The sequence below is a fragment of the Cetobacterium sp. NK01 genome (assembly GCF_024506395.1).
Classification (GTDB): Bacteria; Fusobacteriota; Fusobacteriia; order Fusobacteriales; family Fusobacteriaceae; genus Cetobacterium_A; species Cetobacterium_A somerae_A.
The window spans coordinates 115,344-173,014 of the sequence record NZ_JANIBO010000001.1 but is presented as its reverse complement, the minus strand read 5'-3'; the positions used below and the strand labels follow the sequence as shown (position 1 = coordinate 173,014).

57 protein-coding genes and 1 tRNA gene (2 of these 58 cut by a window edge) are annotated in these 57,671 nt (G+C 27.7%); 28 read left to right on the top strand and 30 right to left on the bottom strand.

What is annotated here, in order from left to right; all coding sequences use genetic code 11:
• The 8 genes in view from NON08_RS00845 to NON08_RS00810 are tightly spaced (at most 26 nt apart) and all read left to right on the top strand, a layout consistent with a single transcriptional unit that may run on beyond the window.
• Positions 1–110, top strand: the final stretch of a protein-coding gene (locus NON08_RS00845) for a molybdenum cofactor biosynthesis protein B (protein ID WP_256689648.1). The gene continues 394 nt to the left of window position 1, outside the view; the window shows 110 of its 504 coding nt (coding positions 395–504); its start codon lies off the left edge, out of view; its stop codon occupies positions 108–110.
• Between the two features lie 9 nt (positions 111–119).
• Positions 120–2,648: a PD-(D/E)XK nuclease family protein gene (locus NON08_RS00840; RefSeq protein ID WP_256689647.1), complete on the top strand. Its 2,529-nt coding sequence runs from the start codon at positions 120–122 to the stop codon at positions 2,646–2,648.
• Complete coding sequence (locus tag NON08_RS00835; RefSeq protein WP_256689646.1) at positions 2,649–5,723, top strand: UvrD-helicase domain-containing protein; 3,075 nt, start codon at positions 2,649–2,651, stop codon at positions 5,721–5,723.
• A gap of 26 nt (positions 5,724–5,749) precedes the next feature.
• A complete protein-coding gene (locus NON08_RS00830; protein ID WP_256689645.1) occupies positions 5,750–6,712 on the top strand; it encodes a thiamine ABC transporter substrate-binding protein in 963 nt (320 codons plus the stop codon).
• On the top strand, positions 6,712–8,217 hold the full coding sequence (locus NON08_RS00825) for an ABC transporter permease (RefSeq protein ID WP_256689644.1): 1,506 nt from the start codon (positions 6,712–6,714) through the stop codon (positions 8,215–8,217). The genes NON08_RS00830 and NON08_RS00825 overlap by 1 nt, the downstream gene beginning before the upstream one ends.
• 15 nt (positions 8,218–8,232) lie before the next feature.
• On the top strand, positions 8,233–8,859 hold the full coding sequence (locus NON08_RS00820) for a nucleoside recognition domain-containing protein (RefSeq protein WP_256689643.1): 627 nt from the start codon (positions 8,233–8,235) through the stop codon (positions 8,857–8,859).
• The gene (locus NON08_RS00815) at positions 8,859–9,398 is read left to right on the top strand and encodes a spore maturation protein (protein WP_256689642.1); all 540 of its coding nucleotides are present in this window, start codon (positions 8,859–8,861) and stop codon (positions 9,396–9,398) included. The genes NON08_RS00820 and NON08_RS00815 overlap by 1 nt, the downstream gene beginning before the upstream one ends.
• Before the next feature lie 11 nt (positions 9,399–9,409).
• Positions 9,410–10,309, top strand: a complete 900-nt coding sequence (locus NON08_RS00810; RefSeq protein WP_256689641.1) for a S66 peptidase family protein — start codon at positions 9,410–9,412, stop codon at positions 10,307–10,309.
• 58 nt (positions 10,310–10,367) lie between these two features.
• On the opposite strand, the gene NON08_RS00805 is transcribed toward NON08_RS00810, so the two are convergent.
• The gene (locus NON08_RS00805; RefSeq protein WP_256689640.1) at positions 10,368–10,907 is read right to left on the bottom strand and encodes an HdeD family acid-resistance protein; all 540 of its coding nucleotides are present in this window, start codon (positions 10,905–10,907) and stop codon (positions 10,368–10,370) included.
• Between the two features lie 293 nt (positions 10,908–11,200).
• On the opposite strand from NON08_RS00805, the gene gltS reads away from it, so the two are divergent.
• The 3 genes from gltS (at position 11,201) to NON08_RS00790 (ending at position 13,784) form a co-directional block, all read left to right on the top strand.
• The gene (gltS, locus tag NON08_RS00800; protein WP_256689639.1) at positions 11,201–12,400 is read left to right on the top strand and encodes a sodium/glutamate symporter; all 1,200 of its coding nucleotides are present in this window, start codon (positions 11,201–11,203) and stop codon (positions 12,398–12,400) included.
• 31 nt (positions 12,401–12,431) lie between these two features.
• On the top strand, positions 12,432–13,229 hold the full coding sequence (gene murI, locus NON08_RS00795) for a glutamate racemase (protein ID WP_256689638.1): 798 nt from the start codon (positions 12,432–12,434) through the stop codon (positions 13,227–13,229).
• 123 nt (positions 13,230–13,352) lie between these two features.
• Positions 13,353–13,784: a hypothetical protein gene (locus NON08_RS00790; RefSeq protein WP_256689637.1), complete on the top strand. Its 432-nt coding sequence runs from the start codon at positions 13,353–13,355 to the stop codon at positions 13,782–13,784.
• 134 nt (positions 13,785–13,918) lie between these two features.
• On the opposite strand, the gene NON08_RS00785 is transcribed toward NON08_RS00790, so the two are convergent.
• Positions 13,919–14,287, bottom strand: coding sequence for a hypothetical protein (locus NON08_RS00785; protein WP_256689636.1), 369 nt, complete (start codon positions 14,285–14,287; stop codon positions 13,919–13,921).
• 321 nt (positions 14,288–14,608) lie between these two features.
• On the opposite strand from NON08_RS00785, the gene NON08_RS00780 reads away from it, so the two are divergent.
• A complete protein-coding gene (locus tag NON08_RS00780; RefSeq protein ID WP_256689635.1) occupies positions 14,609–15,199 on the top strand; it encodes a DUF4269 domain-containing protein in 591 nt (196 codons plus the stop codon).
• Positions 15,200–15,211: 12 nt separating this feature from the next.
• Here the strand turns inward: NON08_RS00780 and NON08_RS00775 are convergent, their stop codons facing one another.
• From NON08_RS00775 to NON08_RS00760, 4 genes are all read right to left on the bottom strand, one after another.
• A complete protein-coding gene (locus tag NON08_RS00775) occupies positions 15,212–15,466 on the bottom strand; it encodes a hypothetical protein (RefSeq protein ID WP_256689634.1) in 255 nt (84 codons plus the stop codon).
• An 11-nt stretch (positions 15,467–15,477) separates the two neighbouring features.
• The gene (locus NON08_RS00770) at positions 15,478–15,780 is read right to left on the bottom strand and encodes a hypothetical protein (protein WP_256689633.1); all 303 of its coding nucleotides are present in this window, start codon (positions 15,778–15,780) and stop codon (positions 15,478–15,480) included.
• 67 nt (positions 15,781–15,847) lie between these two features.
• The gene (locus NON08_RS00765; RefSeq protein WP_256689632.1) at positions 15,848–16,420 is read right to left on the bottom strand and encodes a hypothetical protein; all 573 of its coding nucleotides are present in this window, start codon (positions 16,418–16,420) and stop codon (positions 15,848–15,850) included.
• Between the two features lie 77 nt (positions 16,421–16,497).
• On the bottom strand, positions 16,498–17,055 hold the full coding sequence (locus NON08_RS00760; protein WP_256689631.1) for a YiiX/YebB-like N1pC/P60 family cysteine hydrolase: 558 nt from the start codon (positions 17,053–17,055) through the stop codon (positions 16,498–16,500).
• A 216-nt stretch (positions 17,056–17,271) separates the two neighbouring features.
• Here NON08_RS00760 and NON08_RS00755 point away from each other — a divergent pair, with 216 nt between their 5' ends.
• From NON08_RS00755 to NON08_RS00740, 4 genes are all read left to right on the top strand, one after another.
• A complete protein-coding gene (locus tag NON08_RS00755; protein ID WP_256689630.1) occupies positions 17,272–18,753 on the top strand; it encodes a mechanosensitive ion channel in 1,482 nt (493 codons plus the stop codon).
• A 70-nt stretch (positions 18,754–18,823) separates the two neighbouring features.
• The gene (locus tag NON08_RS00750; RefSeq protein WP_256689629.1) at positions 18,824–20,011 is read left to right on the top strand and encodes an efflux RND transporter periplasmic adaptor subunit; all 1,188 of its coding nucleotides are present in this window, start codon (positions 18,824–18,826) and stop codon (positions 20,009–20,011) included.
• Positions 20,001–21,194 (top strand): ABC transporter permease, encoded by a 1,194-nt coding sequence (locus tag NON08_RS00745; RefSeq protein WP_256689628.1) that lies wholly within the window; start codon positions 20,001–20,003, stop codon positions 21,192–21,194. Before NON08_RS00750 ends, NON08_RS00745 begins: the two co-directional genes overlap by 11 nt.
• Complete coding sequence (locus NON08_RS00740) at positions 21,187–21,867, top strand: ABC transporter ATP-binding protein (protein ID WP_256689627.1); 681 nt, start codon at positions 21,187–21,189, stop codon at positions 21,865–21,867. The genes NON08_RS00745 and NON08_RS00740 overlap by 8 nt, the downstream gene beginning before the upstream one ends.
• A gap of 22 nt (positions 21,868–21,889) precedes the next feature.
• Here the strand turns inward: NON08_RS00740 and NON08_RS00735 are convergent, their stop codons facing one another.
• On the bottom strand, positions 21,890–22,654 hold the full coding sequence (locus tag NON08_RS00735; protein ID WP_256689626.1) for a DeoR/GlpR family DNA-binding transcription regulator: 765 nt from the start codon (positions 22,652–22,654) through the stop codon (positions 21,890–21,892).
• Between the two features lie 140 nt (positions 22,655–22,794).
• Here NON08_RS00735 and NON08_RS00730 point away from each other — a divergent pair, with 140 nt between their 5' ends.
• The gene (locus NON08_RS00730) at positions 22,795–24,291 is read left to right on the top strand and encodes a phytoene desaturase family protein (protein WP_319941540.1); all 1,497 of its coding nucleotides are present in this window, start codon (positions 22,795–22,797) and stop codon (positions 24,289–24,291) included.
• Between the two features lie 11 nt (positions 24,292–24,302).
• Here the strand turns inward: NON08_RS00730 and NON08_RS00725 are convergent, their stop codons facing one another.
• The gene (locus tag NON08_RS00725; protein ID WP_256689625.1) at positions 24,303–25,043 is read right to left on the bottom strand and encodes a YaaA family protein; all 741 of its coding nucleotides are present in this window, start codon (positions 25,041–25,043) and stop codon (positions 24,303–24,305) included.
• A 116-nt stretch (positions 25,044–25,159) separates the two neighbouring features.
• Here NON08_RS00725 and NON08_RS00720 point away from each other — a divergent pair, with 116 nt between their 5' ends.
• From NON08_RS00720 to NON08_RS00705, 4 genes are read left to right on the top strand one after another with little or no spacing between them, the layout of a single operon-like run.
• Positions 25,160–26,275, top strand: a complete 1,116-nt coding sequence (locus tag NON08_RS00720; protein WP_256689624.1) for an aminopeptidase — start codon at positions 25,160–25,162, stop codon at positions 26,273–26,275.
• A 15-nt stretch (positions 26,276–26,290) separates the two neighbouring features.
• The gene (locus NON08_RS00715; RefSeq protein WP_256689623.1) at positions 26,291–28,093 is read left to right on the top strand and encodes a polysaccharide deacetylase family protein; all 1,803 of its coding nucleotides are present in this window, start codon (positions 26,291–26,293) and stop codon (positions 28,091–28,093) included.
• Positions 28,094–28,109: 16 nt separating this feature from the next.
• A complete protein-coding gene (locus tag NON08_RS00710; protein WP_256689622.1) occupies positions 28,110–28,871 on the top strand; it encodes a MipA/OmpV family protein in 762 nt (253 codons plus the stop codon).
• Between the two features lie 19 nt (positions 28,872–28,890).
• Positions 28,891–29,688 (top strand): Cof-type HAD-IIB family hydrolase, encoded by a 798-nt coding sequence (locus NON08_RS00705; protein ID WP_256689621.1) that lies wholly within the window; start codon positions 28,891–28,893, stop codon positions 29,686–29,688.
• 42 nt (positions 29,689–29,730) lie between these two features.
• Here NON08_RS00705 and NON08_RS00700 read toward each other — a convergent pair whose 3' ends face one another.
• The 3 genes from NON08_RS00700 to NON08_RS00690 are packed head-to-tail and all read right to left on the bottom strand — an operon-like array spanning position 29,731 to position 34,158.
• Positions 29,731–31,941 (bottom strand): transglycosylase domain-containing protein, encoded by a 2,211-nt coding sequence (locus NON08_RS00700; protein WP_256689620.1) that lies wholly within the window; start codon positions 31,939–31,941, stop codon positions 29,731–29,733.
• A gap of 19 nt (positions 31,942–31,960) precedes the next feature.
• Entirely contained in the window at positions 31,961–33,007 is a 1,047-nt protein-coding gene (rlmN, locus tag NON08_RS00695) for a 23S rRNA (adenine(2503)-C(2))-methyltransferase RlmN (RefSeq protein ID WP_023050865.1), read from the bottom strand.
• Between the two features lie 59 nt (positions 33,008–33,066).
• Entirely contained in the window at positions 33,067–34,158 is a 1,092-nt protein-coding gene (locus NON08_RS00690) for an alanyl-tRNA editing protein (protein WP_256689619.1), read from the bottom strand.
• A gap of 167 nt (positions 34,159–34,325) precedes the next feature.
• Here NON08_RS00690 and nfo point away from each other — a divergent pair, with 167 nt between their 5' ends.
• A complete protein-coding gene (gene nfo / locus NON08_RS00685; protein WP_256689618.1) occupies positions 34,326–35,192 on the top strand; it encodes a deoxyribonuclease IV in 867 nt (288 codons plus the stop codon).
• Positions 35,193–35,257: 65 nt separating this feature from the next.
• On the opposite strand, the gene NON08_RS00680 is transcribed toward nfo, so the two are convergent.
• Positions 35,258–35,686 carry a hypothetical protein gene (locus NON08_RS00680; protein ID WP_256689617.1) on the bottom strand — a complete coding sequence of 143 codons (429 nt, stop codon included), beginning with the start codon at positions 35,684–35,686 and terminating at the stop codon, positions 35,258–35,260.
• 13 nt (positions 35,687–35,699) lie between these two features.
• A complete protein-coding gene (locus NON08_RS00675) occupies positions 35,700–36,242 on the bottom strand; it encodes a hypothetical protein (RefSeq protein WP_256689616.1) in 543 nt (180 codons plus the stop codon).
• A gap of 248 nt (positions 36,243–36,490) precedes the next feature.
• Between NON08_RS00675 and NON08_RS00670 the strand changes: the two genes are divergently transcribed.
• From NON08_RS00670 to NON08_RS00660, 3 genes are all read left to right on the top strand, one after another.
• A complete protein-coding gene (locus NON08_RS00670; protein WP_256689615.1) occupies positions 36,491–37,171 on the top strand; it encodes a pseudouridine synthase in 681 nt (226 codons plus the stop codon).
• 50 nt (positions 37,172–37,221) lie between these two features.
• Positions 37,222–38,208, top strand: coding sequence for a tyrosine-type recombinase/integrase (locus tag NON08_RS00665; RefSeq protein ID WP_256689614.1), 987 nt, complete (start codon positions 37,222–37,224; stop codon positions 38,206–38,208).
• 163 nt (positions 38,209–38,371) lie between these two features.
• Positions 38,372–39,208 carry an NAD(P)H-hydrate dehydratase gene (locus NON08_RS00660; RefSeq protein ID WP_256689613.1) on the top strand — a complete coding sequence of 279 codons (837 nt, stop codon included), beginning with the start codon at positions 38,372–38,374 and terminating at the stop codon, positions 39,206–39,208.
• 33 nt (positions 39,209–39,241) lie between these two features.
• Here NON08_RS00660 and NON08_RS00655 read toward each other — a convergent pair whose 3' ends face one another.
• The 7 genes from NON08_RS00655 to NON08_RS00625 form a co-directional block, all read right to left on the bottom strand.
• Positions 39,242–39,823, bottom strand: a complete 582-nt coding sequence (locus NON08_RS00655) for a YeeE/YedE thiosulfate transporter family protein (RefSeq protein WP_256689612.1) — start codon at positions 39,821–39,823, stop codon at positions 39,242–39,244.
• 1 nt (position 39,824) lies between these two features.
• Entirely contained in the window at positions 39,825–40,388 is a 564-nt protein-coding gene (locus tag NON08_RS00650; RefSeq protein ID WP_256689611.1) for a YeeE/YedE thiosulfate transporter family protein, read from the bottom strand.
• 91 nt (positions 40,389–40,479) lie between these two features.
• A complete protein-coding gene (gene nagA, locus NON08_RS00645) occupies positions 40,480–41,619 on the bottom strand; it encodes an N-acetylglucosamine-6-phosphate deacetylase (protein WP_256689610.1) in 1,140 nt (379 codons plus the stop codon).
• Positions 41,620–41,634: 15 nt separating this feature from the next.
• Positions 41,635–42,465 carry a glucosamine-6-phosphate deaminase gene (gene nagB / locus NON08_RS00640; protein WP_256689609.1) on the bottom strand — a complete coding sequence of 277 codons (831 nt, stop codon included), beginning with the start codon at positions 42,463–42,465 and terminating at the stop codon, positions 41,635–41,637.
• A gap of 118 nt (positions 42,466–42,583) precedes the next feature.
• Positions 42,584–43,441 (bottom strand): MurR/RpiR family transcriptional regulator, encoded by an 858-nt coding sequence (locus tag NON08_RS00635; protein WP_256689608.1) that lies wholly within the window; start codon positions 43,439–43,441, stop codon positions 42,584–42,586.
• 18 nt (positions 43,442–43,459) lie between these two features.
• Positions 43,460–44,368 (bottom strand): TIGR01212 family radical SAM protein, encoded by a 909-nt coding sequence (locus NON08_RS00630; RefSeq protein WP_256689607.1) that lies wholly within the window; start codon positions 44,366–44,368, stop codon positions 43,460–43,462.
• Positions 44,352–45,002 carry an epoxyqueuosine reductase QueH gene (locus tag NON08_RS00625; protein WP_256689606.1) on the bottom strand — a complete coding sequence of 217 codons (651 nt, stop codon included), beginning with the start codon at positions 45,000–45,002 and terminating at the stop codon, positions 44,352–44,354. The genes NON08_RS00630 and NON08_RS00625 overlap by 17 nt, the downstream gene beginning before the upstream one ends.
• Before the next feature lie 103 nt (positions 45,003–45,105).
• On the opposite strand from NON08_RS00625, the gene NON08_RS00620 reads away from it, so the two are divergent.
• Positions 45,106–45,663 carry a DJ-1 family glyoxalase III gene (locus NON08_RS00620; protein ID WP_256689605.1) on the top strand — a complete coding sequence of 186 codons (558 nt, stop codon included), beginning with the start codon at positions 45,106–45,108 and terminating at the stop codon, positions 45,661–45,663.
• A 64-nt stretch (positions 45,664–45,727) separates the two neighbouring features.
• Here the strand turns inward: NON08_RS00620 and NON08_RS00615 are convergent, their stop codons facing one another.
• The 7 genes from NON08_RS00615 to NON08_RS00585 form a co-directional block, all read right to left on the bottom strand.
• Positions 45,728–46,447, bottom strand: coding sequence for an SIMPL domain-containing protein (locus tag NON08_RS00615; RefSeq protein ID WP_256689604.1), 720 nt, complete (start codon positions 46,445–46,447; stop codon positions 45,728–45,730).
• A gap of 42 nt (positions 46,448–46,489) precedes the next feature.
• On the bottom strand, positions 46,490–47,698 hold the full coding sequence (locus NON08_RS00610) for a radical SAM protein (RefSeq protein ID WP_256689603.1): 1,209 nt from the start codon (positions 47,696–47,698) through the stop codon (positions 46,490–46,492).
• Between the two features lie 84 nt (positions 47,699–47,782).
• Positions 47,783–49,372 carry an NAD(P)/FAD-dependent oxidoreductase gene (locus tag NON08_RS00605; protein ID WP_256689602.1) on the bottom strand — a complete coding sequence of 530 codons (1,590 nt, stop codon included), beginning with the start codon at positions 49,370–49,372 and terminating at the stop codon, positions 47,783–47,785.
• Between the two features lie 73 nt (positions 49,373–49,445).
• Positions 49,446–49,718: an HU family DNA-binding protein gene (locus tag NON08_RS00600; protein ID WP_023050698.1), complete on the bottom strand. Its 273-nt coding sequence runs from the start codon at positions 49,716–49,718 to the stop codon at positions 49,446–49,448.
• Between the two features lie 152 nt (positions 49,719–49,870).
• Positions 49,871–49,956, bottom strand: a tRNA-Ser gene (locus NON08_RS00595).
• Positions 49,957–50,026: 70 nt separating this feature from the next.
• Complete coding sequence (locus NON08_RS00590) at positions 50,027–50,608, bottom strand: HD domain-containing protein (RefSeq protein ID WP_256689601.1); 582 nt, start codon at positions 50,606–50,608, stop codon at positions 50,027–50,029.
• A 33-nt stretch (positions 50,609–50,641) separates the two neighbouring features.
• On the bottom strand, positions 50,642–51,856 hold the full coding sequence (locus NON08_RS00585; RefSeq protein WP_256689600.1) for a DEAD/DEAH box helicase: 1,215 nt from the start codon (positions 51,854–51,856) through the stop codon (positions 50,642–50,644).
• A 170-nt stretch (positions 51,857–52,026) separates the two neighbouring features.
• Between NON08_RS00585 and NON08_RS00580 the strand changes: the two genes are divergently transcribed.
• Entirely contained in the window at positions 52,027–52,980 is a 954-nt protein-coding gene (locus tag NON08_RS00580) for a carbohydrate kinase family protein (protein WP_256689599.1), read from the top strand.
• Positions 52,981–53,019: 39 nt separating this feature from the next.
• On the opposite strand, the gene NON08_RS00575 is transcribed toward NON08_RS00580, so the two are convergent.
• The 3 genes from NON08_RS00575 to NON08_RS00565 form a co-directional block, all read right to left on the bottom strand.
• Complete coding sequence (locus tag NON08_RS00575) at positions 53,020–53,694, bottom strand: Bax inhibitor-1/YccA family protein (RefSeq protein WP_256689598.1); 675 nt, start codon at positions 53,692–53,694, stop codon at positions 53,020–53,022.
• A gap of 67 nt (positions 53,695–53,761) precedes the next feature.
• The gene (locus tag NON08_RS00570) at positions 53,762–53,956 is read right to left on the bottom strand and encodes a hypothetical protein (RefSeq protein ID WP_256689597.1); all 195 of its coding nucleotides are present in this window, start codon (positions 53,954–53,956) and stop codon (positions 53,762–53,764) included.
• A 478-nt stretch (positions 53,957–54,434) separates the two neighbouring features.
• Positions 54,435–55,814 carry an MATE family efflux transporter gene (locus NON08_RS00565; RefSeq protein ID WP_256689596.1) on the bottom strand — a complete coding sequence of 460 codons (1,380 nt, stop codon included), beginning with the start codon at positions 55,812–55,814 and terminating at the stop codon, positions 54,435–54,437.
• Positions 55,815–55,904: 90 nt separating this feature from the next.
• On the opposite strand from NON08_RS00565, the gene NON08_RS00560 reads away from it, so the two are divergent.
• Positions 55,905–57,671, top strand: the 5' portion of a protein-coding gene (locus NON08_RS00560) for a molybdopterin-dependent oxidoreductase (RefSeq protein ID WP_256689595.1). The gene runs 183 nt beyond the window's last position; the window shows 1,767 of its 1,950 coding nt (coding positions 1–1,767); its start codon is at positions 55,905–55,907; its stop codon lies beyond the right edge, outside the window.

The window sequence follows — 57,671 nt, the reverse complement described above, 5'->3', positions numbered from 1 at the left end:
GTCCAAAAGGAGCTACTGAAAATTTAAATTTTGTAATAGACGCATTAGTTCATGGAATTGAAATATTAAAAGGTGCAGCTGTAGAGTGTGCAACACCTATTAAAAAATAGGAGGATTTAATGAAATTTGAATATATAAGCTATGGGGGGTCTTTAATTCAGGGATTGAAAAAAGATCCCTCTGTTGTGTACGTATTCTCTGATTATCCCTTAAAAAATAGTCAGAGAAAAGAGAGTAAGAGAAATATTTTTGAACCAGATCCTCTTTACTTAACAATAGATGAATTTAAAAGTATAGCTTTTAGTACTGATAAAATAATTTTAAGCGAAGCTAAGAGGTTTGTAAGTTTATATAATTATATGAAAAAAGAGTTCTCAGAGATAAATATAAATAATTATTTTGAATCAATTGAGTTTTCAGATAAATTTTTTAAATATTACACTGATTTAAATAGAAGTTTATGCAGCGATGAAATAGTATTAGAAGAGTGGCAAAAAAAATATTTTGATATCTTTACAAGGTTTAAATCAAAGTATGATATTTTTTTAAAAGAGAGAGGTTATATTCCAAAAGATTGGGTTGAGGATATAAGATATCTAGACCTTTCAACATTTAAGAAATATAAGAAAATAGTTTTTGTTGATATAGTTAATTTTACTCCTTTAGATAAACATATAATTTCAAAATTAGAGGAGTTTATTGAAGTTGTTATTCGTATTCAGGGAGATATAGGGGTTTTTGATGAAGAAAAATTAGAATTAAAAGATGTATATCTTCCAAAAACTCAAAAAGTAGATATTTCTATATTAGAGGTTCAAGATGAATTAGAATTAGTGGGAAATCTTTTAGATATTATGAAGATGAAAAATCATATGACTAATATATTTTCTCCAGAAGCTGAGACAAATGAATATTCTAAAATTTTTCCAAACAACTTTATGAGAGGAAGTTTTTATACTTTAAATGATACAAAATTTTTTAAATTTTTAAATGCTCAAAGTGAACTTATAGGAGCTATGGAACCTAGAATGGATAATCTTATTCCTATTAAAAAATTTTTAAATGGAATTAAAAATTTAGAGATGCAAGAGTATTATAATATATCAAAAGAGGATATGGAGTATATTTATAATCAAATAGATTGGGATTATAAATATATTGGTCAAGAAAGTAACGAGAAAATATCTCAGATTTATGAAGATATTATAAAAGTATCTAAAATTGAAAATATAGATAAGTTTATTACTTACTTTAATGAATTGTTATCTTTAGAACTGTTTAGAGAAAAGATCTATGTGGATTTTTACGATAAACTACAAGAATATATGGGCTATGCAAAAACTACAGAGATAATGTTAGAAGAAAAAGAGATAAAAAGTTGTTTTAAAAATGGTGGAGATATATTGAAGTTTTTACTTCAATACTTTAATAATGTTGAGATTATAAGAAATGATAATAGTGATGGAAAATATCTTATAAAACCAATGGAAAATTGTAAAGTTATACCATCAAGAGAATCAATTTTTATAAACTTGAGTACAAGGTATCTTCCAAGAACAAAAAGAGATACTCTTTATTTGACAGAGAAACAAAAAAAAGATAATGGATTTCCATATTACGAAAAGGAAAGAAAAGAGGAGAAATATCGATTTTATCAAAATATTTTAAAAAACAGGTTTAATACAATTATTTATATAAAAAATGAAAATAGCGGTGAGGGAATATCACCAATACTTTCTGAAGTTCTAAATAGATATAAAATACAAAAGCTTGAAAAAACAGTTTATAGTGAAGATATTTTAGAAAAATTAAAAGAGTTTAGATCTGCTGAGATACAAAGTTTTGTGCAAAGTGAGCTATTTAAAAATAGAGATGATTTTAAAAATAGACAGTTAAATTTAGGGCCTTATGACTATGATATTTTAATGAAGTGTGAATATCGATTTTATTTAAATAAAGTTTGTGGTTTAAACTCATTTGAAAAAGAGGATTCTTTAGGGATATCACTTAAATTTTTAGGAACTTACGTCCATGAGGTATTTGAAAAACTAACAGATAAAATGTGGAAAAAAATATTAAATGTATCGGATTATTCAATTACTTCTGAAGAAGTTGAGGAGTTGTTATATAAAAGTTTTTATGCCAACAGAAAAAGAATACCAATTTATTTAGATAATTATTTTATTCAGATATTGATACCTCGTTTTACAAGAAATGTTCTAAAATTTTATAAAGAGATAGAGAATATGTATATTGAAAAGAAAGTTAAACGTATAGAAAGTGAAAAAAATAGTAAAAAAGAGCCTTTTTTAAAAGGGGATGTAGAAGTTACCTTAAATGGTAGAGTTGACCTAGTTATTGAAACAACAACAAATAATCATATTATAGATTTTAAAACGGGAAATAAAATAGATAATCAGTTAGATTTTTATACTATTATGCTATACGGAGATGAAACTAATGCATTAAAATCTATATACAATGCTTTTGAAGGTAATATGGAGAATCAAGATAAAATAAAATTAACTAAAGAGCTTTTAAAAGAAAGACTAATAGAGTTTTTTAAAAGTTCTATATATTCATTAAGTGAGAAAAAAAGTGGATGTTTATATTGTGAATATGAAAATATCTGTAGGAGGGAGTTTTAGATGAAAGGGATAGTTTTAAAAGCAAGTGCTGGAACAGGTAAAACATATAGACTATCTTTAGAATATTTAGCTGCTCTTTTAAAAGGGGAAAATTATAAAAATATTTTAGTAATGACTTTTACAAAGAAGGCTACTTCTGAAATTCAAGAGAGGGTAATTCTATTTTTAGAGGAGATGTATAGAGATACAGAATCTAGCTTATATGAAAATTTAAAGAAACTATATCCTGAGATAGATCTTTCTTTTGAAAATATTAGAAAAGTTTATTATGAAGTTTTAGATAATAAAGATAGACTTAAAATATCAACAATAGATGGTTTTATAAATAATATATTTAAAAATGTTATAGCTCCATATTTAAATATATTTTCGTATGAAATTATAGACGACACGGAAAATACAGAGATTTTATTAAAGTGTTTTGAAAAAATTGTAGAAAATAAAAATGAATTTGATCGATTTAAGATTTTTTTACAAAATAGAACAGAACGTAACATAGAAAATTATTTAGATATATTAAAAAAGCTAATTGATAATAGATGGAAACTTATATTAATAGGTCAATCTCAAAGTTTAAATAGTAAAAATGAGCAAAATGGAGATATAACTATTGATAAGTTAATTAAACATCTTACAGATGCATTTTTATCTATAAAAGAGAAGAAAAAAGATGGAAAAGATCTATCTGATTATATGAATAAAGTTATAAAATGGATTTTAGAAAAGGATAAATCAAATCATATAGATTATGCTATTGATAATTGGAATGAGATTATTAAAAGTGATAAGTGTTGGGATGGACGTAGAGTAAAAACAACATCTAAAGTTGATCTAGATTGTGAAATTGAAATTCTACAAAAGGCTTTTATACAGTTAAAAGAAGAGATATCAAAAGAAGTTTTTAATAGAGAAATCTTAACTTTTGAAAAAGAGATATTATATTTTATTGAAAACCTATATTCGATATATGATGATATAAAATTTACTGAAAAGCGATTTACACACTTGGATATAAGTAGCTATATGTTTCAGTATATAGATAAAGAGGATATAAATCTTATAAAAGATGGATGTATAACTCAATATTTCAAAGATATATTTGATAGTGAATTTAAAACAGTATTTATAGATGAATTTCAAGATACAAGTGTTCTTCAATGGAGAATTCTAAAAGGACTTATAAATAGCTGTGAAAATCTTATTTGTGTAGGTGATGAAAAGCAAAGTATATATGGTTGGAGAGGGGGAGAGAAATCTCTTTTTGAAAATTTACCAAATATAATTGGAGTAAAAGAGGAGACAATGAGTGTTTCTTACCGTAGTTGTAAAAATATAGTTGATTTTACAAATGGGGTTTTTAATGGAGTAGCTGAAACATATGAAGAGATAGCAAATTTAGAAAACCATTCTTATAAATGGGAATTTACTCCTGTAGACGGAAAGAGTGATGAACTTGGATATTTTGAAGTCATAAGAAAACAAGAACTAGAAGAAGACGAAGTTGAAGAAGAAGAAAACATGGTAGAAACTATGGTTGATTCAATAGAGAATAATTTCCAAGGGAACTATGGAGGAATTGGAATTATTGCAAGAAGCAATAAACAGTTAAATGAGATTGCAACAGCTTTAAGTGATAGAAAAATTCCATTTGTTATAGATTCTAGTGATTCTATAATTTTTCATAGAGCAGTTAATCCAATATTTAAATTTTTAAAATTTATTGTCAATAGAGATATATTTTCTTTTCTTGAATTTTTAAGAAGTGATGTTGTTAAAATAGGAAATATTGAACTTAAGAATATTTTAGAAAATAAAGAGACAGTAGAGAAATATCTTTTTCTAAAAGAAGAGGTTATTTTAGAAAATAATTTTGATACCCTTTTAAATGTTTTAAATAGAGTAAAAAAGATAGTTGATAAAGGATTAGTAAATAGAAATTTTGTTTTAGATATTGTAGAGGAGTTTAATATAGGTCAAATTTTTTCTGGAAAATCAGATCTAAAAAATATCTTTCAATTTTTTGAAATGTCTAAGGAATACGAAAATATATTTGATTTTTATAATACGTTGATAGATGAAAAAGAAAATCCTAAGTTTAAACAGGTGTCTTTAGAAGAGGAAAAAGCGATAACTCTTTTAAGTATACATAAATCAAAAGGATTAGAGTTTGAAACAGTTTATTATTTTCACCAAGGACAAAGAAAAGGGTTAGAAAGTGGAGTACAATTTCATATAGATTTTAAATCACCATTTATTGAAATAGAAAATTTTATATTTGTAGATAAAAAATATGAAAAAGTTTTAAATTATTTAGGAGATGAATATAATTTTTTAAAAGAGTTAGAAATAAAACAGGAGCAAGAAGAGATAAATAATATTTATGTTGCATTAACTAGAGCTAAAAAAAATCTATTTTTAGTTATGGGTGAAAATGAAAATAAATATTTAAAGAACTCAATAGATGGACTATTTCATGTAAAGTGTGGTAAAATTAGTAGAACTGAAAAAAATGAGAATGCAGAAAGACTAAAAAATATAGAACTTTTAAATTCAATAGATTTTATTGAAAAAGGTGTTGATGAGTGTGAACAACCTAATAGAGCTCTATTAGTAGATATAGTAACTGAGGAAAAGAGAAGAGTAGGAAATGCCATTCACTATTATTTAGAGTTTATTATAAATAATAGTTTAGATGAACATAAAGAAGCGAGAATAAGAACTTATTCAAAATATGCATCTATAATAGGAGAGGAAAGATTGAAAAATATCCTTGATGGAGATAGTTTTAAAAAATTCTTCCAAGATAACCCTATTATTTTCTCAGAAGAGTGGGATTTTATATACCCAGAATATGAAATATATGATGAAGGACAATTAAAAAGAATAGATAGAATTATGATAAAAAAACCAACACCAAGTAGCAATGGAAAAATTCTTGTAGTAGATTATAAAACTGGAGGAATAAACCAAGCTCAATTAGATGAGTATATTGAAATTATAAAAAATCATCTTTCAAGATTAGATGAGATAGAAAATTACAATATATCTGGTGAGTTTTTAGAAATTAAACTATAAAAATTAACTATTAAAGAGGGGATGAAATGAAGAAAACAGTTTTAACAGGATTATTTTTAATGAGTTTAGTGTCATTTGGGGAAGAGATTGTAATTTATGGTCCAGAGTCAATGAAGTGGATAGAAACTTCAGCTGGAGAGATGTTTAAAGAGAAAACAGGAACAAGTATAAAGTATATTCCCATAGATGGAGTTATACCTAGAATGAAATTAGAAAAAAGAAATCCAAAAGCAGATGTAGTTGTAGGGTTAACAGATATCAATTATTTAGAAGCGAAAAAAGATGGTCTTATAAAAAATTATAAACCAATAACAGCTGGAAATATAGCAAAAGAAGAGTTTGTTATAGATAAAGAGTGGTCTGTAACTCCAATTGATTATGGAATGTTAGCATTAAATTATAACTACGATAAGATAAATAAAGATTTAAAAACTTTTGAAGAATTAAAAAATTATCCAAAAGAACTACTGGTTCAAGATCCAAGAAGTTTTACAGGTGAAGCATTTATGCTTTGGACTATAGGAGTTTATGGAGAGGACTGGTTAAAATTCTGGGAAAGTTTAAAACCAAGTATTTTAACTGTTTCTTCTGGATGGTCTGATTCTTTTGCTAAATTCTCAGTTGGAGAGGGAGCTATAATGAGTGGGTACGCATCAAGTTCTATATATTTCTATCAAGATGGAAACGAAAACAAGTATAAAAGTTACATCCCAGAAGAGGGAGGATATGTATATTTAGAAGGAGCTGCCTTAGTAAATAAAAAAGAAATTAAAAAATCAGCAGAAGAGTTTTTAAATTTTGTTTTAGAACCAGAATTTCAAAAGTTAGCTCTTGAAAAAAATTATATGTTTCCTGTTATAAATTATAAACTTCCAGAAGATTATAAATATGTACCAACAACAAATAAAATAGTTAGATTAGATGCTGAGTATGTAAATAAAAATATGGAAAATTGGAAAAAGCAACTAATTGAGGTATTGAAAAAATAATGAAAAAGAATAGAGCCTATAGTTATATATATCTTATTCTATGGGTAATCCCTCTAATATTTTTTATAAAGGATTTTTTTCATTTTGAAGAAATCAGAAGTTTAGAATTTTACGAATATTTTCAACTTTTTAAGATTTCATTTACTCAAGGTATATTATCAGTTATTTTTTCTACAATAATAGCTATAATACCTGCGTATTATATGAGTTATAAGAAAAACTTCTTTACTAAGATGTTAGAGGGATTGATATTTATTCCATTTTTCTTTCCTACAATATCTACAGTAGTTGCATTTACACTAATATTTAATTTACCAATTTTTAAGCACTTTAGTATTTTATACACTTTAAAAGCTATAATATGTGCAAATATTTTTTATAATAGTCCGATCATGATAAAGTATTTAAGTGAAGGTATGAGAAATATTCCTAAAAATATTATTGAGGCGGGAAAAATAGATGGTTTAAATGAAATTGGAATTTTTTTTAAGATTAAATTACCATTAATGTTTCCACAAGTTTTTAGAGGAATGTTTTTAGTTTTTATATATACTTTTGCTTCTTTTGGAATAGTTCTTGCATTAGGAGGTATTAGATACTCTAATTTAGAGGTTGAAATAGCTAATACACTTTTAAGAGATGCAAATTTTTCAAAAGCACTTGTTTTAGGTATGATTCAATTTTTCTTTTTAATTGTCTTAAATCTAATGGGAGATATCTATCCCCCTTATGAATTAAGGGATGAATATAGAGAGAAAAAAGTATCTTTAATGACATCTATCTTCTCTGTTGTTTATTTAGTTTTAGAGTGTTCAGTTGTTTTGATGGGGATATTTTATGGCTTTTATAACTATTATATTGGGAAGTTTTCTTTAGAAGGTTTTTATAGACTTTTTTCAGAGGATTTTAATATTTATTATCCAGTGTTACAAGGAATTAGAAACTCATTGCTTCTAGCATCGATAACACCTATATTTGTGATTATATTTACCTATTTATTACTTAAAAATTTTACTAAAGTAACTAGCGCTATTGTATTTTCAACTATGGGATTTTCAAGTGCATTTTTAGGTATAGCTTTGATATATATAAATATACTTTATGATATAAAATTGTGGATACTTTTAGTTATAGGATATTTTTTAGTTACAGTTCCAGTGGCATACTCATTTATGTATCAATATGTGAGAGAGTTTCCAAAAGATATATTAGATTTAGCTAAGATTGACGCACTATCTCCTTTAAAAACATTTTTATTAGTAGAGTGTCCAATTTTAAAAAATATATTTTTAGGAACTTATTTGCAAATATTTGCAATAATTTTAGGGGAGTTTACAATATCATATTCTATGCAATTGGGAAGAGATTTTCCAACAATTGCTTTAGTAAACTACTCACTTTTTTCAGATAAAAAACTTTTAGAGGGAGCCGCACTTTCCTCTGTAAATATTATAATAGTTGTTGTATTATTTTATTTATCAAATAAAATTACAGAAAAAGAATAAGAGGGAGGGATAACTATGATAAACGCGATATGGTTAGGACTTATATTAATTGGAATTATCATTTCTATGTTTACAGGAAATGTACAAGCAGTAACAGATTCTGTTATATCATCATCAAAAACAGCAGTAGAGATAGCAATTGGACTTATTGGAATAATGTCCTTTTGGTTAGGGTTGATGAAAGTTGCAGAAGAGGCTGGATTAGTAAGAGCTTTAGGGAGAGGTCTAAGACCAATAATGAAAAGATTATTTCCTGAAATTCCAGAGGATCACCCAGCAGTTGGAAGTATTGTTGCCAATGTAGCTGCAAACTTTTTTGGACTTGGGAATGCAGCAACACCTTTAGGAATAAAAGCGATGCAAGAGTTACAAGAGCTAAATGATAACAAAGAGGAAGCTACAAATGCAATGGTATTATTTTTAGCAATAAATACATCATCAGTTACTCTTATCTCTTCAAGTGTAATAGCTTATAGAGCAGCAGCAAACTCTGCTAATGTAACTGAAATAATTGCTCCTACAATTATAGCGACGGCTATATCAACCGTAGTTGCAGTTATATCATGTAAAGTTTTACAAAAATTACCAACTTTTAAAAGAGAAACGATTTTAAAATCAGATAGTACAGGAGGAGATAAATAATGTTTACATTAATAATGGAAAAAATATCACTGTATGCAATTCCTGTGATTATATTATTTATAGTTTCTTATGCTTATTTTGTGAAAAAAGTCAAAGTGTATGAGGTATTTTGTGATGGAGCAAAAGAGGGGTTTTCAACAGCAATTAGAATTATTCCATTTTTAGTTGCTATGTTAGTGGCTATTGGAGTTTTTAGAAGTTCAGGAGCTATTGATGTAATAATAAAATATATTAATCCTATTTTAGAGTTTATAGGTATGCCAGGAGAGGTTTTACCAATGGCTATAATGAGACCTCTTTCAGGTGGAGGATCAACAGGAATTTTAAATGATATTTTTATAACTCATGGTCCAGATTCAATGATAGGAAGAATGGCGTCAGTTATGATGGGGTCTACAGAAACAACGTTTTATGTTTTAGCAGTATATTTTGGAGCTGTTAGTATTAGAAAAACAAGACATGCTGTTGTTGCAGGACTTTTAGCTGACATAGCTGGAATCTTAGCAGCAGTATGGATTTGTAATCTTATGTTTAGTTAAAAGGTGATGCTATGAAAAAACTAAAAAAAGGAGATACAATAGGTTTAGTAGCTCCTGCAAGCAGTGTAAATAAAGAAAAGTTAAAAGATGCTATTAGAAACTTAAAAGAGTTAGGATTTAATATAAAGGTTGGAAAAAGTGTTGAAGAAGTTTGGTATTCTTTTGCTGGAACAGATGATGAAAGAGCAAATGATATCAATGAGTTTTTTAAAGATGAAAGTGTAGATGCTATAATGTGTGTTCGAGGAGGATATGGAGGTATTAGAATACTTTCTCTTCTTGATTATGAAAATATTAAGAAAAATCCAAAACCTTTTATAGGATATAGTGATATTACATCGTTACATATGGCTTTTTTAAAAAAATGTGAACTTCAAACATATCATGGACCAATGGCAGTAAGCAACTTTTCAAAAGAGTATAATCTAGAAACTTTAAATGATTTTCTTAAAGTTATGGATAGCGATGATAACTATGAAGTAAAAAACTTTGATGAAAAGATATATTTTTATAATAATTTAAAAGGAATAGGACAGTTAGTAGGAGGAAATTTAGCTGTATTAGTATCTAGTTTGGGAACAGAATATGATATAGATTACAACAATAAGATCTTGTTTTTAGAGGATATTGGAGAGTCAACATATAAAATTGATAGAATGCTGTGGCAGTTAAAGAATTTAGATATTTTTAATAAAGTTTCAGGAGTTATTTTAGGAGATTTTGCTAATTGTGAAAAATCTAGTGATGACGACATGTCTTTAAAGGATGTTTTTGATAATCATTTTAAAACTTTGAAAAAACCAGTATGCTATAATTTAAAATCTGGTCATTGTACTCCAATGCTAACTTTGGAATTTGGAAAAACAATAGAGTTGGATGGAGAAAAAGAAAAAATAATAGTTAGAAAATAACAAAGAGGGTAGAATATAAGTTCTACCCTCTTTTATTATATTTGGTTGAAAAAATTTATTACTGTGATCTTTTAAAGTAGAAAGCAGATAGTATAAGATTTGCTCCACTAAATAATATATACCAAGCTATACATAGGAATATAAATTGTTGTGAGAAAAATGGTAATGCTACTAAAAGAATACCAAATAACAAATCTATAATTCCAGAACCTAAACTAAAGTCAACTAAACTTGGAAATATTTTTCTATTAAATAAAATATTTAATACTATGAAAATTCCTTTAAATACCATAAAAATACCAGCATATATAATCATATATATTTGACTTGCAAAAGGAGTACTAAATAGTGAAATAGAGATAATAACTTCTAAAACACCTATGAAAATATAAAGCCCCCAATGAAAGTTTGGTACCTTTCTAAATTGAAATCCTTTAGTAAAATTTTTAACTCCACTAACTAAGAAAAATGCAGCCAAAATATCAACAAGATATATTGAAAATATAGTAGGACTAAAAATTCCAAAAATTCCAACTAAACTAAATAGAATTCCTGTTACTAAAAGATAGGTAAAAATTTTTTTATTAAACTCTTGCATAAAAAATCCCTCCTTGAAATTAAAACTATCTTCTACAGTTATTGTTCTGTTAAAAGTATAAATATCCTTTAAAAATTTTTTAGTGTAAAATTTAATTTCAATTTGTATTTATTTTAAAAAAATATTTCTTAAAAAGAAACTATAAATTGATACAAAAGCTCTATCGAAGACAGTTTATAAAATGTGTATATATATAAATCATAAAATATATATTATTTATATATTTGAAAATGTGCTTTTTGAGAAGTATACTTGTGCCAAGATGAAGTACAAAAATATATAGGAGGGATTTTATGTTTGAATATCAATTTAATATGGCAGAAACTTTAGCAGTAGCAGTTGTTTTATTATTACTTGGAAGATGGATTAAGAAAAAAGTTAATTTTTTTGAAAAGTTTTTTATTCCAGCTCCAGTAATTGGTGGAGTAATATTTTCGGTATTTACATTAATTGGTAGATTATCACAAACATTTACATTCTCATTTGATGGCGCATTAAAAGACCTTTTAATGATAGCATTCTTTACAACAATTGGATTTTTAGCAAGTTTAAAATTATTAAAAAAGGGTGGAATACAGGTATTTATATTTTTGTGTGTAGCAAGTTTGCTAGTTATTATACAAAATTTTGTAGGAGTAACTTTAGCTAAATTCTTTGGTCTAAATCCATTACTAGGAATTGCAGCAGGATCAGTTCCACTAACTGGTGGACATGGAACGTCTGGAGCGTTTGGACCAGTTCTTGAAGCAGCAGGAGCCACAGGAGCTATGTCAGTTGCTATAGCCTCAGCAACATTTGGATTAGTTGCAGGATGTATGATAGGTGGACCAGTTGCAAAAAGATTAATGCAACGTTATGGACTAGTTGGACATAAAGAAGAGGAGTTTTTAATTCCAGAAGAGGATTCAAAAGACGTTGTAAAAGAACAAATAACAGAAGAAAATTTATTCCATGCAATTGTTTATATAGTTATTTCTATGGGTATTGGAGGGCTATTAATACCTCTTTCTAAAAAGGTTGGAGTAGTTTTACCAGCATATATTGGTCCAATGTTAGTTGCAGCTATTATAAGAAACGTTATAGATAATAAAGATACAGAATTACCTTTACACACAATAAATGTAGTTGGAAACATCTCTTTACAACTGTTCTTAGCAATGGCGTTAATGTCAATGAAGTTATGGGAATTAGCAGCGTTAGCAATTCCATTAGTTGTAATTTTATTAGTTCAAACAGTTGTAATGGCATTATATGCTTATTTTGTAACATTTAGAATTATGGGGAAAGATTATGATGCAGCTGTTATGGCTTCAGGGCACTGTGGATTTGGAATGGGAGCAACACCAAATGCAATGGCTAATATGGAATCATTTACAGCAGCAAATGGACCTTCTCCTACAGCGTTCTTTGTTTTACCATTAGTTGGAGCATTGTTTATAGATTTTACAAATGCTTCTTTAATAACCGTTTTTATAAACATATTTGGAAAATAAAATAATTTAATCTAGAAAAAAGGAGGGCAAAGTGAAAATAGGTGTTTTTGATTCTGGCGTTGGCGGATTAAGTGTTTTAAAAAAAATAAAAGAAAAAATAGACTTTGCAGATGTAATTTACTATGGTGATAGTATAAATTCTCCTTACGGAAATAAAAGTATAGAAGAGATACAAGAGTTATGTTTAAAAATTGGGGAGTTTCTAATTGATAACCAAGTTAATATAATAGTTATAGCTTGTAATACTGCAACAGCAGCAGCTTTAGAGACTTTGAGAGAACGATTTACAAGTGTGCCAATAGTTGGAGTGGTTCAACCAGGAGCAACAATGGCTATTAAGCAGAGTAAAAACAAAAAAATAGGAGTTATATCAACTCCTTTAACAGCTAAAAGTGGAGTTTATGAAAAAGCAATAAAGGGGTTAAATCCAAAGTATGATGTTTTTCAAAAAGGATGTGATTTATTGTGTCCAATGATTGAAAAAGGCTGGGAAAGTAGTGAGAAAAATACAGAGATTTTAAAGTCATATATAAATCAACTTCCTGATGAGATAGATACTTTAATTTTAGGCTGTACTCATTATCCATTAATAAGAGAGGAAATTGAGAAAGTAGTAGATAAAAAAATAGTAGATCCAGCAGAAGAAACAGCTATGCATGTATTATTTGAATTAAATAGGTTAGCTTTAAAAAAAGGTGTAAAAAAGAGTAGAAAAGAAAAGATAAGTATAGATTACTTTATAACAGGAGATGTTAATAAATTTAAAGAGGTTGGAGAAAGATTTTTAGGAGAAAAACTTTCAAATATATATCAACCTTTAATAGGATAGTATATCAAAAGTAATGGCATTTGTGCCATTACTTTTTTTTATAAAATTTTAGTCAAAAAAAAGAAATAGAGAAACTTTTTAGTAGTATATACTAACAGATGTGGGATAAAAAGGAGGAGAGAAATGAGTAACTTAATAGACGAAAAGTTAAAAACAATTTATAAGATACAGCCATATCTAGTTTATATAGACAGTATATTTTATATCTCAGGATCTGTAATTCCAATTGATGAGTTTAAAAAGTATGTCGATAATATAAACTATATAAAAAATCATGCAGATGCTTTAGAAACTTATGAAAATTATACGAAAAATAGTCTTCATCTATTTTTTGATAGATATATATCTATATTTTCTGCAAAAGATATAAAAAAATATATCAATGAAATTTTTAAAGATAAATTGATTATAAATCGTTCAGATTTAATCGAAGGATTAGAAAATTATAATATTTTAAATGAAGAATTTATAGATCATTATATAGATAAGTCTATTTATTTTGATCAAATATCAGATAGGATAAAAAAGAATTTTTTAATAGATGATTTTGAGTGAAAACTTACAAAAAATGAACAAAAAACTTGAAATTAGTTGAAAAATGTGATATTATATATATAAATACGGGGGTATTAGATTTTAAAAAAAAGGCAACTTCAATGATGGGACATTGGAAGTTGCCTTTTTAGTTTTTAGAAAGTATTCTTATAAAGAATTTCATCTGGAAGCATATCTCTATCTACTTCTATTTCAAGAGAAACTGGTAGATTTTTTCCAGATTCAGTTTGTGTATATTTTGCCATTTCAGAAGCTAATTCTTCTAATTTAGCTTTATCTAATTTATCATATTCAGTTTTTGAAGCATCACCTTTTAATTCAATTTTTAACTCAATTTTATGATGATCTAAATCAACATCATATTCATGAACATTTATAGTTGTTTTTCCATCTGTTAAAGCAGGATATTTATTCATTAGCCCCATTTCAATCATATCCTCTTTAGAATTAGCAAGTGCTGTAACTGATAATAAAACCGTTAAGCTTAAAAGTAATTTTTTCATATATAAAACCTCCTAATTTTATAACTTCAAAAGTATTATTCTTAAATTTTTTTTATTTCCTTTTTTATGATAAAATTAGAATAAAAAAAACTCCTTTTGGGGAAAAGGAGTTTTTTATTAACACGGGGGAGTGTTAAAAATAAAAAAGATTAAAATAGATTTTTGGGGGGTATATAGATCTATTCAATCAAATTCGGTCTCAATATTATGGTACTATAAATGAATAAAAATGTCAAATATGTTTTTTTATAGTAAACAAAAAAATGATTAATGTTTTAAAATAGATATTTAAAGTCTATAAATAAACAAAAAAGGAGTGCTATGCAAAAAAATTTTAAAAATATAGAATATTTAAAAAATGGAAATTCAAAACAACAAAAAAGTTATATGATATTAAAAGAAATAAATATTTTTAATGCTTTAAAAGAGTTTTATCCTATTTTAGTTGGAACAATTCCCATTGGTATTGATATAGATAAAAGTGATTTAGATATAGTTTGCAAAATTAATCACCAAAATTTAAAAGAGTTTAAAGAGATTGTAATAAAAAAGTTTTCAAAGTTTAAAAATTTTAATTTGAAAGATACTTTTATAGATAACCATGTATTAGTAATTAATTTTTTTGTTAAAGATATAGAAATTGAAATTTATGCATCTCAATTAGATTCAATTTTAACTAATGGATATAAGCATATGATTGTAGAGGAAAGAATTTTAAAAATTGCTAATAAGAGCTTTAAAAAAGAAATAATAAGATTAAAAAAAGCAGGAATGAAAACAGAACCAGCTTTTGCAAGAGTTTTAAAATTAAAAGGGAATCCATATAATGAACTTTTAAAGTTTGAAAGTTTAGATGATAAAGAGATTGAAAAAATTCTTTTAAAATTAGAATATATAAAAAAGAGAGTATAGTTACTCTCTTTTTTATGCTACTTTTACAGATGACACAAGAAAGAACTCTTCACCATCGTATTCTGCTCTTTCAACATTTAATTTAATATTTTGATCTAAATTAGGGCTTTCTAAAAGAAAATAACAATGGTTATCCTCTTCTGTTAATGTTAATTGAAAATCATCACGCAAAAGTGAGAAAATATCATCTTCTAGCTCCGCAATAGTGTATTCAAAATCCTCCATTAAAAGATATAATGTTTCTGCAAAGTTCTTTGCATCTTTCATGTGTGCCTCCATTACTTTAAATTTATATAGTGTAAAAGATAAATACCAAATCGATCTAATTTATAACGATTTTCTCTAGATTCAGCTTTTATAATTAGTTCTTCTCTCAAAAGTATTTCATAATCCATTGGATAAAAAGTGTCTTTTATAGGAAGTAAAATATCTATAGTTTTAGTTTCTTCTTTAGAATTTTGTAATAAATTAAAATTATTTTCTATATCATTTTTCTGTGTTTTATAACACTCTTTAAGCACCTCATAGCATTTTTCTGGCAGTCTCTCTTTTAAATAGAAAAAATATTCTCTGTAATACATAATAAAACCTCCAAAATATATTTATATATGTTATATACCCAAATATAAAATAAATCCTTTAAAAAATTTATACCATATATAATATAGAAGAAACTAATATTATTATACCTGGAACTACAATTTTTTCAGTTTCAAATAAATAATAATTTGATTTAGAATCTTCTATTTCAGTTTCTATTGAGGGATGAAAACTACTAACTAAAGAATCTATAAAATCATTTTCAGAAAGTTTTTTTATCTTTAATTCTTCAGAAGTATAATCTCTAAAATTTAAAAATGTAAATTTTAAAACTCTTTGATTTTTATTATTAATAAAATCTTCACCTAAAATTAATGTTTTACTCATAATCTCATCATTATTTTCAACAAATTTTGGTTTTAAATTAAATCTGATAAGATTTTCAGGCTTAATATTTCCATATAGATTTTCAAAAAAAATTTTCTCACTAGGATTTAATAAATCACTTGTTCTAACTCCACTATCGTATTCCTCTATAGGTTTTTCCTTAGATATATTCATATGATTTTTCCAGATGTAAAATTTTTCTTGTAAACTAATAAGACAATAACCATCCTTAGGAAATATTTTTTTCAGTTTCTCCATTAGTTTAACTGATTCAATTGTAACTTGCCTATCCATTAACTTCTCCTTTTATTAAATAAAACTTCTTATAATTATACACCTTTTAAAAAAAGAGGTCAATAAATTAAAGTAAATTATAAATTAACTTGCTTTAAATGAGGAGAATTTAAAAAGTTATATGGAAAAACAATAATTCCTTTGTTAGAATCTAAATCTAATGTATATCCTAAATCTTTTGCAGTTTTATAATATAAAAACCAAACAAATTTAGAACAATAAAAATCACTATCCTTTTGTTTAAAAAAAGATGTTTTATATTTTCCATGACCATATTTTTCTACATTTTTTAAAAAAGCTTCTTTAAATTTTTGATTAAAATATGGGTATCTTAAAACAATAACTTCTCTATTAGGTTCATTTAACCAAGCATTAACGCTAATAGTATAATATTCACTTCCTGGCATCGGAAAATCTCCAATATGAGTATCGCTTATCATAACAGAACTATGCCCTAACCATGACATTGGATCAGTAATAAGTTTATCTTTAACAATAATATCACCGGTTTGAAGTTTATATGAATTAGAAATAGCTGTTTGAGTTGATTGCCATTTATAATTAGTATTTGAACATCCGATAATCATAAATAATAAAAAAACAAAAAGATAAAATTTCTTATAAAAAAAATTCATAAATAAATACACCTCCTTATATTAAAGTAATACCATAAAAAACCTAAAAAAGTAAACATTAAAAAAAGAAAATCAAAAAAATGATAGTAAAAAAAGTTATAAAATAAAACATTAATGAGGTGAGATTAATTATGATTTTCCCAATTATGAGTTTAATAGCGTTATTTATAATTTACTTGATTATAAACAAAATAATAGAAATCGGAGGGTGGTAAAATGGAAGAAATTAAGCTTTTAATTTTAAATAATGTTACTCTTAACATTATTGCATCAATTATTATTTTATTGGTGGGGTTAGCACTGGCTTCAGTTATTGTGAGTAAACTAGAACATATATTAACAAAAACAAAATTATTCTCTAATTTAGAACACGAAATCACAGGCAAAGAAGGTGGCACAAGTACTTCTGCAATAAAAATATTACTCAAATTTATATACTATATTTTTGTAATATTTATTATTGGAATAATAATGGAAAAATTAGGATTTAGTAGATTAGTAAATCCAATATTAAATCTTCTTGATCCAATATTCTCTTATATTCCTAATGTTTTAGGTGGAATTATATTGCTAATAATTGCAATTGTTTTAGCAAAATTGTCTCAAAAGTTTTCAGAATTATTTTTCATTAAACTAAAAATAGATGAAAAGATTCACTCTAAAGAAAATAGTGTATCTTTATCAAAAGTATTTAGCGAAATAATCTCTTTAGTTGTTTTTATACTTATATTACCAGGAGTTTTAGCAGCGTTAAAGTTAGATAAAATATTAATACCTATAACTGATATGTTAACTAAATTTTTAAATTATATTCCAAGTTTAGTTGCAGCAGTTTTAGTTTTAATAGTTGGATGGTTTATTGCTTCTAAATTAAGAGATATTTTAAAAGGCGTTTTAGATTCTTTTAAATTAGATGATAAATTAAGTGTTGATGGAAGAGTGTTATTTGAAGGAAAATTATCAAGTATAATAGCTAATATAGTATACATCTTAGTTTTAATTCCAGTATTTTCAGCTTCTTTAAATTATTTAGGATTAGATGTGATAATATCTCCAGTTATAAGCATGTTAAATATTTTATTTAACTATGTACCTAATGTTGTTGGAGTAGCATTAGTTTTATTAATTGCTCTTTATTTCGGAAGAATTATAGAAAATATTATTACTAATTTATTGATTGGATTAAAGTTTGATTCATATCTTGAAAAGGCTGGATTAAAAACTGTAGAGAATAATTATTCAAAATTAGTTGGAAAATGTTCAAAAATTTTGATAATATATTTTGCTATTATTCAATCAATAGAAATATTAAATTTTGGATCTTTACAAGATTTAAGCTTAAAACTAACACTTCTTTTAGGAGATATTTTACTAGGAGTTATTGTTATAGCAATTGGAATTATAATAGCCAATTATGTAGCTAAAATAATTAAAAATACAGAGCTAGATAATAAAGAGCAAATTGCTAATATAGCAAAAATAGCTATTATAGTTTTTGTAGGTGCTATGGGACTTAGACAAATGGGAATAGCAAATGAAATTATAAACTTAGCTTTCGGATTTACAGTTGGAGCTTTAGCGGTAGCTTTTGCAATAGCTTTTGGAATAGGTGGAAAAGATTTAGCAAAAGAAAAATTACAGAAGCTAAATTGTTGTAAAAAAGATGAAAAAACAGAAAACGATAAAAAAGAAGATTAACTAAAAAATCCTCCTAATAAAAGATTAAATCTTATTATTAGGAGGATTTTATTAATCTAAAGGAGTACTTATGAAAAAGAAAAAAATTTGGATTTTTATTTTTGTAATTATTCTTATTTTAATAGGTGTATATATATTGTTTTTTCAAAGAAAAAAAGTTGAAGCTATTAAAGTTATAAAAAAGGATTTTGTTGAGAAAATCTTAGTTTCAGGAGTAATCACTGGAATTGAAAATTCAACGCTTTCTAGCGAAATAAATGGAACAATTGAAAAAATTTATTTTAAAGAAGGAGAGTTTACAAAAAAAGGAGATTTACTTATTAAATTTAATTCAAAAGACATAGAAGCAAATGTAAGACAAAAAGAAGCTGAGCTATTAAATATGCAAACTGAATTAGAAAAACTTGAAACAGTATTATTATCAAATGCTAATCAACTTTTTTTTAACTCAAATATTGAATATAAGAATGCATTAAATGAATTTGAAAAGTATTCCAAACTATATAGCAATGGATATATAAATGTTTTAGAGTTAAATGAAAAAAGAAATAATTTGGCTGAAAAAGAGGTTAAAGCAAAAAATGCACTTAATGATTTAAACTCTATAAAAAATGGTCCAAATAGAAAATTAATTTTAACAAATTTAAAAAGTAAAAATGAAGAGTTAGAATTTGAAAAAGAACAACTAAAAAAATATTTTGTTACAACTCCATACGATTCATATATTAGAGAAAAATATGTTGATTTAGGAGAAACAGTAGCTCCGTATACATCTTTATTTTTAATATCTTCTATTGGTAATAAAATTGTAGAAATAGAGTTAGATGAAAAGTATTTTGAAAAGATAAAAAATGGCGACAAAATAAATATCTACTCTTATGGAGATAACGATATTAAAAGTTCAGGAGAGATATTTTTTATAAGCAATAGTGTTAATGAAAAAAATGGAACAGTTAAAATAAAAGGAAGTATGAATGAAAATTTAGAAAAATTTATATATGGAAGTACTGTGAATGTTGAAGTTAATGGAAAAGAGATTAAAAATGGAATACATGTACCTAAAGATTACTTAATAATAAAAGATAACCAATATTATATTATGACTGAGAAAGATGGAAAATCTTTCGAAAAAAAAGTAGAAGGAGTCAAAGTTTTAGATGGATATGTTATAACAAATAATTTAGAATTGGGAGAGAATATAATTCTTTTAAATCCTAAAAATTTAAAAGAGGGAGAAAAGATAAGGTATGAGATATGAAATTAAAATAGCGTATAACTTTTTAGCTAAATCTAAAGGTCAAACTCTTTTTCTTCTAACAGCAATAGCCACGGGAGTAGCTGTTCAAGTTTTTATTTCATCTTTAATTGTTTCTCTTCAAAATAGCATAATAGATACAGTTCTTGGAAATATTCCTCATATTGTAATCGAAGACGGAAATACTAGAGACTCTCTTATAAAAAAAGAAAACATATATAACTATGGAAACTTTAGTAATGAAAGAGATAAAATATCTAACTACGAAAATTTAATAGATTTACTAAAATCAAAAAAAGAGATCAAAAATATAGTTCCAACTTTAGAAGGGAATGTTTTATATGAAAGACAAGGAAAATCAGTAGCTTTACAAATTAGAGGTGTTGATTTAAATGTTGGAGATTCGATGTTTAAAGTAAAAGAAAAAATATACCTAGGAGATAAATCTGTTGATTCAGATAAAATTCTTATAGGTAAAAGAATAAGCGAGGATTTTAATCTCTCTCCTAAAGACATAATGAACATAACTTTACCAACAGGAGATAAAGAAAAATTTAGAATAAATGGAATTTTTGATTTAGAAAATCAGCAATTTAATAATGGATTAGTTTATATGGATATACAAAGAGCTCAAAGAATTTTTAATAAAAAAGGATATGTAAATAGAATTAACATTCAATTAAATAATATTTTTTTAGGAGAAAGTATAGCTTTAGATATAGAGAAGAACTTTCCTGATTTAAAAGTAACTTCTTGGATGAAGGATGGAAAACAGCTTTTAAATGCTTTGAGATCTCAAACAGTATCTACCACAGTTATCCAAGGAGTGATTTTATTATCAACCACTTTAAGTATAGCAAGCGTTTTATATATAACTGTAGTTCAAAAAACGAAAGAGATCGGAATATTAAAAGCTATTGGTGCTACAGATTTTTCAATAGGATTTATTTTTTTATTTCAAGGAGCTATTGTTGGATTTTTAGGAGCTCTTTTGGGATGTATAATTGGTTTATTTTTAATAAAAATATTTGAATGGGGAGCAAAACCTAGTTTCATAATAGAACTTAGAGCAATATTAATTTTAAGAATTTTGCTTTTCTCAACTATATCAGGAGTTATAGCTGCATATATTCCTGGAAAAAAATCTATGAAATTAGATCCTATTGAGGTGATAAAAGGTGAATAATATCCCAATATTAGAATTAAAAAATGTGTTTAAATCTTATAATGGAAAAGATATGGTTTTAAAAAATATAAATTTAAAGATAAATAGAGGAGAATTTATAGCTATAATTGGTCAGAGTGGAAGTGGGAAAAGTACCCTGCTAAATATAATAGGTGCCCTTGATACACCAACGAAAGGTGAAATATATTTTTCTGGAGAAAATATATCTAATTATCTTTCAAAAGAGAGAGCAACTTTTAGAAATAAAAATATTGGATTTATTTTTCAATTCCATTTTTTACTATCTCAATTTAATGTTTTAGAAAATATATTAATCCCAAGTTGGATAGAAAAGTCAAATTACTCTTATAACAAAAAAGATGAAGCGCTAAAAATTTTAAGGTATATGGACTTGGAAGAAATTGCATATAGAGATGCACAAAGTATTTCTGGTGGTCAACAGCAAAGAGTTGCTATAGCAAGAGCTCTTTTAAATAAACCACAGATAGTTTTAGCCGATGAACCTACAGGTAATTTAGATTCAAAAACTAGTAAACAAATTTATGATTTATTAAGAGAGATTAATAAAAAGTATGAAACAACCTTCTTAGTTGTAACGCATAATCCAGAAATAGCTTTAATGTGTGATAGAGTTATTGAAATTTCAGATGGAGAAATAATTAACCTAAAATAAAAAAGACTGAATTCAGTCTTTTTTATTTTATTATTTTAACATTATTTTCAATAAGTTTATCTTCAAAATCTTTAAGAATATTATTATCTGTAATTATAGTCATTCCCTCTTTAATCTTAGAGAAGTTAAAAATAGAATCTTGATAGAATTTTTTACTTTGAGTTATAATGTAACATTCTTGTCCAACTTTTAAAGCAGTACTTTTAAATTTCCCTTCATCAATTGAACCAGTGCTTAATTGCATTTTATCTACATTTATACCACCAATTTCAATGAAAACTTTATTTGGATTAAATAATTCTAAATTTTCCCTTGCCATCTCTCCAATAAAAGAATCAGTTCTAGAATTGTAAATACCACCTAAAGATATAATCTCGATATTTTTATTTTCAGATAATATTTTTTGAATTTCAAGCATATTGCTTATAACAGATATTTTTATCTTTTTCTTTTGTAAAAGAGCAGCTACAATAATAGTAATAGTTGAGTCATCTAAAAAAACAATATCTCCCTCCTGAATTAATGAAACCACTTTTTCAGCCAAAAGAGTTTTTTCTTCTAAATCATCTTTAGCAATATCTTTCAAAATAATATTGTCCACAATTTTTCTTTTTAAAATAGCGCCTCCATGGGTTCTAGTTAAAAGATTTTCCTCCTCCATTTGACATAAATCTTTTCTAATAATAACTTTACTAATAGAAAAAAGATCGCTTAATTCATTCACAGATACTTTTTCTTTTTGTTTTAATATATTTAAAATTTTTTGTTTTCTTTCTTCCACAAACATGTTGTAAAACCTCCTATAGTACAAAAACTTCTAAAAAATTATATCATAAAAAAATCTTTTTTAAAAAGAAAGTTGAGTTTAAATAGTATACAAATAGTATATAAACTTATACTTTAATAAGTTTTAGCGGGAGGTGAAAGATGAAAAATAAAAAAGTTATAATTATTGGAGCGGGTCCTGGAGGATTAGCCACAGGGTTACTTTTATCAAGTAAAGGTTACGATGTTACTATATATGAAAAAAAACCATATGTTGGGGGACGAAATTCATCTTTTAAATTAGGAGAGTATACTTTTGACTTAGGGCCAACATTTTTTTTAATGCCTAAAATACTGGAAGATATATTTATAGAATCTGGAGAAAGACTAGATGAACATCTAAATTTAATAGAGATAAATCCTATGTACAGGTTAAAGTTTTATGGATTAGATGATTTTAATCCATACTCTCACAGTAAAAAATTCCTTATGTATGGAGAGATGGAAAAGATTTTTCCATATAGTTCAAAAGCCTATGATGATTATATAAGAGATGAGGAAAAAAAATTCTCTAAACTAGAGCCTTGTTTAAAAGTACCGTATTTATCTTTAAGTGATTATTTAAAACCTAACTTTTTAAGAGCATTACCATATTTAGATGCCCATAAATCTATATATGATGTTTTAGGTAGTTACTATAAGGAGAATGAATTAAAACTGGCATTTACTTTTCAAGCTAAATATATAGGAATGTCACCTTGGATTGCTCCAGGAACATTTTCTATTATCTCATATCTAGAACATAAATATGGAATTTTTCATATTGAAGGTGGTTTAAACCAAGCTTCTAAATTAATGAAAGAACTTATAGAAAAAAGAGGAGGTAAAGTTGTTTTAAATACTTCTGTGAAAGAGATTTTATTCGATAATAAAAAAGTAGCAAAAGGTATAATTTTAGAAAATAATGAAAAAATAGAGGGAGATTACATAGTTATAAATGCAGATTTTGCAACAGCTATGAAAAATCTTGTACCTGAAAATTTAAGAAAAAAATATTCAAATAAAAATTTAGAAAACAAAAGGTATTCATGTTCAACATTTATGTTGTATTTAGGAGTCGACAAAATTTATAAAAACATACCTCATCATAGTGTTATTTTTGCAAAGGACTATAGAAAAAATGTTAAAAAGATATCTGAAAATAAAGATGTGGGAGGAGATTTTTCTTTTTATGTTCAAAATCCATCTGTAACTGATAGTACATTGGCACCTAAAGGTAAATCTTCTGTATATGTTTTAGTTCCAGTTGCTAATAATAAATCAAATATAGATTGGGAAATAGAAAAAGATGATTTTACTCAGCTTGTTTTAGATAAATTAGAAAAAATAGGTGAGTTTAAAGGTATTAGAGATCATATTGAAGAGTTAAAAGTGATAACTCCAAACAATTGGGAAATAGATTATGATGTATATAAAGGAGCAGTTTTTAATTTATCCCATGATGTTATGCAAATGCTGTGGTTTAGACCTCACAATGAGCTTGAAGGATATAAAAATCTATTTTTAGTTGGAGGAGGAACACATCCAGGAAGTGGGCTTCCAACTATTTATGGTTCTGCTAAAATAGCAGCTGATTTAATTGAAACAAAGGATAAATAGGTTAGAAAAATCTAACCTATTTTTTTTATAAAAAACATGCTTTTTTCTGAGGAAAATTCTTGAGAGAAACTGTAATCTAAAAGATCAAATTTTTTAATGTCTTCAAGGTTATGAATTTCATTTACTATAATATAATTCAATAGAGATCCTCTAGCTTTTTTGGCTTCTGTACTGATATTTTTAACTTTATCTCTATCAAGTTGTCTAAACTCTATATCTATAATGTTAAAAAGTTTTTTATTTAATATTTTTGAAAATTCATTAGAAGCTAGATTGATAAAGATATCATCTTTGAATTTAGATAAATAGTTTTCAACTTCATTTTTCCAAAATTCGTAAGGTGAAATAGGTAGTATTTTGTTTGTCATATCAAGACGATAAGGTCTTATCAAAGTTGTAGCATTCATAACCCCGTATAGGGCTGAAAATATAAATACATTTTCTTTCATATACTCAAATTTTTTTTCTGAAAAATTTTCCACATGGATTTGTTTATAACTAACGCCATCATAAAGACAGATAGCTTCTCTCTCCTTTTTCTCATAAAAATTCTGATAAAGATCATAAACATCATCGAGTATTTTATCTTTGATTTTCAATTTCTTACCAGTCTCCTCTTTTGAGAAACTTTTTAAAACAGATACTAAGTAATCTGCTTTATCCTTAAAATTTTGATCTAATTCTAGATTCTCTATATTGTACTTACAATTTTTATAATTCATCCCCTTGCTAGGGGAAAAAAATAGTTTCATATAATCCCTCCTACTTGTATATACCTATTATATCATTTTTTAAAAAATTAACTGTATATTTCTAGCTTTTCATTGTATAATTATAGAATATAATATGTGATTAAATGGAGGTTACCGTGGATCAAAGAATTGAAATACTAGCAAAAAATTTAGTTACTTACTCATGTAGAGTAGAAAAAGGAGAAAAAGTTTTAATTGAGTCTATAGGAGAGGATTCTAAAAACTTAGTTAAAGCTTTAGTAAAAGAAGTATATGCTGCTGGAGGGCATCCTTTTGTAACAATAAAAGATCAAAGCGTTACGAGAGAACTTTTAAAAGGAATGGACCAAACACAAGCAGAGTTAATGGCAAAATATGAGTTAGAAAGAATGAAAGACATGGATGCTTACATTGCTATTAGAGGTTCTGAAAATGCTTCAGAATTATCAGACATAGATTCAGCTAAAATGAAGATATATACAGATCACTTTATGAAACCTGTACACCTAGCAGAAAGAGTAAATAACACTAAATGGGTTGTACTTAGATATCCGAATAATTCAATGGCTCAACTTGCAAATACATCTTTAGAGTCTTTTGAAGATTTCTACTTCAATGTTTGTAATTTAGATTACTCTAAAATGAGTAGAGCAATGGATTCATTAACAGCTCTTTTAGATAGAACAGACAAAGTAAGAATTGTTGGTCCTGGAACAGATCTATCATTTTCAATAAAAGATATTCCATCAGTAAAATGTTGCGGACTTAGAAATATACCAGATGGAGAGGTTTACTCAGCTCCAGTTAGAGACTCTATAAATGGAGTTATAACTTATAATACTCCTTCTGTATATCAAGGGACTACATTTGAAAATGTTTGTTTTAGATTTGAAAATGGAAAAATTGTAGAGGCAACATCTAACAATACAGAAAGATTAAATGAAATTTTAAATACAGATGACGGTGCAAGACATATAGGTGAGTTTGCTATTGGTGTAAATCCATATATCTTAAAACCTATGAAAGATACATTGTTTGATGAGAAAATAGCTGGAAGTATTCATTTTACTCCAGGACAAGCATATAAGTTAGCTGATAATGGAAATAAATCAGCTATACATTGGGATTTAGTTCTAATTCAAAGACCAGATTTTGGTGGTGGAGAGATTTGGTTTGATGATGTTTTAATTAGAAAAGATGGAATCTTTGTAATTGAAGAGTTAGAAGTATTAAATCCAGAAAATTTAAAGTAGTAGGAGGATTTAATAATGAATATACTTATGGCACTTTCGCAGTTAGAAGTAACTGGTGCTGAGGTGTACGGAACAGTTCTAAGTGATGAACTTATTAGGAGAGGGAATAAGGTTTATATAGTTTCAGATACTTTAACTAAACCTACAAACGCACAATATGAGAAAATAGAGTTTAATAAGAGAAAACTTAAAGATAGAGTTAGTCAAGTTAGAAAACTTTTAAAAATAATCAGAGAAAAAGATATCCAAGTTGTTCATGCTCATTCAAGAGCATCTTCTTGGAGTTGTGCTATAGCTTGTAGAATAGCAAAAATCCCACTTGTAACAACGATACATGGGAGACAACCAGTACACCTAAGCAGAAAGTTAGTTAAAGCATTTGGAGATTACTCTTTAAGTGTTTGTGAGAATATAAGAGATCATGTGGTTAATGATTTAAAGGTAAAACCTGAAAATATAACTGTCCTTAGAAATATGATCAATACAAAAGAGTATCAAAAAAGTGTATTAGATAATGTTGATAAAAATGAAAAGGTTATCTCTATAATTGGAAGACTTTCTGGACCTAAAGGAGATGTAACATATAACTTACTTGATATATTACATAGAAGAAAGGATTTTAAAATCCAAGTTATAGGAGGAAAAGAGGTACCACAAAGATTTAAAAAATTTACAGGAAATGTTGAGTTCTTAGGATATGTGAATAATGTTTCTGAAAAAATAAGAGAGTCATCTATTGTTATAGGAGCGGGAAGAGTAGCAGTTGAAGCAATACTTTGTGAAGTTCCAGTTTTGGCAATTGGAGAAGCTGAATCTGTTGGAATTGTAACTAATGACAGATTAAAAACAGCTCTAAAATCTAACTTTGGAGATATCTCTTTAAATCAAACTCCTCTTTTTAGATGGACAGATGTGATTCCTGAAATTGATAAAGGGTTCAATATGAATAAAGATGAACTTAAAAGCTTAAGGGAAAAAGTAATTGAAGAGTTTTCTTTAGATAATATTGTAGAGAATATTGAGAAAGTATATCAAAGAGAGATTGTAAAGAAGAGAAAGTATGAAATGCCTGTTATTATGTATCATAGAGTTATAAAAGATGAAAGTGAAAAGGGAGTTCACGGAACTTATGTAACTGTAGAACAATTTGAAGAGCAGATGAAATATCTAAAAAAGAAAGGATACGAAACTGTTACATTTAAAGATATGCTAAATAATGGGTATAAAAACAGATTTGATAAAGATAAGAAATGGATTATGCTTACGTTTGATGATGGTTATAAAGATAACTATGAAAATGCTTTTCCTATCTTGAAAAAATATGATTTTAAAGGTATTATATACATATTAGATGGAATAGATTATAATAAATGGGATGTAGACAATCCAGGAAATCCTGAAAAAAGATTTACTCTTATGAATCAAGATGAGCTATTAGAGATGCAAAAATACGGGATAGAGTTTGGAGGACACACATCTTCTCATCCTAGACTTGCTGAACTAAAAATAGATATGGCAGAAAAAGAGATATCTAATTCTAAAAATAATATAGAAAAGATTATTGGAAAAGAGCTATTATCATTTGCATATCCATATGGTAGTTTAAATGAGGAGGTTAAAAAAATACCTCAAGAGACAGGTTATCGATTTGCTGTAGCAACTGATTCTGGAAGCATTGTTTTTTCTGATGATCTATTTGAAATAAGAAGAATTGGGATATTCCCAACAAATAATCTTTTTAATTTTAAAAGAAAAGTTTCAGGTAAGTATAACTTTATAAAAGTTAAAAGAGAAGAAAAAAGTTATGGGAAAAAGTAACTTAGGGAGGATTAATATGAAAAAAATATTAATGGGGTTATTAGCATTAACAGTTTCAGCTATAGCTTTAGCTGATTCGGCTACATCTGCAAGTGAAAATAAATTTGGAATTGGGGCAGGAATAGGGGTTTCTGATAGTATTTATAAAGGTGCTGACGATAAAGCTTATCCAATGCCATTATTAGATATTAACTACTATGATTTATATGTAAAAGGAATAACAGTAGGATATCAATTCTATAAAGATGATGCATTTGCAGCTTCACTATTTATTGATCCATTGGCTGGATTTGCAGTAGATGGTGCAGACTTAGCAAAAGGATACGATAATATTGATGATAGAAAGTTCCAAGCTATGTTTGGAATTAGATTAGATGCTGATACTGGATTCTACGGAGTTAGAACTGGACTGTTAGCGCAAGTTGGAGAGCATGGAGGAGAGGGAAAGATAAGTGCGTTTAAAGCTTATAAAGTAGATGATAAACTTACAATAGTACCATCTATCCATGTAAAGGGTTATTCAGGAGATTATACAGATTATTATTTCGGTGTAACTTCAGATGAAGCTAGAAGAAATAGTAAAATTGATAGAGCTTATAAAGCTGATGCAGCATATTCAATTGGTCTTAATTTAGCAGCAGATTATAGATTAACTGATAATGTAGCTCTTATGGCATTTTTAGGTGTAGAGAAATTCTCAAGTGAGATTTCGGACTCACCTATTGTTGAAGATGGAGTTTTATATTTAGTAGGAGTAGGTGCAAAATATTACTTCTAGAAAAGTTTAAGGAGAACAAATGAAATACAAAGCAATTATATGTGATTTAGATGGGACACTATTAAATGAGCATCACACTATATCTGAAGAAACAAAAGAAACTATTAAAAAAGTTGTAAATTCTGGAGTGAAATTCATAATAGCAACTGGAAGACATCATAATGATGCAATGACATTTAAAGATATGCTAGGATTAGATAGTTTTCTTATAACTTCAAATGGTGCTAAAGTACATGATTATAATAACAAAGAGATAATTTCTCACAATATACCAGCTAATTTAGCCAAGGAGTTATTAAATTATAACTACAATGAAAAATTACATAAAAATGTATACTTAGATGAAGAGTGGATTGCTGAAACTCCTTTAGAGGAAGCTATGGTTTTTCACAAAGAATCAGGATTTCATCATGTTATAGCTCCTTTCCAATCTTTAGTTGGAAAAGATATTACTAAATTTTTCTTTATTTGTGATGATGAAGAGCATATCTCTGAGTTAGAGCAAAAATTAAGAAAAAAATTCCATGAGGGTCTTAATATCACACTTTCATTAGGCTCATGTTTAGAAGTAATGAGAGAAGGAGTTTCTAAGGCTAGTGCAATAGAAGAGGTTTTAAAAGAGGAAGGAATAGACCTTAAGGAAACAATTGCATTTGGTGATGGATTAAACGACTTAGAGATGTTATCATCTGTTGGAAAAGGATTTATTATGGGAAATGGAAGTCCTAGATTAAAAGCTTTACTTCCAGAAAATGAAGTAATAAAAACTAATGCAGAAAATGGAGTTGCAAAAAAACTTCAAGAATTATTCTTATAAAAAAAGGAGAGAGAACTTAAGTTTCTCTCTCCTTTTATGTATTTAGAAATTAAATAGTCTTTGGAAGAAGCCTTTTTTCTCCTCTTTCTTTTGTTGAGGAGTATTTTTTTGTTGGTTTTGTTGAGGTGGTTGAGCTACTTGTTGTGGTGCAGGACCAGTAACTTCATCTGAAGACACAGCTTCATTTTTAGAAGTTGTTTCTTGAGTAGGTACATAGTAACCTAAAACACCAGCAATTCCATTGCTGTATTTTCCATCTCTCTCCACTGCAATTCTTCCTCTTCTTAATAAGAAAGTTTTATCAGAAGGACCTCCACTTAGTAATCCTGATAAAGGATCTAACTCTTGATAAGCTAAATCACCATTTTTAACATGATTATCTAAGAATGTAAATGTTGTAGGAGTGTAATAACCTTTTTCTATAATTTCTTGATAGAAATTTTTCCAAAGAGGTGCTGCGACTCCTCCTCCTGTTGCTTTATATAAAGGATCGTTATTATCATATCCAACATATATTGTTGTAACGTAGTCAGGTGTCATACCAGAGTACCAAACTGTTCTAGAGTTATTTGTAGTACCAGTTTTTCCTCCCTGCTCAATAGGAATATTATTTATTTTTACTTGAGCACTTTTACTTGTCCCCTGCTTAACAGAGTTTTTCATCATATTAGTCATAAGAGCAATATCTGCACTATTAAATTTCTGTTCTATTTGAGGTTTACCATCGTATAGTATATTACCAAATTTATCTGTAACTTTCATTACAAAAAATGGTTTTACAGAGTATCCTCCATTGGCAAATACAGCATATGATTGTGCAACTTGAAGAGGAGTTCCCTCTGTTGTTCCAAGTGCAGCAGTTAAGTTATTAGGAACTACAAATCCAGCATCTATCTTTTTCATTGTATCCATAAGAGCTGGAATTCCAACTTTATTTAAAAGTTTTATAGAAACTATATTTTGAGATTTATCAAAACCTTGCATTAATGTCATACCATTATAGTATCTCTCTCCAAAGTTTCTAGGAGCCCATGTTCCAAATACAATTCTTGAATCTTCAACTACTAGATTTTCTTCAAATCCTTTTTCTAAAGCTGTATAATAAATAAATGGTTTAAAAGATGATCCAACTTGACGCTTAGCTTGAACAGCTCTGTTGAAATTACCAGTTTTAAAGTTTTTACCACCTATAATACTTATAACCTCTCCATTTTTAGCATCTATTGTCACCATAGCTCCTTGAAGCTTTTTATCATTTTTTAAACGAGGATAGTTTTCAAACTTATCTTTAGCTACTTTTTGAATATTTAGATCTAAAGTAGTTTCAACAGTTAAACCATCATTATAAATCTGCTTTTCTTCGAAATTTTCAAATAAAAACTTTTCAACTAAATCTGTAAAATCTGGAGCGTTAAACTCAATTTTTTTATCAAGTGCTCCATAAACAATTGTAGTATTCTTATCTTTATAATCTTGAGATGAAGCTTTAGATTCATTTACAAATTTATGATTTAAAGCTTCATTATATTCAGCTTCAGTTATTAAGCCAAATTTAAGCATTTGTTTTAATATTAACTTTTGTCTAACTAAAGATCTTTCTAAGTTCGTTCTTGGATTATACATATTTGGCCTATTTGGTATTCCTGCTAAAAGAGCAGATTCAGCTAAATTTACATTTTTAACATCTTTTCTAAAAAAGTTATAAGCTGCTGTTTTAACTCCATAAGATCCTGAACCAAAATAGATTTCATTTAGGTATTTCTCCATAATCTCATCTTTTGTATATTTTCTTTCAATTTCAAATGTGATTATAATCTCTTTTATTTTTCTAGAGAATTTTTTTTCATGAGATAGAAAAGCATTTCTAGCTAATTGCTGAGTTATTGTACTTCCACCCTGAGCTGCTCTTCCAGATTTTAAGTTAACTATAGCAGAACCTAAAATTCTAAATGGATCAATTCCATAGTGTGTCAAAAACTGTCTATCCTCTATGGCTATAAAAGCATTTTGTAAATTTTGTGGTATATGTTCTATATCCACAGGTTCTCTTGTTTCTTTTGAAATAACGTCAATTACTTGTCCATTTCTATCATAAATTGTAGTAGGAACAGGAGGACTATAATTTTCAACTAACTCTGAAACATTAGGTAGCTCCTTATAGTATTTATTAACTAAAAGACCAGCACCAATCCCTCCAACAATACCTAAAGATATAATAAATATGGCAACATACTTAAGAATTTTCCATTTCATAAAATATCTCCATTTTTAATTATTTTAGATTTTTTTGTCTTAACTGTCCACAAGCACCGTCAATATCAGTTCCTTTTTCCCCTCTTACAGTAACATTTACTTTTCTAAAATCTTTTAAATAGTTGAAGATTTTATCAATTTTCTTTTGTGAAGGTCTTTGGTAATCTTTTCCATCCACTGGGTTACATGGAATAAGATTTAATATATGGTCAAAGTTGTGTACAAAATCAGCTAAATAAGCAATATCATTATCAGAAACATTAAAGTCATTGATTAAGATATACTCAAAAGTTATTCTTCTTTTTGTTTGTCTTTGATACTCTTGTAATATTGGGAATAAATCCTCTAATGGATATTTTGTGTTAATAGGCATTAACTCGCTTCTCTTTTCATCAATAGCACTATGTAAAGATATAGCTAACTCCACTGGAATTCTCTCTTCTAATAATTTCTCAATTCCAGGGATAATTCCAGAAGTAGAAATTGTGATTCTTCTCTTAGAAACGTTAACTCCCTTTTCACTTGATAAAATATCAATAGCTTTTATAACATTATCAATGTTAAGCATTGGTTCTCCCATACCCATAAATACAATGTTATTAATTTGTAAACCTTGCTTTAATAATCTTCTTTCTATTGTATAGAATTGGTTTGTGATCTCATGTACATCTAAGTTTCTTGTAAATCCACCAAGACCTGTAGCACAGAATCCACACTTAACAGCACATCCAACTTGAGATGAAATGCAAAGAGTAGTTCTATCTTTATGTCTTAATATAACACTTTCAATTGTATTTCCATCTTCTAATTTAAATAAAAACTTTTCAGTTTTATCAATTTTAGAAACTTGATGTTTTAATAGGTTTAAGAAAGGGATGTAAGCTTTCTCAGAAAGTAATTCTCTATCCTTTAATGATATATTTGTCATATCGTTAATATCTCTTACTATTTTTTGGTTTAACCATGTAAAAATTTGTTTTCCGTAAAATTTCTTCATTCCTAAAGAAACTATAAAGTCTGTAAGCTCTTGTTCGTTTAAATTAAGTAAATTTATTTTATTTGACATATTTCCTCCATTGTTACTAATAAATACCTAATTTCCATTATAACAGATATTTCAGACTTTTACAATATATTTGTAATCTCCGCTACTGAAACCTCTCCTTTAAAGTTAGCTCTCTCTCCTTTTCCTCCACCTTTTATGCTTAGTACTTTAGAGAACTCTTTTAATAGTTCACCACAATCAATAGTTTTACTAGATATTACTCCAGCATCTTCCCAAATACCTATAAAAATATAATCACCTGGTATAATTTTATTTAAGTTTATTATTGTATCCTTATCATCTTTATATACTATATATTTTCTACCATCCTTTTCAATAGCTGAACTTAATAGGTCTCTAGATAAGAAATTACAATATTTTAAATTTAACTCTTTAAATCTACTTTCAACTTCTTTCTTTTCGTTATTAAATTTTTCTACCATAGAAATTATCTCATTATCTCTACAACTAAATATTCTATCTAATTCTTTAATTGTTTTATTTTTCTTAACAAAATCTTCGATAGCTCTCTCTCCACTTAAAAAATAAAATCTAGTGTAATTTCCTTTGATTTTCTCAAAACTTATAATTTTAAAAAGTCTGATCTCTGATATGTTAGAAACATGGTATCCAGCACAAGCACTTGTATCCATATTATCTATAGTTATAATTCTAACATCACCAGTAACTTTATCACTTATTTTTTTTCTAAAGGTATCAATAGAGTTAGCTTCATCTCTAGTCATTATTTTTTCTAAAATAGCTCTTCCCTCTCCTATAGCACCATTAATTTTTCTTTCTAATTCGTCTACGAAGTTTTCATCTAAATCTTTAGAATCTAAATCCACTGTTGTATAGGTTTCAGTCATTCTAAATCCAACAGTATTTAATCCATAGTCATTATATGCTATAGCTGAGAAAAGATGCTGAGCTGTATGTTGTACTCCAATATCGAAAACTCTCTCTTCATTTATAGAGTATGTATACTCTCCTGGTATAATCTCGTTTTCTACTACAATCTTATTATCATCTATAACAGATAAAAATTTTATATTTCCTATATATCCCTGATCTCCTATTTGACCACCTTTTCCATCTATATATAGATTATGTGATTCTACTTCTATAATCCAATTCTCTTTTTCTTTTACACATGATAGTACTTTAATCATAGCTCCTCCTGAAAATTATTATACTTTATTTTATAACGATATCCCTACTATTTCAATCTATTTCCACAAACTATTTTAAAGTTTCAAATCTCTATTCAAAAAGTATACTTTGTGATATACTATAATGGATAAGAGAATTATTAAGTAATTTATATAGAGGTGTATATATGACAAGAGAAGAGAAAATTAAAAATACATATTTAGGTGCTCATGTATCTATACAAGGTGGAGTAGCTAATGCTTTTAAAAATGCAATGGCTATAGATGCAAATGGATTTGGAATGTTTGTTAAAAACCAGAGAAGATGGGATGCTAAACCATATACAGAGGATGAAATTTTAGAATTTAAAGATGCTATGAGAAGATATAAGTTTACTCCAGAGCAGATTTTACCACATGATGGATATCTTATAAATTTAGGAAGTCCTGATGAAGAAAAGAGAGAGAAATCATTAAATGCATTTTTAGATGAGATGGAAAGAGTGAATCAGTTGGGACTTATATATCTAAACACTCATCCAGGAAGTCACTTGAAAGAAGTAAGTGAAGAGGAGTGTATTAGACTTATAGCTGATTCAATAAATAAAGCACATAAAGAGGTTCCAAATGTTATAGTTGTTTTAGAGAATACAGCTGGACAAGGATCAAATATGGGATATAAGTTTGAGCATTTAAGAGATATAATAAATCTTATTGAAGATAAAAGTAGAATAGGTGTTTGTTTAGATACGTGTCATACAGTAGCAGCGGGATATGCTCTTTCAACAGAGGAGGAATATAATGCAACTATGGATGCTTTTGAAAACATTGTTGGATTTAAATATCTAAAGGGAGTTCATTTAAATGATTCTATGTTTGGAGTAGGAAGTAAAAAAGATAGACATCACAGTATAGGAGAGGGAACTTTAGGTATAGATTTCTTTAAAAGATTTATGAATGATGATAGATTTAGAAATATTCCAATTGTAATGGAAACTATAGATGAAACTATTTGGAAACAAGAGATTGAACTACTTAGAAGTTTTATAGACTAATAATAACTAATAAAAAAGACACAGATATTAAAACCTGTGTCTTTTCTTATATATTATAGAAAGAATTAGTTTCTCTCTAATGCTTTTTTTACATCCTCTAAAGTATCCTCTACCATGTTATCATTTTTTCCAATAGCGTTGTAGAAGAATACAACATATTTTCCATCTATCTTTTGTACAGCTTTTCTTCTAGTTGTTCCAGGAACTGAGAAATATTGAATACCTCTTTTTTCTCTATTCATTTCCCAGTCAGAAGATCTATTATATTTAATATCACCAAAAGCAGTTCTTGAAGTTTGAGGTAGATCTCTTAATTTAGAATCTATAACAATCTCTCTTTTTCCTAAATGATTTTTCATAGAAAAAGCTCTTTTTTGGTATCCAGTAGTATACATCTTCAATCTATCTTTTAATGCGTTTGCCTCTTTTTTAGAAACATCTGATGCAAAAGCTAAAGATGAAAGTAATAAAAATCCACATAATAATTTTTTCATATTTTTGTTCTCCCTATTTAGTAAGTTTTCTAATTGCTCTGTATAGAGCTTTATCTTTTTCGACTTTCTCCATTTTTCCTAAAAACCAGTTAAGTTCTTGATCGTTTAAACGAAGTTCCTCTTTTATAAATTTTTCTAATTTTTCAATTTCCATAGGTAACAGCTCCTTTTTTAAAGAGCTATTTATCTCTTGTACAGTTCTTCCTCCTTCAAAGAAGAAAACTAGCTTTTGCCAATTTGTAAAAAGATCTACTTTTCTAAGAAGCATAACTGCTGTATAATTAAGTTCTGGAATTATTTTAAAACCTTTTCTAGATAAAAAAGATCTCATCTCATCATTTTTTTCTGTTTCAAAAATAACTTCTCCAGCTTTTTTAGTATTCATAATTTTAGGTAACTTAGAACTCTTGTCTTTTAATCTTAAATATTTAGATAAAGTTAGAGTTTTAGTTTCAAGGTAAAAGTCTACTGCAAATTCATTGAAACTCTTACCTTCTGGAATAGTGCCCTCTTCGATGTGCTCTATCATAGCATCAATTTTTTTAAAATCAACCATTGTGTATCTCCTCCTGAAAATAAGAATTAAAATATTTGCTACTTATTATAGCATAGATTTTATTATTTCAACAACTAAAAATTGAAAAAAATTATTATTTTATATAATTTGTAATTTATTATAAAAAAGCATTTCTATACTATACATATACTTTTTATACATTGGGAAAAATAATTAAATTTATAAAAACTTGATTTTATATTTTAGAAGAACTATAATTATATTATTACTATTTAGGAGGATTAAAATTGAGATTAGATAAATTTTTAGTAGAGTGTGGAATTGGAAGTAGAAGCGAGGTAAAAAAATTAATATCTTCTGCTGAAATAACTATAGATGGATATATTTGTAAAGATAACAACAAAAACATAGACGAGAAAAATACAGTGGTAGAATATAAAGGTAGAAGAGTTATATATAAGGAATTTAGATATTATAAACTATATAAAATAGACGGATACATTACTGCTACTGAAGATAAAAAGGAAAAAACAGTAATGGAACTTTTGCCAGAGTGGGTAAATAAAAAAGATTTATTTCCTGTTGGTAGATTAGACAAAGATACTGAAGGTTTACTTCTTTTTACCAATGATGGAAAACTGGCTCATGAAGTTACTTCTCCAAAAAAACATGTGGATAAAATTTATAGAGTTATACTAAGAGATGAGATAGGAGAGGGAGAACTTAAGCAGTTAGAAGAAGGTGTTGATATTGGTGGATATATTACTCAACAGGCTAAAGCTGAAATGATAAATTCAAAAGAGATTCTTCTGAATATAAAAGAGGGAAAATTCCATCAGGTTAAAAAAATGTTGAAAGCTGTTGGAAATGAAGTTATATATCTTAAAAGAGAGACTTTTGGAAAATTGACTTTAGAAGATATGGTACCGTGTGAAGTTAGAGAGATAGAAAGAGATGATGTAATCTAATCTCCACTAATTTTCCATAAATAAAATGATAGGACTTTTTAGGAGGAACATTGAACGAGATAGCTATTAAAGAAAAACATGAAATAAGTACCCAGCGTAGAAAGAGAAAAAATAAAGAGGAAAAGAAAAGTATATTTGAAATATATAAATCTCCTAAAACTATGAAAGATTATTTTTTCTATTTAAAAGATTTCTTAACTTATGTTTATGATGGAGATTCTCCTATAGAGGGAGATGAGATAATTGAACTTATGACAGGAATAGAAAAAAGTGATATAGAGGACTATCTTTCTCATCTTATAAACGAAAGAGAAATGAAGAAAACTTCTGTGAACAAAGTTATCTCATCTTTAAAATCTCTTTACAAAGAGTTAGAAAAAAATGGGTATGATAATCCTTTTAAATATATTGGACTTTTTAAAACATCAAGAAATTTAGATAACATATTAAAAGTGTCTTTTGATGATATAAAAGAGATTTTAAAAAATTATAAAATAAATGGAGAGAAAGAATATAGAAACACAGTTATTCTTCATACTCTATTTTATACAGGAATGAGAAGCCAAGAACTTCTCTCTTTACAATTTAAACATATACTAAAAAGAAATGGTGAATATTTTGTGAAGTTGGAAAAAACTAAAAGTGGAAGAGAACAATATAAACCATTACATAATTTTTTAATAAATAAGATTGATGACTATAAAAATTATTTAATTAATGTCTATGGAATAGATGAAGAGGAGTTAGATGAAAGATATTTATTTTGCAGTTCTTTTGAAAAAAATAGACCTCTTTCATATAGAGCACTTTATAATGTAGTCCAAGAAATGGGACAAGTTATAAACAAAGAGATTAGTCCCCATAATATTCGTCATGCTATTGCAACGGAACTTTCATTAAACGGAGCAGATTTAATTGAGATTAGAGACTTTTTAGGGCATTCAGACACTAAAGTTACAGAGGTTTATATAAATGCTAAATCATTAATTGAAAAAAAGGTGCTTGATAAAATACCTGTACAATCTATGGATGATTAACTTAATTGCAGTATTAATTATATAATTACACAATATTAAAAATAATTTTAACGAAAATAACAGTTATTTTCGTAAGAGTACTACATATAATTAACATTATATGTAGTTTATTTTTAAGGTATTAAAAATAATTATTATTTTTGATAATTTTAGGAGGTTTTTTATGAATTTTATAGATTTAGAATATGTAAAGGGAATATATAGACCTAGAAATCCAGAATCATATAAAGGTGATTTTGGGCATACTTTAATTTTATGTGGTAGTAGAGGGATGGTAGGAGCAGGTTTTTTTTCAAGTATGGGTTCTGTAAAATCTGGTTCTGGACTTACATCTTTAGGAAGTTATCGAGATACATTTAATATTTTTTCTGTAAAGTTAAATGAAGTGATGTTGATCAATTTAGATGAAATAAACATCTTAGAAAATTTAGATAAATTTTCATCAATAGTTATAGGAAGTGGATTTGGAGTAACTCCTAAAAATGAGCATCTATTAAAAGAATTATTTTTAACATATAAAAATCCAATTGTGGTAGATGCTGATGGGTTAACTATACTATCTAAAAATAATAATATTGATCTTTTAAAAGATAGACAAGATCCTACAATTTTAACTCCTCACTATGGAGAGTTTTCAAGATTAACAAATTTAGATATTGAATATATTAAAAAAAATAGAGAGGTAGTAGCAAAAGAGTTTATACAAAAATACAACTGTATATTATTGCTAAAAGATCACAGAACTTTAGTGGGGGACAAAGAGAATATTTTTATAAATACAACTGGAGATAGTGTTATGGCAACTGGAGGAATGGGGGATGTTTTAAGTGGAATAATTGGAAGCTTCATAAGTCAAAAGTATTCTCCATTAGATGCAACTATTTTAGGAACTTTTTTCCATGGAAAAGCAGGAGAATATTTTTCAGCTACTCACTACTGTGTAACACCTACAGATATTTTAGATATACTTCCTAAAATTATAAAAGAGACAGAGTATTAAAAACTCTGTCTCTTTTTAAATGAAAAATATTATTTATCTTTTTTCTGTTAAAGAGTATGGAATCACTATAGAGATAGCTATCAAAATTAATCCTATAAAAACTCCAATCCAAGGTGTTCCATGGAAAATAAAACCATATTTTTCAGACAAATAAAGTATAGTGGTTTTACCTCCAAGAACATTTTCAAAAAGTCCGATACTTTTTAATATGGGATATGCAAATGTAAAAAGAAAAGCACCGATAATTCCACCTAAAATAACATAGATACTTTTTAAATATCCTGCACCAAAACTTGCAACGGCAGTTCCAGGACAAAGTCCAACCATTCCAAATCCAATAGCTAAAATTGCACTTCCAAAAATAACACCAATATTCATAGGTTTAATACTAAAGTGATCCATAGGAATTATTTTTAAAGATACACTAATATAAAGTAAAAACATACTAAATCCTATTGCAAAAATTATTATTTTCATAAGAGTTAAATCTTTAAGTTTTAACATGTTAGATATGACAACTCTATTAGTAGCACCTGCATAATATAATCCCAATCCAAATAAAATTCCTAGTAACAAACCTAAAAGCGGAACATTATCAAAGAATAAATTTTTCATATTACTCACCACTCCTTTTAGCTACAATAATTGCAATCGGAAATAATACTATTGTAAAAATAATACTACTTAAAGCAAGTTGCATAACTCCACTCATCATATGACCACTTGTACATCCACCTGCCATTCTAGCACCAAAAAGTAAAAGTACTCCACCGAAGAAAAGTTTTACTCTAGAAATATTATCCTTTTCTAATAAACTCTCTTTTTCTATAAACTCCTCATTTTTTCTAAAAAATATTTTTCCCAACATACCACCTAGGAAAACACCTACAACAAAAATAATTCCAAAGTTATAAGGATTCACTATACTTGTAGCTATTCCATCTTGATTATAATAATCAATTAAACTATAAAAATTTGCTCCCTCTTTGTAAACAATGTCCTCTTGAAGTGCCGTTTGAATCATTCCAGATACAACACTAAATTGTGTGGATATTCCTATAGGTTTTATTAAAAGTATAGATATAAAAAATACACTCCCTAGAAAAATTCCTTTCAAAATCCAATTTCTTTTCATAATTTTTACCCTCCTTTTAAAAGAGTCATTTTTAGTATAACTCAATATATGTGTATAAGTTTATTCGGTAAAAATTATTTTTTCTTTTTTATAATTTATATAAAAAACGAGGTAGATTTCTCTACCTCGTGTAAAACTATACCAACTCTCCCTTTGCAATAACTTTCTTAAGTCTTAAATGTTTATCTAAAAATACAACATCTGCAAAGTATCCTGGTTGTAACTTTCCGTATTCATTATCTATATTTACAGCTTTAGCTGGATATAGTGTTGCCATTCTAACTGCTTCTTCTAAAGTTATATCACAATATTTTACTAAGTTTCTAACTCCAGCATCCATAGTTAAAGCAGAACCTCCTAAAGTTCCATCTTCACCGAAACATTTTCCATCTTTATAGAAAACTTTATTTCCTTCAAAGTAGAAATATTCCATATCAGTTCCAACTGGTGCAACAGCATCAGTAACTAAGTATAATCTTTCTCCCATAATTTTAATAGCTGATTTTATAGCTGAGTAGTGACAGTGGAATCCATCAGCAATTACTCCCGCTTTAATATCACTATCAAATACAGCACCAACAACTCCAGGTTCTCTATGGTTGAAAGAAGACATTCCATTATAAAGATGAGTTGCAAGAGTTATTCCGAAACCTTCTTTTTCTTTCACTTGCTCATAAGTTGCATTAGAATGCCCTACTGCCACATGAATTCCAGCTGCATTTAGTTTCGAAATTGTATTTTTATCAGTATTCTCTGGAGCTAATGTAACTATTCTTACATTTTCTTTTCCAGCTTCAACCATTTTATCTATCATAGCTTCGTCAGCTTTTCTTATAAATTTAGGATTATGAATTCCTTTCTTTTGTAAAGAGATATATGGACCTTCAATATGTAATCCAACAACTCCATATTTACCTTTATTTTCAATACCTTTTACTAACTCAATAGCTTTTTCGATATTTTCATCTCCAGTTGTAATAAGTGTTGGAGTGAAAGATGTACATCCATATTTTAAGTTAGTTTTATGCATTGTTTCTAAAGTTTTTAAAGAGATATCGTCATTAAATAAAACTCCTCCACAACCATTTAGTTGTAAATCTATAAATCCTGGAGTTACATATCCATTTTCAGCATCAATAGTTTCAATATTACCATAAGTTGATGTTAACTCTTCTTGAGGAATAATATCTATTATTCTCTCTCCATCTATTATTAAAACTTTTCCAGTATAAAATTTGTTCCCTATAAATAACTCTCCATTTACAATAGCCTTCATTATTAATTCATCTCCCTATTTTCCACAACTTTTATATAACTCTTCTATTAATAAATCTGTATCTAAATTACTCTTTTCAATATCCTTAAAGTATCTGTAAGTTCCAACTTTTAACTCTGTACAAGCAGCTTCATCAGAAACTATGATTCCTTTTGGATGTAATTGAAGTGCACTGATAGTCCACATATGATTTACACCTTCCTCAACTGCATGGTGTAAAGCTCTTGCTTTGTTATGTCCGTTAACCATTATTAAAACTTCTTTTGCATCAAGAATAGTTCCAACTCCAACAGTTAAAGATAACTTAGGAACTCTATCTATATCTCCACCAAAGAATCTAGCATTTGCAATTATTGTATCCATTGTTAATTCTTTATCTCTAGTTCTTGAACTTAATGAAGATCCAGGCTCATTAAAAGCGATATGTCCATCTGGTCCAATTCCACCTAAGAAAAGATCTATTCCTCCAACTGATTTAATTTTAGCTTCATAGTCTTCACACTCTTTTTTATAATCAGTTGCTAATCCGTTTAATATATTTATATTTTCTTCTTTCATATCAATATGTTTGAAGAAGTTTTCGTACATATAGTAGTGGTAACTTTGATCATTAGCTGGAGATAATCCAACATATTCATCCATGTTAAATGTAATTACATTTTCAAAAGATATGATTCCATCTTTATAAAATTGAATTAATCTTTTATACATAGCTAAAGGTGTTCCCCCAGTAGGCAATCCTAAAACAAATGGTTTTTCTGCTGTAGGTTTTGCATCTAAAATTCTTTTTGCAACATAAACCGCTGCCCAGTCCCCTATATTTTTCTCAGTTATAATCACTCTCATTTAAAATCACTCCCTTGATTTGTTAACATATTCTATAATAAAGTTACCATTTATTTTAATAAATGTCAATCTTTTTAGAAACTTTTTTTCTTTAATGTTTTAACAAAATGAATTATATTTACATTTTGTATTTTTTTACACTCTCTACAGCGTCCCCAATAAATTTATTTGCCTTCTCTCTGTCTCTTTGAATTAATTTAACATAAAGGATATCAATAACAGTTAATTGTGCCATTCTTGATGAAAGAGATGTTGATCTTAAATTACTTTTTTCAACAATCGTACTTAAAGCTATATTTCCTATATCTTTTATAGGGTTTGTTGCAAATTTAGTTAATGTTATAACAGTTACACCTCTTTCTTTAAACTCTAAAATTGTTTGATATATATCTAGTGTTTGTCCACTGTAAGATATTACAAAAACTAAATCTCCTTTTTTAGCAGTAGAAGCATTTGTAAGTTGAATATGTTGATCTGTTTCAAATATAACATTTTTTCCTAACTCCCAAAGTTTATATTGAAAATCTCTTGCAATTATTCCTGAAAATCCAGCACCTAAAAGAAAAATTCTATCAGCTTTTTCTATAGATTCAACTGCTTTTTCAATCTCTTGAAAATTCAAAACTTTATATGTATCCTCCACACTCTTTATATTTTCATAAACAACTTTTTTAGCAAGAACTTCTGTAGTGTCATCTACTCTGATCTCATCATAAATTATTTGAATCTCTTTTTCATTATTCTTCATAGCCAAATCTCCAGCTAAGGCTATTTTAAATTCTGGAAATCCTTTAAAACCTAGCTTTTTAGCAAATCTTACAATAGATGCCTGACTAACATCACATTTAACAGCTAAGTCATATGTATTTAAAACTTTTATTTCATCGATGTTCTCTAATAAATAATATGATATCTTTTTTTCGTTTTTAGTAAAACTTTCTTGAAACTCCTTTAGTTTTATAAGTGTTCCTCCCATAGTATCAACCCTCCAAATTTATTCTTCATTTTCTCTTTTCTTTAATTCTTTTTCAATTTCGTTTAAAACTTTCCTCTTATTTAGACTCCATTTAGGTTCTATAACCTCATCTTTTTTTCCATCACCTGTTATTCTGTGAACAACCATTTTTTTAGGTAAAGTTTTTAATATCGTAACTACAATATCAACATACTCTTCTAATGTAAAAACCTTAAATCTTTTATCTTTAAATAATCTTTCTAATGGAGTATCTTTTATAATATGAAGAGAATGAATTTTTATTCCCCAAGCACCAGAGTTAACTATACACTCAGCTGTTTTTAAAATATCCTCTCTCTCCTCCGTAGGTAATCCAACAATCATATGTGTAACAAATTTAATTTTGTTATCTCTTAATTTCTTAGAAGTATCAATGTAAGTTGATAATGGATAACCTCTATTTATAATCTTAGCTACCTTATCATCTACAGTTTGAAGTCCTAATTCTATCCAGAAAAAATGGTTTTCATTTATCTCTTTTAAAAGTTCTAAAACATCATCTTCTATACAATCTGGTCTTGTTCCAATAGCCAACCCTAAAACTTTTGGGTGATTTAAAGCTTCATAATATATCTTTCTAAGATACTCTACATCTCCATATGTATTTGTAAAGTTTTGAAAATAAGCTATAACTTTTTTATCTTTAACTTTATCTTTTAAAAATTCAAGTTGCTCATCTATCTGCTCAGTTATTGTTTTTTTTCTATTTCCTGCAAAATCTCCGCTTCCAGCATCACTACAAAATATACATCCTCCATGAGCAACTTTTCCATCTCTATTAGGACAAGTAAATCCTCCATCTAAAGATACCTTAAATACCTTATCATTAAATTCATCTTTAAAAAAATCATTTAAAGAATAAAATCTTCTGTTATTGTGTTTCTCCATTTTCTTTTTCCTTCTCTTTCTCTTTTTCCATTCTCTCAAGTTTAGAATATATACATCCACAGTAATCTTGTCTATATAATTCATGTTCTTTAGATAGATTTACGCTTCTTAAGTACCTGCTTTTCTTTTTAAAATCTCCTCTTAAAAACTTAACTCCATATTTTTCTTCAAGTTCAATCCCAATCTCATTTATCCACTGAGCATTTTTCATAGGACTTATACTTAAAACAGTTGAAAAATATTCATATCCCAACTCTTTGGCTTTTTTAGCAGTAGCATCCATTCTTAGTTTATAGCATCTATAACATCTAGCTCCGCCCTCTTTTTCTTTTTCAAAGCCTTTAATTTTTTCTATAAAATCTTTACCTGGACTATATTCACCTTCTATTATAGTCATTCCAAATTCCATAGCATCATTAAATGTAAATTGTTCATTTAATCTAGTGATGTACTCCTCTTTCTCTGTTATATTTGGATTATAAAAATATATATCAATATTTAAATATGTTTTTAAATACTCAAGTATAGCACAACTGCATGGTGCACAACATGAGTGTATCAAAAGTTTTTTTCCGCTATTAAGCCCAATTTTATCTAGCTCTTTTTGCATTTCTAATTCATAATTTACCTTCATGTTATCATTCCTTTTTTCATTTATATTATGATTATATCATATAACCTGGAGTTTTTTTAATGTTTCTGCTATAATTAAGTTAATTATTTTTCGGAGGTGTTTTATGAACAAGAAAATTTTTGTTATGTTAGCTAATGGATTTGAACTGATTGAAGCAATGTCACCAGTAGACGTTTTAAGAAGAGCAGGACTTAATGTGGTTACTGTATCTACTATGGAAAACACTTTAGAAGTTGAGTCAGCTCAAAAAGTAAAGGTTATTGCTGATATAAATATTTCTGATATTAACGTAGGAGAGGGAGTAATGGTTGTTATACCTGGTGGATTCCCTGGATATGTTAACTTAAGAAGCGATTCAAGAGTTGTTGAGATTGTTAAGGAATATTTAAATAGTAACGATAAGTTTGTTGGAGCTATCTGTGGTGGACCAACAACTTTAGGAATAAATGGATTAATTGGAGATTATAAATTTACTTGCCACACATCTGTTAAAGAGGAAATGGGAAGCGATAACTATATGCATTTAGATGTTGTAGTTGATAAAAATTTAATAACTTCTCCAGGAGCTGGAAAATCTGTTGAGTTTGGATTAGCTTTAGCTAAAGTTTTTGTAGATGATGAAGTTATAACTAAAGTTAAAAAAGGAATGGAACTTATATAATAAAATTAGTAAATAAAAAGGAGACTCTATTAAAGTCTCCTTTTTATATAATATAGTATATTTTTTAATCAACTAGGTAGTATTCGATTGTACTAACAACTCTTACATTTTTAATCTGTGGATTATGTTGATCTCTGTTAGTTATAGTAAACTGTCCTTGATTTGCAGATTTAATTTTTCCTAAAGAACTATTAGAATCTTTTGCGAATTTTTCAGCAACCTCTCTAGCATTTTTAGTAGCCATCTCTATCATCTCAGGTTTTAGATCATTAAGTTTTGTATAGATATAATCAGTTGTAGTTCCATATTGATTTGAATTTCCTAGAGCTATATTTTCTTTAACAAGTTCACCAATTTTATTCGTTAAAGTATATACCTTATCCACTTTAGTTGAATAAACAGTTACTGTTTGAGTTGCTACATATCTAAAAGCAGCAACATTATTATCATATTGATATAACATCTTGTCTTCAATAGTAGGTGCTGAAATAGTTATCTCACTGCTTTCTATTCCGTTCTCTTTTAAGAATTCAATAATTCTACCATTATCTCTTTCTAAATTAGAGTAGATTTCTGAAAGCTCATTTCCAGCAACTTTGAAATCAATTGGCCATAGAACCACATCAGCCATAACCTCTTTTTCAGCTAATCCTTTTACAGTTACAACTCTGTCCATTGTTTTTGCTTTTATAAAACTCTCTCCTAAAGTGTAACCTAAAATCCAAAGGCCAAGAAAAATACATACTCCTAAAATTCCATAACTTGTATTTAACCTATTTCTCATATAATCCTCCTAATTGAAAAATTATTTTGAAACTGTAATATACTACTCCTCTTCTTCCTCATCCTCTTCAACAAAGAAATCCTCATACATCTCATCTTCATCATCAACTATAAGGAAATCTATCTCATCTAAACAATTCTCTAACTTTAGATTTTCTGGTAGATCCATTTCATCTATGAACTCAAAGTTTTCATCCTCTAAAACAGCTAGGAACAGATGTGGTAAAAATCTATCAAATTCACTTACATATGTAGTTGCACCAAAAGGTTGTCCTTGTTTAGAGTTTTTGTTTAACTCTCTTGAGTATTTTGTATGATTTGAACAATCGTGAACAACTAGTGGCCAATTCTCATCACAAGCTTGTTTCATAAGTTTAAATGTAATCTCTCTTGACCAAAGTGGAGATATATATCCTCTTCTAGCCATATACATTCTCTCTCCAACATAGTTATTTATATTGTCCTCTCCAAAGTGAAGTTCAGCACAGTTTATAAAGTCTATACCTGTTGCTAGAATCTTTTCCTTCTTTTCCTGGAACTCTTCATAAAATTCTGGAGTCATTGGAGTCTCTATTCCAACCATTGGAATGTACTCTTTTGCTATTGCCATATTTTCAATAACTTTATCACTACATTTAACAGCACCTAAATTAAATCTTAATTCATTTAATCCAGCTTCACCAAGTTTTTGTAAGTTCTCTCTTGTACATAAAGAACCATTCGTATACATATGCTGATAAATTCCAGCTTCACTTAGCTTTTTTATAATTCCATAATATTTTTCAATATCTAAGAACGGCTCTAAATAAACATAAGCTATTCCACTTGGTTTTTTCTGTATAGATAATAATAGGTCTATATCCTCTTCATAATAAAGAGTCTCTCCTATCTCCCACATTCCATCAGGGATAGGCTCTTGATTATCTATATTGTCATGGTAGTAACAGAACTTACATAGTAAATTACACTGGTGAGTTTTTCTTATTCCACCAAGACCGTCACCAAATAAACATGATACACATCCTTTAGGGAATTTCTGTTGATCTCCAACAAAGAATGTTCTTCCTTTTAAATTTTTTAGATCAGCAATCTCATCTTTCATCTCTTGATGTTTTTTATTAACTGCTAGTTCAATCTGTCTAATAGTTGAATCTATAATTGGGCTAAATCTTTTAAACACTTCTGTTTTATCTCCAGAAAGTGATGATAAATGACTAAACCACTCTAATGCGTCTTTTTTTGATATTTTCATTATTTATTCTCCAATTCTAAAATTAAAATATAATCTACCTTTAATTATATACCTTTTGAGTAAAGATTACAATATATAATCTTTTTATTCTACAGTTGTAAAAGCTAAATCCACTATTTTAAATCCATCTATAGCAGCACTTATGATTCCACCTGCATATCCAGCTCCCTCTCCTATTGGATAAAGACCTTTTGTATTTATAGATTCTCCAAACTCATTTCTTGTAACTTTTACAGGAGCGGAAGTTCTAGTCTCAGGACCAATTAAATTAGCATGAGCACTTATAAAGTTTCTTTGAGTTTTTTCCCAATATCCCATAGCCATTTTCATATTTTTAGATATTACTTCTGGGAAAAGGTTATTTAAATCATAACTTTTTAATTCCATCTCATAGCTAGATTCGATTTTTCTATTAGTAGTTTTACCCTTTAAGAAATCCAGAGTATTTTGATATAGTGCTCCATAATTTCCAATTATATCATAAGTTTTCTTTTCAAGTTGATCTTGGTATTCCATTCCAGAGAAAAGCTCATCTCCAAATTCATTGGCTTTAACTCCAACAACTAAAGCAGAGTTTGAGAATCTACCATCTCTTTGAGAATAACTCATTCCATTAACTAAGGTTCCTCCCTCTTGTGAGGCAGCATTTACAATAACTCCACCTGGACACATACAGAAAGAGAATATCCCTCTTTCTTCATCTCTATTATTATAAGTTAAACTGTACGTTGCAGCTTCTAAATTTGGGTGGTCTGCCATTTTCCCATATTGCATAGAATCAATATCCACTCTTGGATGCTCTATTCTAGCTCCAATAGCAAAAGGTTTATTTTCCATGAATACACCATTTTTATGAAGCATTCTATAAGTATCTCTAGAAGAGTGTCCAATAGCTAAAATCACATGATCATATAAAATAGTTTCTTCAACCTCAATAGGTGATTTCACATTTTGGATTTTAATTCCCATGACTTTTCCATTTAAAATAACTACATCTTTTATAAGAGTATTAAAATAAAACTCTCCACCTAACTCTATAATCTTTTCTCTTAAGTTTTTAACAACTACTTTTAAAACATCAGTTCCAACATGCGGTTTATAATCCCAAAGAATCTGCTCTTGGGCACCATTGGCAACTAACTCTAAAAATATTTTATTCATATATCCACTTTTAACTCTTGTGTTTAGTTTACCATCTGAATATGTTCCAGCTCCTCCCTCTCCAAATTGGATATTGGAATTAGGATTAAGCATACTAAACTTTATAAATTCATTAATAGTTTTATCTCTATCGTCAACTTTTTCTCCACGTTCATAAACTATGGGTTTTATTCCAAGTTCACAAAGTCTAAGAGCTGCAAAAAGTCCAGCTGGTCCAGCACCTATTACAGCAACTCTTTCTATTCCATCTTTTGCTTTATAAGTAGGTTCTTCTATCTCTTTTGCTAAATTTACATTAGTTAACGATGAAACATCTACATCTTTTTTTAATGTAACTTCTATATTGTAAACAAACTTTATATCTGTTTTTTTTCTACTATCTATTGATCTTTTTGAATATTCAATTTTTTCTATATTATCAGCTTTTATTCCTCTTTTAATTATCTCTTTTTCTAGTTCAAGGTTTTGATCTTTTTCAATAGAGACATTGATGTTGTTTATAATGACTTTCACTTTACACCTCTTTTTAAATAAAAAAGCTCCGAATGATATTCTTCAAAAGAATTGTATTCGAAGCATTTTGTAACTATACTATTTTTTCCTCTAAAGTTTTTCCAACTCTAAATTTAACAACTTTTTTCTCTTTTAACTTCATTTTCTTACCTGTTTGTGGGTTTCTTACGTGTCTGGCTGCTCTAGTAACTACTTCGAACTTTCCCCAACCTATAAATGATACTGGTTCACCTTCAACTAGCTTTTGTTCAACTAAATCTAAAAATAACTTAACTGCCTTCTCTGCATCTTTTTTAGTGTATTCACCTGTTTTTGCAAATAAATCGATAAACTCTTTTTTAGTCATTGTTACCCTCCTTGAACTATTATAAAATATAGTATACAAGAAACCAAAAACTTGAAAACCCTTTATTTATGGTATCTTTAAACCGATTATACTCAGTAAACCCTTAAATGTCAATACTTTATGAAGATTTTTTTTAATTTTTTATTCAAAATTGGCGATAGAGGTGGGACTTGAACCCACGAAGCTTACGCTCTACACGCGTTCCAGGCGTGCTCCTTAGCCACTCGGTCACTCTACCTTACCCATTAATTGATACTTTTTATAATAGCATATGAATAGAGAAAAATCAACACTCTATTGGTGTTTTTTTACTTAATTATTCCTCTCTCCTGATACTTTAAAAATTCAGGTAGCATAACTTTTTCATACAGTTCAGGAACGTATATTTTTATAACTTCTGCTCTTTTTAAAACTCTTTCCATAGGAGCATTAAATTTTTTCCAAGTATGACCATCTGAAGTTAAATTTTGCATAAACCCTTGGTATCTATCACACACATTAGCAAATTTAGCCTCATTGCTTTGGCACTCTTCAAACTCTAACCAAAGATTTAAAAACTCATCTTTTTGATCGTCTGGTAGGAGAGAGAAAAGTTTTACAGCAGCTTTTATCTCCTCCTCTTTCTTATCAGGTCTAACCTCTCCAAAAGCTGGGGTATCTCCTGCATAAATTTCAACTAAATCATGTATTAGTATCATCTTTAAAGACTTCTCTAGATCTACTTCTCCTTGAAAATACTCTTTTATTGTTAAAGCAACTAGAGCCATGTGCCAACTATGTTCTGCATCATTTTCCTCTCTTTTTCCATTTACAATAAGTGATTGTCTAAAGATATCTTTAACTTTATCAATTTCAAATAAAAATGCCATCTGTTTTTGAATTCTTTCCATTTTATGTGCATCCCCCTTCTTTTTGTTTCTTTTCTATCTTCTATAACGCTTTTTTTGCTCTTCTATATTTTTTGTTCTTGCGTTTATTTTCTTATTATACTTCTTTTTAGGTAGTTCTAGTGTTGACATAACACCTTGAGCAAATTCTATTTCAATTTCAGGAATAGTAAAACCAATTGTGTTCTCTATATCTTTTAACATATCTTCATTTCTTTCTGTAACAAAAAGATAAGATTCTCCTTTTTCTCCAGCTCTACCAGTTCTACCTATTCTATGGATATAACTTTCAACATCCTCTGTTATATCATAGTTAAATATATGTGTAACTCCTGTTATATCTACCCCTCTTGCTGCAACATCTGTTGCAACTAAAAATTGGAACTCAACATCTTTAAAGGCTTTCATTATTTTCTCTCTTTTTGCTTGAGGAATATCACTGTGTAATTTTTGACAAGAATATCCTCTAGCTGATAGCTCTTCCTCTAAACTATCAACTCTAACCTTAGTTCTACAGAAGATAATTCCCATAAATGGATTTGTATCATTTAATAAAGAACAAAGAGTGTCTAACTTTCTTCTATCTGATGTTTTAATAAGATGTTGATTTATATTAGCTAATTTATTTTCTTTACTTTCAATAACAATATTTAAAGGCTCTTTAGTTATTCTATAGGCTACTTTTTTTACTGTTGAATCTATTGTTGCAGAGAAACAAAGCGTTTGCCTTTTTCTACTGCAAACTTCTATAATTTTATCAATCTCATTTCTAAATCCCATCATTAAAATTTGGTCTACCTCATCTAAAACTAAAGTTTTGATCTTTGATAGATCAATGGCTTTTCTTTCTATTAAATCTACTAATCTTCCAGGAGTTCCTATAACAACATCAACTCCAGATTTTAAACTTTCTATTTGTCCTGCAATCTCTCTTCCACCATATGCAAGCATTATTTTTTTATTGTCAAAATTAATTTTATCACACTCTTCAGCTATTTGTATTGCTAACTCTCTAGTTGGAGTTACAATTAAACTTTGAGGAGTTTTTACATTACTGTTCAAATTTTGTATAATAGGAATTATAAAGGCTAAAGTTTTACCACTTCCTGTAGCAGCTTGGGCTATTATATCTTTTCCATTTAAAGCTGCTGGGATAGCTTCTTTTTGTATGTCAGTAGGTTCTTTTATACCCTTTTTACTCAATAGTTCTATTATATTTTTATTAACATTTAAAACATTAAAATTATTCACATATTCTCCTTTAATCTATACTTTTTCTTCAATTGTTTATTATAACATTTATTCATAAAAAAAGAAATAAATAAAGATAACTTTAATTGTTCAATTTTAATCTTTGACTTTTGTAAAAAATCTGTTAAAATATATTTATTTATTTTTTTAATGTTTAGGAGGAAATTGTAATGCAAGATTGTCTAAGCGGACAAAAGTATATACTAGTTTTTGGAGCTTCTGTTGTCGATATGTTTGGTTTTTGTAATTCATCATATAAGGCCTGCGATTCTATTCCAGGAAAGATAAAGATCTCTTTTGGAGGAGTTTCAAGAAACATAGCTGAAAATATGGCTAGAGTTGGAGTTAAAACTAAATTTATATCTATTATAGGAGATGACGAGATTGGACGTTCAATGTTGACTCACTCTTTAAAAATTGGATATGATATGAGAAACTCTTTAGTTTTAGAAGGAAGAAGTACACCAACTTACATGGCTGTTTTAGATGAGAGTGGAGAAATGGTTTCAGCAGTAGCAGACCTAGATAGTATAAGTGCTATGACAACTGATTTTATAGACTCAAAAGCACCTATGATAGAGAATGCTGCATTTACATTCTTAGATGCTGATGATCCTATTAACTTAGAGTACCTATTAACTAAGTTCGAAGGAAAAACAAACTTTATATTAGATCCTATATCTTCTACAAAAGCTGATAAAGTAAAACATCTTATAAAGCATTTCCACACAATAAAGCCAAATAGAGTTGAAGCAGAGGTTTTATCTGGTATTAAAATCAACACTAGAGAGGATTTAGAAAAAGTTGGAAATCATTTCTTATCTTTAGGAATAAAAAATGTATTTATAAGTTTAGATGCCGATGGAATTTACTATACTAATGGTAAAGAGAGCGGAACATTAAAAGCTACTGGAGTTACAGTTAGAAATGTTACTGGAGCAGGAGATTCTTTTGTTGCAGGACTAGGATTTGGTTATATGAATGATCTTCCTATAAAGGAAACTGTTAAGTTCGCTATGGCGATGTCAATTGTTACAATATCTCACGAAGAGACTATCCACCCAAATATGGGGCATGATCTTATTCAAGAGATAATAGCAGAAACAAATTGGATTGAAAATTAAAAAATGGACTATTTTTAGTCCATTTTTTATTTGTTACAATTAATTGTTTCTTCTACCAAATAATCTTAATAGATTTAGGAACAGGTTAACAAAGTCAAGGTAAAGCATTAAAGCTCCAATTGTTGAAAATTTATTATAGTCTTCCTCTGTTAAATTGTTATCTTGGAATATCTTTACAATTCTATTTATATCATAAGCTATTAATGCTGTGAATAAAACTACTGCACATACTGATATAAACCAACCAAGAATTGATATTTTTAAAAATAAGTTTAGGAGAGAGACAATAACTAAAGTTATAAGTCCACCTTTGAAGAAACCATCATATGATGATAGATCCTCTTTAGTTTTTAATCCATAAATTGTCATTCCTACAAATATTAAAGATGTGACCCCTAACACATAAAGTATTGAGTAAGGACTATATATCAACATAACAACAGATAATACAAGACCGTTCATTGCAGAATAAGCCACAAAAAGAAGCTTAGCTGTACCACTACTTATTTTATTTATTCCAAAGTTTAAACCAAGAACTAATAATAATTCTGCTACTATTATGAAAGTCATATAGTTAGCAACAAAAGATATCAGTGGTTGACTTTGAACAACATACCAAGAAACACCCCCTGTGATTAAAAGCCCTAAAAACATCTGCATAAAAACTTTTCTTAGAAAACTATTTTTTGTTGAAATCTCAACTGAACTATACATAATTTCATCCTCCTTTTTTAATATAAAAAAGCTGGCTTTGCCAGCTGTTATAATCTATAATTTTGTTTTATTCACTTATAAATTCATATAGCTTTTTCTTGTCATTCACCACTTTAGTTTTAGTTTTTTCCTTAAATTCTTTCTTCATTTTTGGAATTTTCTTTTTACTATCCTCTTTACTTCCTCCTTTTGTGAATTCTCTTGGAATGTAATTCATTTCATCATCCTCAAATTGATCAAAGTTCATTCTCCCGTTAGCCATTTCATTCTCCTTTAAATTTATAAGAGAGGTTTTTTCCTCTCACTTATTAAATATTATATTTTCTGATTTTTGTCAATAGTTTTATAATTTATTTTTTAGATTATCCCATTAAATATTCCATGGAAACACTATAAAACCTAAAACTAAAATTAAAATCAAAATTAATCCCATAATAATTTTTTTTACAACATTATTTTCCTCTTTCATATAACCCCTCTTTTGTAATGAATTTAATGTATTATACTTATATTTAAATATTTTTCCTTTTTTAAATAACTATATTATTTTTCATATATCCATATCATATAATTATTATATTTGTTAAAGTTATTAATCTGATATATACTACAACCAGTACATTGTTTCCTTATAATGTATAATAAAGTGTGTGTGTGTGTTGAAAAATAGGTTCTTAAAAAAGGACCTATTTTTCTTTTTACAGAAAAATAGGTCCCTTTAAGTTTTTTTATTTTATTTCTTATTCATAAATTCTAATTTTAAACAATGAAAATTGTGAGTTATTATATTTATTTAGATTTTTTCCAACCATGATAACAGTTACAATAGCAGCTATTATATCACATATAGGTTGCGCTAACCAAACACCTGTTAGACCATAGCTCTTTGAAAATATTGTAATCAATGGAATTAAAAGTATAACTTGTCTTAATAAACTTAAAAACATTGCAGCTTTTCCTTCACCAATTGCTAAGAAGTAATTACTTCCTGCCATTCCTAAAGCTATTGCAGGCATTGCCATTAAATAGATTCTAATTCCATGAATAGAGATTGCCATTATATCTGGATTTTTATTAAATAGTCCAATTATTGTTCCTGGGAAAACCTCTACTAAAAATAGCGCTACTGCAAATATTGCTACTCCTGCCCAAGTTGCTATTTTATACGCTTCTTCCATTCTTCCATATTGTTTAGCTCCAAAGTTATAACCTATAATAGGTTGTGCTCCTTGAGATATTCCAAACACAGGCATAAAGAAAAGTAATGCTATTGCATTAACTGTAGCCATAGCTCCAATAGCCAAGTCTCCACCATGAGTTTTCAAAGCGTTATTATTTACAATTTGCACCATACTTGTAGCTAGCTGCATTGTAAATGGTGATATTCCTATTGCAAATATCAATTTTACAATATCTTTATTTAACATTAAATTCTTTCTTTTTATTTTTAAATCAGATCTCTTACTCATATAGTATAAATATGACAGTAAGGCAGTCATAACTTGAGAAAGAACAGTTGCATAAGCTGCACCTTGAATTCCTAAATTAAATGTAAATATAAATATAGGATCTAAAATGATATTAACAAAACAACTAAATACCATTATTCCTGAACAAATTTTAGGATTACCATCAGCTCTAATTGTACTATTTAATGCGTATCCCATTATATTAAAAACTGTTCCATATAAAATAATTGTTATATACTCTTTTGCATATTTTAATGTACTTTCACTTGCTCCAAAAGCTTTTAAAATAGGATCTCTATAAATTGTTCCTAAAACCGTTATAACTAATCCTAAAATTAAAGATAGGGTAATTATATTTCCCATTATTTTTTCAGCGCTATCTCTTTTTTGCTCTCCAAGCTTTATTGAGATATTTGCAGTTGCTCCTATTCCAATTAACATTGAAAAGGCTAAAACAATTGTAACAATAGGCATTGTTATTCCTACTCCTGTAATTGCTAAAGCTCCAACTTCCTCCATATTTCCTATAAAAATTCTATCAACCACATTATATAGGGCACTTACTAGCATACTAATTATTGCAGGAATAGAATATTTTATAAGTAGTTTTTTAATGTCACCATTGTGTAGTGTTAATTCCTGTTGTTTCACATGTTCCTCCTTAATTTTTTCTCATCCTTTCATCATAACATTTTTTTTAAAAATATGATATAATTAATTTATTTTTTAGGAGGGTTTTTAGTGGAAATATTTAAGAATAGCTGTTCTCTTGATTGCTTTGATGTATGTAAAATTAATGTATATAAAAAAGATAATAAAGTTATAAAATTAGAGGGAAGCAAAGAAAATAATTTAACTGATGGTTTTTTATGTTCTAAAGGTTTAAAGCATTTAAATCGTCTTTATGATGAAAATAGAATTTTAAATCCTCTTTTAAAAGTAGGAGAGGGATTTAAAGAGATCACATTTGAAGAAGCCTTAATTCTTATAAAAGATAGATTAAAAACTATCAAAGAAACTAGTTCTACAAATTCAATTATTCATTATAGCGAGTCTGGAGCTGGGGGACTTTTAAAAGGAATTCATGATATATTTTTTAATTTTTTAGGCGGAATTTCAACTGCAAGCGGTGGAACTTGTTGGTCTGCTGGATGTGCTGCCCATGACTATGATTTTGGTGGAAGAAAAACTAGCGATTTAGATGATATGAAAAATTCTAATGTTATTATACTTTGGTCAAGAAATCCTGCGATTACATCTGTACATCTATATAAAAAATTACTTGAGATGAAAAAGTTGGGAATAAAAATTATAACTATAGATTTTAGAGAAAATGAAACTTCTAGTATAAGTGATCTTCATATCAATGTAAAAGGTGGAAGTGATGGAGCGTTAGCTTTAGCTCTTTGTAAATTAGCCTTTGAAAAAAATCTTATTGATCGTGGGTTTTCTCAAAATAATATTATCGGATTCCATAAATTTGAAGAATATATCAAGACTCTTAATTTAACTGAACTTTTAGATGATTGTGGAGTTAGCTTTGATGAATTAACTGAATTTTATAACTATATATCTCTTGGAAATATTATGACCTTTATAGGATATGGATTACAAAGATATGTAAATGGTGGAAATAGTGTGCGAGCTATTGATGCTTTAATGAGTATAACAGGAAACATTGGAAAAAACGGTGCTGGAGTTTTCTATTCAAGCAAAATTTATCCTGATATTTTAAATAGAGATCCTTATAATAGCTCAAGTTTTGCTAAAAACTCTCGAGAGTTTCCAATTACTAATTTTAGTAATTTTGTAAAAGAAAATGATATTCAAGCTATTTTTATTAGCAAAGCAAATCCGTTAAATCAACTTCCAAATTTAAATAAAACTTTAGAGGCTTACAACTCTATTCCTTTTAAAGTTTGTTTTGATATGTTTTTAACTGATACTGCTAAAAGTAGCGATCTTATTATTCCTGTTACAAATACTCTTGAAAGTGAAGATATTATATACTCATCTATGCTTATGCCATCTTTAATGTATAATGAAAAAGTTGTAGATCCTTTAGATTATAGAATAGATGAGTTTGAGTTTTTTAAAGAGTTAGCTAAAATTTTAAATTTAAAAGAGTATCCTCAAGTTTCTAAAGCTGAGTATTTAAATAGGGTCTTAGAGCCTTTAAATATAACAATTGAAGATCTAAAGAAAGAGGATATCAATATACAAAAAGGATATATAGCTTGGAAAGATAAAAAGTTTAAAACTCCATCAGGTAAAATAGAAATTTATAGTGAAACTGCTTTAAAAGATGGAGCTGAATCTATGCCTATTTTTATAAAAGCAACTAAAGGAACTAAAGAGTTTCCAATTAGACTTGTGACTCCTCACTGTAAAAATTCTTTATTCAATCAGCATGTTGGAGATGTTAACGATATCTCTAAAATATATATTTCTAAAGAAAATTTAGGAAGTCTTAAGGAGGGGGATATAGTTACTGTTTCTTCTCCAAAT

Excerpts from the sequence above, each read along its gene's own strand:
- NON08_RS00725 (WP_256689625.1), bottom strand. The coding sequence starts at position 25,043 with ATGAAACTATTTTTTTCCCCTAGCAAGGGGATGAATTATAAAAATTGT.
- NON08_RS00840 (WP_256689647.1), top strand. The coding sequence starts at position 120 with ATGAAATTTGAATATATAAGCTATGGGGGGTCTTTAATTCAGGGATTG.
- NON08_RS00705 (WP_256689621.1), top strand. The coding sequence starts at position 28,891 with ATGAAATACAAAGCAATTATATGTGATTTAGATGGGACACTATTAAAT.
- NON08_RS00750 (WP_256689629.1), top strand. The coding sequence starts at position 18,824 with ATGAAAAAGAAAAAAATTTGGATTTTTATTTTTGTAATTATTCTTATT.
- NON08_RS00715 (WP_256689623.1), top strand. The coding sequence starts at position 26,291 with ATGAATATACTTATGGCACTTTCGCAGTTAGAAGTAACTGGTGCTGAG.
- NON08_RS00570 (WP_256689597.1), bottom strand. The coding sequence starts at position 53,956 with ATGGCTAACGGGAGAATGAACTTTGATCAATTTGAGGATGATGAAATG.
- gltS (WP_256689639.1), top strand. The coding sequence starts at position 11,201 with ATGTTTGAATATCAATTTAATATGGCAGAAACTTTAGCAGTAGCAGTT.
- NON08_RS00770 (WP_256689633.1), bottom strand. The coding sequence starts at position 15,780 with ATGTATTACAGAGAATATTTTTTCTATTTAAAAGAGAGACTGCCAGAA.
- NON08_RS00680 (WP_256689617.1), bottom strand. The coding sequence starts at position 35,686 with ATGAAAAAATTATTATGTGGATTTTTATTACTTTCATCTTTAGCTTTT.
- nfo (WP_256689618.1), top strand. The coding sequence starts at position 34,326 with ATGACAAGAGAAGAGAAAATTAAAAATACATATTTAGGTGCTCATGTA.
- NON08_RS00625 (WP_256689606.1), bottom strand. The coding sequence starts at position 45,002 with ATGAAGGTAAATTATGAATTAGAAATGCAAAAAGAGCTAGATAAAATT.
- NON08_RS00630 (WP_256689607.1), bottom strand. The coding sequence starts at position 44,368 with ATGGAGAAACACAATAACAGAAGATTTTATTCTTTAAATGATTTTTTT.
- NON08_RS00755 (WP_256689630.1), top strand. The coding sequence starts at position 17,272 with ATGGAAGAAATTAAGCTTTTAATTTTAAATAATGTTACTCTTAACATT.
- NON08_RS00660 (WP_256689613.1), top strand. The coding sequence starts at position 38,372 with ATGAATTTTATAGATTTAGAATATGTAAAGGGAATATATAGACCTAGA.
- NON08_RS00805 (WP_256689640.1), bottom strand. The coding sequence starts at position 10,907 with ATGCAAGAGTTTAATAAAAAAATTTTTACCTATCTTTTAGTAACAGGA.
- NON08_RS00575 (WP_256689598.1), bottom strand. The coding sequence starts at position 53,694 with ATGTATAGTTCAGTTGAGATTTCAACAAAAAATAGTTTTCTAAGAAAA.
- NON08_RS00775 (WP_256689634.1), bottom strand. The coding sequence starts at position 15,466 with ATGAAAGATGCAAAGAACTTTGCAGAAACATTATATCTTTTAATGGAG.
- NON08_RS00655 (WP_256689612.1), bottom strand. The coding sequence starts at position 39,823 with ATGAAAAATTTATTCTTTGATAATGTTCCGCTTTTAGGTTTGTTACTA.
- nagB (WP_256689609.1), bottom strand. The coding sequence starts at position 42,465 with ATGAGAGTGATTATAACTGAGAAAAATATAGGGGACTGGGCAGCGGTT.
- NON08_RS00735 (WP_256689626.1), bottom strand. The coding sequence starts at position 22,654 with ATGTTTGTGGAAGAAAGAAAACAAAAAATTTTAAATATATTAAAACAA.
- NON08_RS00590 (WP_256689601.1), bottom strand. The coding sequence starts at position 50,608 with ATGGAAAGAATTCAAAAACAGATGGCATTTTTATTTGAAATTGATAAA.
- NON08_RS00830 (WP_256689645.1), top strand. The coding sequence starts at position 5,750 with ATGAAGAAAACAGTTTTAACAGGATTATTTTTAATGAGTTTAGTGTCA.
- NON08_RS00600 (WP_023050698.1), bottom strand. The coding sequence starts at position 49,718 with ATGACTAAAAAAGAGTTTATCGATTTATTTGCAAAAACAGGTGAATAC.
- NON08_RS00635 (WP_256689608.1), bottom strand. The coding sequence starts at position 43,441 with ATGGGAGGAACACTTATAAAACTAAAGGAGTTTCAAGAAAGTTTTACT.
- NON08_RS00700 (WP_256689620.1), bottom strand. The coding sequence starts at position 31,941 with ATGAAATGGAAAATTCTTAAGTATGTTGCCATATTTATTATATCTTTA.
- NON08_RS00785 (WP_256689636.1), bottom strand. The coding sequence starts at position 14,287 with ATGAAAAAATTACTTTTAAGCTTAACGGTTTTATTATCAGTTACAGCA.
- NON08_RS00620 (WP_256689605.1), top strand. The coding sequence starts at position 45,106 with ATGAACAAGAAAATTTTTGTTATGTTAGCTAATGGATTTGAACTGATT.
- NON08_RS00790 (WP_256689637.1), top strand. The coding sequence starts at position 13,353 with ATGAGTAACTTAATAGACGAAAAGTTAAAAACAATTTATAAGATACAG.
- NON08_RS00610 (WP_256689603.1), bottom strand. The coding sequence starts at position 47,698 with ATGAAAATATCAAAAAAAGACGCATTAGAGTGGTTTAGTCATTTATCA.
- NON08_RS00675 (WP_256689616.1), bottom strand. The coding sequence starts at position 36,242 with ATGGTTGATTTTAAAAAAATTGATGCTATGATAGAGCACATCGAAGAG.
- nagA (WP_256689610.1), bottom strand. The coding sequence starts at position 41,619 with ATGAAGGCTATTGTAAATGGAGAGTTATTTATAGGGAACAAATTTTAT.
- NON08_RS00815 (WP_256689642.1), top strand. The coding sequence starts at position 8,859 with ATGTTTACATTAATAATGGAAAAAATATCACTGTATGCAATTCCTGTG.
- NON08_RS00765 (WP_256689632.1), bottom strand. The coding sequence starts at position 16,420 with ATGGATAGGCAAGTTACAATTGAATCAGTTAAACTAATGGAGAAACTG.
- NON08_RS00810 (WP_256689641.1), top strand. The coding sequence starts at position 9,410 with ATGAAAAAACTAAAAAAAGGAGATACAATAGGTTTAGTAGCTCCTGCA.
- NON08_RS00710 (WP_256689622.1), top strand. The coding sequence starts at position 28,110 with ATGAAAAAAATATTAATGGGGTTATTAGCATTAACAGTTTCAGCTATA.
- NON08_RS00745 (WP_256689628.1), top strand. The coding sequence starts at position 20,001 with ATGAGATATGAAATTAAAATAGCGTATAACTTTTTAGCTAAATCTAAA.
- NON08_RS00690 (WP_256689619.1), bottom strand. The coding sequence starts at position 34,158 with ATGATTAAAGTACTATCATGTGTAAAAGAAAAAGAGAATTGGATTATA.
- NON08_RS00780 (WP_256689635.1), top strand. The coding sequence starts at position 14,609 with ATGCAAAAAAATTTTAAAAATATAGAATATTTAAAAAATGGAAATTCA.
- NON08_RS00730 (WP_319941540.1), top strand. The coding sequence starts at position 22,795 with ATGAAAAATAAAAAAGTTATAATTATTGGAGCGGGTCCTGGAGGATTA.
- NON08_RS00825 (WP_256689644.1), top strand. The coding sequence starts at position 6,712 with ATGAAAAAGAATAGAGCCTATAGTTATATATATCTTATTCTATGGGTA.
- rlmN (WP_023050865.1), bottom strand. The coding sequence starts at position 33,007 with ATGTCAAATAAAATAAATTTACTTAATTTAAACGAACAAGAGCTTACA.
- NON08_RS00760 (WP_256689631.1), bottom strand. The coding sequence starts at position 17,055 with ATGAATTTTTTTTATAAGAAATTTTATCTTTTTGTTTTTTTATTATTT.
- NON08_RS00615 (WP_256689604.1), bottom strand. The coding sequence starts at position 46,447 with ATGAGAAATAGGTTAAATACAAGTTATGGAATTTTAGGAGTATGTATT.
- NON08_RS00835 (WP_256689646.1), top strand. The coding sequence starts at position 2,649 with ATGAAAGGGATAGTTTTAAAAGCAAGTGCTGGAACAGGTAAAACATAT.
- NON08_RS00580 (WP_256689599.1), top strand. The coding sequence starts at position 52,027 with ATGCAAGATTGTCTAAGCGGACAAAAGTATATACTAGTTTTTGGAGCT.
- NON08_RS00820 (WP_256689643.1), top strand. The coding sequence starts at position 8,233 with ATGATAAACGCGATATGGTTAGGACTTATATTAATTGGAATTATCATT.